Here is a 57671-nt window from a genome sequence, read left to right on the forward strand (position 1 = left end):
TTTTATTCGTCTTCCTTTTTGCGATGATATTTTAACGTATCTACAATGACATAACCTGCAAGTAAGGAAATAACATCTATAAAGATAATCCATTGGCTATGAAAGAACCCTTTATAAATTGATCCGCCTATTAACGCTAATGCGACAATCGTACCGACCCATTTATTACGTGTTAGAAAACTAAACATTACGACTAATATACACGGAAAGAAGGCGGCTAATACCATCCAAATTAACATAAGACTCACCCATTCCTTTTATTAAGAATAGACATTGTTTTCTCTTTTAATTCTGCTTTTGGAATAAATTTCTCGGTTAACATTTCTGGGATAATATTTTCAATGAAATCTTGAACTGAATATAAGTGGTCAAATTGCATGATCGTTTCGAGGGACATTTCATAGATTTCAAAGAATAATGGTTCTGGATTACGTTTCTGAATTTCTTCAAACGTTTCGTATAATAAATCAATTTTATCAGCAACTGATAGAATTTGACCTTCAATTGAATCATCTTTGCCTTCTTGAAGACGTTCTCTATAAATTTCTTGATATTGTTCTGGGATTTCTTCTTTGATAAACGTTTCGACCATCTCTTCTTCAACTTGAGAGAATAATTTCTTCAATTCACTACTCGCGTATTTAACTGGTGTCTTAATATCACCTGTAAATATTTCAGCAAAATCGTGATTAAGCGCCTTCTCATAAAGACTCTTCCAATTAATTTCTCGACCGTAATGCTCCTCAACTGTTGCGAGGTATTGTGCTATCTTAGTCACTTTAAAAGAATGCGCGGCTACATTATGTTCTTGATACTTAAATTTCCCAGGTAATCGAATTAAATTTTCAAGATCGGTTAGACGTTTAAAATATTGATGCACGCCCAATTTGAACGCCTCCTTTATAAAGGAATATTATTTCTTTTAATTATAACAAGACTTCTTTTAAATGAAAGTATTGAGATGTCGTTATTTCAATTAAATTATTAAATAGCAAATCCCTTAAGGAAATTTTAAACTATCCGCTTTCGTTCTGATAGCACGCATGTTGGAGTAAGTGCTCAAACTATGTGATTTTGATTGAAGCGAGCCTGGGACATAATAGTGAAATAGAGCATTTAAACCTTATTTCATAAAATTCTCAAAACAGCTGACTCCTAGGGGAATAGCATGAGACCGGAGACTACAGGCTCCGGCCATGCCCCAGGAAAGCATGCTGTTTAAGAGAATTGTAGTAATATGTCCCAGACACTTTAATGAATTAAGAAGAGCCCCAAATGACTTAAGTTATAAATCATTTGAAGCTCTATTTTTAAAGACTTAGGTATACATCTTTAAACGATTATTTGTTATGAGGTTTACGCTTTCTTCTTAGAAGCAACGTTCCTAAACATAACAGTGAAGCTGAAGCAAATAATGAAATATTTTGTTCATTTTGTCCTGTCTTAGGTAAGACACGTTGAGCTTGAGAGGCTTTTCCAGAAGACATTTCACGTTGCTTATTAGCTTGTGATGATCCATGTGCATTAGCCGTCGATTGACTTCCTACATTCGTAGTCGTGTTAGTTGAAACATGACCATTGCCTTGTTTAGAACCTTTACCTTGTTGAGATGCTTTAATATCTTTCTGAGGCACTTTGATGTTCGGATCTTTGTCTTGTTCTTTGTGGCCTTGTTTATCTTTATTCGGTTTATCTAAGTCAGAGACCTCTATCGTAAATGATTTAGAAGCTTTATTGCCAGCTTCATCTGTAGCTGAAACCTTAACTTCATATTTACCGGCTTGAGTAGGTTTACCTGTGATTGCATTTTGGTCCTTTTCAAAAGTCACACCCGAAGGTAAGCCTTCAACTGATATTGTAACCTGACTATCGTCTTTGACAGATGGTGTTACTTTATTTATTGCTTCACCTAGTTGAACCTTTTGACCTTTAATATCTTCGATCGTTGGTGGCGTTAAATCTTTAACTACAGGCGGTTTAACATTTTCAACATTAACCTTGAATTCCGCTATAGAGCTATTTCCGCTTGGATCAGTTACTTTGACTTTAATTGCATAATTACCCACTGATTTAGGCGTTCCGCTAATCGTATTTGATTTAGCGTCGTACGTAACGCCGTCCGGTAAGCCTTCTACTTCAATCTTATTTGGACCGCTTCCATTATCGGTAACTTGAGGTGAAATCGTATCAATTGCTGTACCGAGTTCTTTTGATTGATTAAGAATCGCTTCAATTGTCGGTTTAGTCGTATCTGTAACCACAAGTTTAAATACTTTAGATGCTGATTGATTGCCACTTGGATCAGTTGCTTTTGCAGTTACATTAAACGTACCCACTTCTGTAGAAGTACCCGTAATTTGATTAGATTTAGAATCGAATGTTACCCCTTTAGGTAGACCTTCAACTGTGATTGTGTGAGGTCCAGTACTATTATCAACAGTGTTTACCGTAATCGCTTTGATTGGATGACCTAATTCAACACTTTGGTTTTCAATGTCGTTAACTTGAGGTGGTGTCGTATCTTTAATTGTTACAGTGAATACTTCCGGAATTGAAACATTACCACTTGTATCCGTTACTTTTACAGTAATCGTAAAGCTACCTACCGTTTTAGGAGTGCCACTGATTGTATTTGTTTCGCTATTATACGTTACGCCTTCCGGTAAACCTTCTACAGAAACTTTATGCGTACCTTGTACGTTATCCGTATATGTTGAAATGACATCTTTTAAAGCAGCGCCAAGTTCGACAACCTGATCGTTTATTTCTGCAATAATCGGTGGTGTTGTATCAGTAACTACTAAATCAAATTTAGATTCTGATGCATTATTGTTTAGATCCGTAGCTTTAATTGTCACTGGATAAGTACCAGGTGTATCAGGCGTACCTTCGATAACTTTAGTTTGGACATTATAACTTACACCTGTTGGTAAACCTTCAACTTCTACCTTACTTGAAGGGTCATCAATGGTAACAGATATTGGCGAGATTGCTTTATCTTCAGGAACGCGTTGATTAGAAATTAGTGTGATGTTTGGTGCAACTGTATCTACAACAATAATCTTGAACGTCTCTGGTATTGAAACATTTCCACTCGCATCCGTAACTTTAACCGTTACATCAAATTCACCTACTGATGTTGGTGTACCACTAATTGTATTCGCCTTGTCGTCATAAGTTACGCCAGAAGGTAAACCTTCAACAGTAACTTTATTTGAACCATTGCTATTTTCTGAATAATTAGGTGTGATCTGAGCAATTGGTGCACCTAATTCAATATTTTGATTCGCAATATCTGTGACTAAAGGCGGTGTAGTATCAGTAACTGTCAATACAAATGGTTCTTCAACACGATTGTTATGTGGGTCTGAAACTTTTACAACTACTGGGTAAGTACCCGGCGTAACTGGTGTACCTTCGATGACATGATTACCTGGGTTATAACTCACACCCTCTGGTAGACCTTCTACAACAACGCTCGCTGTTGGGTCATCAACTACTACAGATATCGGCGTAAGTGCTTGGTCTTCAGGAGCAGTAATATCATCAATTGGTGTTACCGTAGGCGTAATTGAATCTTCAACAGTTATCGTAAATACTTCTGGTGTCGATTCGTTACCACTTGGATCCGTTACTTTAACTGAAACATTAAAAGTACCAACTTCTGTAGATGTACCACTAATCGTATTTGTGTTAGCGTCATACGTTACACCATCAGGTAATCCTTCAACCGATACGGTATGTGAACCCGAAGCGTTATCATGATAAACAGGCGTAATTGAATCTATAGGCGTGCCAAATTCTTTTTCTTGGTTCGAAATCTTATCAATTGTAGGTGGCGTTGTATCTTTGACTACAATTTTAAATGTAGATGGCACTGCTTGGTTACCTTTAGAGTCAGCTGCGTCAATCTGAACTGTGAATTCTCCCACTTCTGTAGGTGTACCGCTTACTTTAAGAAAGACTTGATTCTCTCTTTCTACACCAGGCGGTAAACCAGAAATATTAACCGTTAATTTATCATTTGGATCATTATCTTGGATAACTGGTGTGAATGCAAATATTGGGTTACCTAACTCGATTTCTTGATCATCAAATGTATTAATTGTAGGTGGTGTAGCATCCGTAATTGTCAACGTGAAAGGCTCTTCAGAAATATTGCCGTTTGGATCTGTTGCTCTGACAACGATATTATGAGTACCGAATGTTAGTGGTGTTCCTTCAATGACTTTAGTTTGTGCGTTATAACTTAAGCCTCTAGGTAAATGTAATACTTCAACATTAGCTGTATCATCGTCTACATGAACTGAAATCGGCGTTATTGCAGCCTTTTCAGGCACACTTAAATCATCTATGGCTGTGATTACAGGTGCTGTTGTATCAACAATTGTAATTCTAAATGTTTCAGGCGTAGATGCATTACCACTTCGGTCAGTTACTGTTACGTTTACTTCAAATACGCCAACGCCTCTCGGAGTACCACTTATCGTATTAGTAGCCGAATCATAGTTAACACCTGGTGGTAAGCCTTCGACTGTTACAACATTAGGTCCCTTGGCATTGTCTTGGAATACTGGAACCACTGAGTCAATAGCTGTTCCAAGTTCTTTTTCTTGATCAGGAATAGCATCTATAACTGGTGGCGTAGTATCATTAACCTTTAACAAAAATTGAGTAATCGTTAAATTGTTGCTTGGATCTGTCGCTTTAACTTTAATAGGATACACACCAGGGTTTTCTGGGATACCATCTATGACTTTTGCTAAAGGATTATATGAAACACCAGTTGGCGCGCCTTCGATTTCAACAGTCGCTGTTGGGTCGTTGGTTACGACTGGAATTGGTTGCATCGCTACATCTTCATTAACAGTCGTATGTTTAATTGGTGTGATTGTAGGTGCTGTCGTATCTGCAATCGTGATTTTGAAAGGTTCTTCTGAGATGTTTCCACTTGCATCTGTGACTTTAACTTTTACATTAAACTCCCCTACGCTCGTTGGAGTACCACTAATTTCATTTGTTTGATTGTTGTACGTTACACCTGGCGGTAAATCCTCTACAGTAACTGCATTAGGACCTTTACCGTTATCCGTAAATACTGGCGTAATCGTCTCAATTGGACTACCAAACTCTTTTTGTTGATCTGGTATTTCCGTAATAGATGGCGGAGTTGTATCAACAACTGTTAAGACAAATGGTTTCGTACTTTCGTTACCTTGTGAATCTGTAGCACGAACGATAACTGGATAATCACCCGGTGTTTCAGGAGTACCCTCAATCACTTTTGTAGTATGATTGTATGTTACGCCTTGTGGCAAGCTTTCCGCGACAATTTGAGCTGTAGGATCGTCTACAACAACCGGTATAGCTGTTATTGGTTGATCTTCAGTAACCCTTTGATCTCCAATTTCATCTATTACAGGCGCAATTGTATCTTCGATCGTAATTTTGAATGTTACGAGATTTGCTTCATTTTGACTAGGGTCCGTAACGCGAACTGTAACGTCGTATTCACCAACGCTTGTAGCGGTACCGCTAATTGTATTTGTCTGACGATCATAAGTTACACCAGGAGGCAAACCTTCGACAGTAATCGTATTCGGACCTTTATCATTATCTATTACAAATGGTGTAACGCTATCTATCGGTGTACCGAATTCTTTATGTTGGTTTCCGATTGGCGTCACATTCGGTGCCGAAGTATCTCGAACGCTTAAGACAAAGCTTTCTTGACTTTCGTTACCACTTGGGTCTGTAACTTTTACTGTGATATTATATTCATCTTTATCATCAGCTGATCCGCTTATCGTATTAGAGCTTTGATCGTACTCTACGCCTGATGGCAGACCTTCCACCGTCACATCGTTAGGACCTGGACCATTATCTGTGAAAGCAGGTGTAATAACATTGATTGGTGTACCGAGCTCGTTCACTTGATCAGGAATTTCGCTAATAGATGGTGCAGTCGTATCTGCCACATTAATCGTGAATGTCTTTTCAGCAGCGTTACCTGATGCATCAGTAGCGTGAACGGTAACTTGATATGCACCAGTTTCTGTTGGTGTACCACTAATTGTATGGGATGTAGCATCATACGTAACACCATTTGGTAGATCGTTAACAGTGATGACGTTTGGACCTGGGCCATTATCTGTAACAACTGGAACAACAGATGTCATAGGAGAACCAAGCTCTACGTTTTGGTCAGGTATGTCATCAATCGTTGCTGGTGTTGTGTCCGCTACAATTAAGTTAAATGGTTCTTCAGTTTCATTACCACTAGGGTCTGTCGCTTTGACAACTACAGGGTAAGTACCAGGGTTTGGCGTCGAACCTTCTATCACTTTCGTATTCGGATTGTATGAAATACCCTGTGGTAAGCCTTCAACAACGATATTTGCAGTTGAATCATCAACCTGCACTGAAATCGGTGAAATATCTTGATCTTCATTAACATTTTGATCGTCAATTGCTGTTATCATAGGTGCAATTGTATCTGTGACCGTAATTTTAAACGTTACAGGTGCAGATTCGTTACCGCTTGGATCTGTTGCTTTTAAAGTAATGTCATATTCGCCCACATCACGAGGCGTACCATTAATCGCATTTGTAGTCGCATCATACGTAACACCTTGTGGTAAGCCTTCAACTGAAACAACGTTAGGACCAGCTCCATTGTCTTGAACGACAGGTACAATTGGGTTAATCGCTGTACCTAGTTCGTTAGGGACGTCTGGAATCGGTGAGATTGTCGGAGGCGTTGTATCCGTTACATTTAATGTGAATCGTTCTTCTGTTTCATTGCCATTAGGGTCAGTTGCTTTTACAACAATCGGATATGTTCCTGGATTTTCAGGTGTGCCTTCAATGACTTTTGCACTAGAATTATAACTTAACCCTTGAGGTAAACTTTCAACTACGACATTCGCTGATAGATCATCCACTTGAATTGGAATTGATTGAATCGCCACATCTTCTGGTACGGTCACATCATTTATTTCATTAATCGTTGGTGCAATTGTATCAGCGACATTGAGCGTAAAGCTAACTGGCGTAGCTCCATTACCTTCTGGGTCAGTTGAGTTAACGCTAACGTTAAAAGTTCCAACTTCTGTTGGTGTACCTGAAATCACACCTGTTTGGTTATCAAAGGCCACGCCTTGTGGTAAGCCATCAACAGTGTTAGTAAAAGGTCCTGTGCTATTATCAGTAACTTGGATATTTACTGGTGTTATCGCACTTCCAAACTCAATATCTTGATTGTTAATTGGTGCAATAACTGGTGGCGTCGTATCTTCAACAAGTAATGAAAATGTCTCATTAGCTACATTTTGACTAGGGTCAGTTACAGTGATTGAAATACTATAATTATTAGGTGTTGTAGTTGCCCCACTAATCGTTAAGGTATTTGAATCATAAGTGACGCCGTCTGGTAAACCTGTCACTACGATATTAAAAGGCCCTGAACTATTATCACTTATGATTGGTGTTACAGGTGTCATCGCATTACCTAGCTCAAAAACTTGATTATCAATGTCTCTAATGGAAGGTGCTGTTCTATCCGTCATAGTAATTTTAAATGGCGCTTCAACCCGATTACCACCTGCGTCCGTCGCGACCACTGTAACGTTAAAATCGCCTGTCTGAGTCGGAGTACCTGTGATTTGATTCGTATTCGCATCAAAATTAACACCATCTGGAAGTCCATTGACTTCTATTCGATTAGGTCCTGGACCATTATCTGTTACAACGACATTAATTGGGTTAATCGCGTTACCTAATTCTCTTTTAACGTTTCTAATTGGAGTTATTATAGGATTAGTAACATCATTAACAGTTAAATTAAATGTTTCTTCAGATTCAAGTCCATTAACACCTGTTGCTCGAATTGTAACGGCATATGTCCCAGGTGTATCAGGCGTTCCCGATATTTCTTTAGAAGTGGCATTGAAATTAACGCCATTAGGCAAACCTTCTACGACGTAAGTAGCTTGTGCATCATCTGACTCAACTTGAATCGGAGTCATAGCAACATCTTCGTTCGTTTGTTTATCGTCAATTGCCGTGAATAAAGGGCCACGTGGTGGATGTACCGTTATTGTAAAGCGTTCTTCAGCTGCATTACCACTCGCATCTGTTACAGTGATGAGTCCTTCATAAACACCAGGTGCAGTCGGTGTACCACTAATTTCTTTAGTAGCTGCATTATATGTAACACCATCTGGCAAACTTGATACGTTAATAACTGGTATTTGAGGATCATTATCTGTATAACCTACTGTAATAGGAGATATCGCATTACCTACAATAAGTGCTTGATCTTGAACTGGTGTGATTTCAGGTGCTATAGTATCTCCAACAGTGATATGAAATGTAGATGTAGTTGTGTTGTTTGCAACATCTGTAGCTACAACTGTTACAGGGAAACGACCTACTTGGTTCGGTGTACCACTAATCGTATTTGTACTAGCATCAAATATGAGACCATTAGGTAAGTGCGTGCTTGAACTTAACGATCCTGTAACTGTACGGTGCGCATCTGTATCATTTATATCGATAGAAACAGGCGTAATTTGAGTACCTGCTTCAAATGACTGATCAGATACGTTATTGATAACAGGTGCTTTTGAATCAATATAGAGCATCTTGTCGCTACCGTATTCATAACCTAATTCATTGTCATCGTAAATTCGAGTAGTTAATTCTGGATGGTTCTCTGGTCGAATTACACCACTGTGTAATGGCAATAACTTAGAATTACTTTTTATCGCAACCTCACCTTGAACGTTTTCATTTACAACAAACGTCACATTAGTAGTATAACTATTACCAGGTTCTAAACGCTCATTATTTACGAACGTTAACGTATGGTTTGCTCTATCAAAGACGGGATTAAGCTTAGAGTTATTAACAGTCAAGAAAGACAATTCTTCAGGTACTTTAATAACAGTTTTGTTTTTAGTAAGCGTCACAGCACCTACATTAGTATGCGTGATTTGATAATCAAGTCGATCGCCTCTATTGTAGATATGGTTCTCTCCATAAGCCGAATTACCATTATGCAATATGTTCGTATCAGTTTTAAGAGCAGGTGCTAATCTGATCTCTACATCATCTAACAAATAACCTTCAGCCTCAGCAGTAGCAAAATGTGTACTTTTTGCTCCAGCTTCAAAACGAACTCTAATACGGTTTACATTATCAGGTATTCTTATAAAAGTGCCATCCCACGTCCAACCTGTATAACCACCTGAACGTTCAAAGCTATGAATGACATTACTAAGATTGTTAGCATCAAGGATTTCAGCTTTGAGGGACTCCGACCCAACGTATCCGTTACCACCACTATTTACCCCTGCAAAATGATATTTAAAATAAATAAGCGAACTAGGAACAACTTCGAATTCTTTATAAATCGCATTGCCTTTGGTTTTCAATTCAACATAACGACGATTTTCGTGATTAACTTTAGCTAAACCTATGAGTACGTTTCTTGCATTACCAACAGGACGAATTGGATTGTGATTAGGATCCTCATAAAGCTTTGAATCAGTAAGTTGATCATGACCTACCAAATCAGAAGTTGCAGTCCCAACTTCAACAACCCTAAATGTTCGGTTTGAATCTTCAGTACGCCATCCTTCAAATTCATTAGTCTCAAGCTCTTTCCAATTATGAGTTACATTACCTTTGTTTGTGGAAGTACTAGTACCTGTTTGAGTCTGAGGTACCGTTTTAGTATGCGCTACAGCGTTCGTAAAATCCCCATTTTCAAAAGAGTTATCAGCGCCTGGAGTAATAATACCGTTTTGCGGGTTAGTTAAATAACCTGCTTCAGATGGATTTCTTGGACCTTCATAATTGGTAGCTGCTGTATTCGAGTTAGGCGCACTTGCAGTCGCAGCTGTATTACTTGTACTTGATGTATTTGTCGTTGCGGCTGGCGTAGATGCATTTGTTGTCGTAGGACTACTTGGACTTGATGCCGTAGCAGTAGGTGAACCTTGATTATTACTTGCTGGTTGAGACGCAGCTGGATTAGGTGATGTAGATGAAGGGTTCGACGCCGTAGACGTACTTGCTTCAGCTTCATTGACACCGGCTAGAAATAACAGAGCCCCTAACACTACAGAAGTGGTACCAATCTTATACTTACGTATTGAGAATATTTCTTTTTTTAACTTCATTGTTACACCTCATTGTTGTTTAATCTTAATTACTTTCGTAATTATTGGTGCGTTCTATCTTTACATATCCAGAGATGACTCATGCCGAATAACTTATCTAGAACACTTCCACTCGATTATATAACAACAAATCAATTTAATAAATTTTTTTCTTAATTTTGCAACGTTAAGTTTTCGTATTCATATAAACCGATTATCAACTAACACTAATAACTAAAACATATAATCATTATAAAATTTCAAGATAAATAAGAACGCAAAAAAGCCTAAAGCGAAGATTCTCTTCGACTTTAGGCTTTTAAAAATTAGTAATTATTTGAATTAGTGAATATAGTTATAAGCACCAGTATTTGATACGTTACGGTAGCTCTTAACACCTACACCATTCCAGTTCATTTCTGAAACTTGGATAGATCCATCCGCATTAATTGCTTCTACAACACCAACGTGACCATAAGCACCATTACCACTTTGGAAGATAGCGCCTACACTTGGTGTATTGTTAACAGTGTAACCATTAGAACGTGCTGCACTCGCCCAGTTATTAGCATTGCCCCATAAAGAACCAACGCCTTTACCTAATTGTTGACGACGTTCAAATGCATAGTACGTACATTGACCCCAGTTATATAAATTACTTCCTGAAAATGATTGTGGAGCAGTGTATGTTTGACTTGCAGGTTGGCTATAAGATTGTGTTTGATTGTAACTTACATGTGATACTGATGGCGCATTAGTTGGCGCAGCAACTTGATAGTCACCATTGTAGTTAACTTCATTAGTAGCTACAGGTACGTAAGCTTCGTTTTTAACTTCTTGATTTTGAGCATACGTATTAGCTTGAACTTGTACGTTCTCAACGTTTGAAGTAGAAACTTCATTATAAGTTGTTTCATAATTTGGCGTTACAGGTGTAGCAAGTTGATTAATATGTTGTGCACCTTTTTCAGATACTGCTAATAATTCTCCAGGATAAATTGTTGTATCGTTTAATTGGTTCCATTCAAGTAGCGTTTGAACAGAAACGTTATATGTTTGGCTGATCTTTTGTAATGAATCGCCTTCTTTAACGATTACGATATCTTGATCAGGTACCGCGATTGTAGCGTTTTTCTCTATGTATGTACCATTTAATTGATTTAATGCTTGAATTTCATCTGATGTAGTGGCAAATAAGTTAGCAATTTCGTCTAATTGCATATCTTGATTAGTAGTAAATTGTTGAGCTGCGTCCGCTTCGTTTGCAATAAATGTTGATAGTGCTGTAGTTGCGATTGCTGAGTAAATAACCTTTTTCATATTGAAATCCTCCTGATAACATTTACTTTTTTTCGACAAGACAAAGTATAGCATAATGAATTGTACAATTTATTAATGTAATACACATGTAATATAAACGTCATTAGATGGTACAATATTTATAAAATAGTGGTTATATGAAATAATATATGTAATATACCTAAATATATTTTCTCATTAAAAAAGCAACTGACCTAACGAAAGTGTTTACTTTCGCTATTTCAGTTGCTTAAGTTAATTCTCATATCTTATAACGTTGTTTCCTCGTCCTCTTGGCCAAGGTCCATTTGGCTTCTTAAATAAGCATTAATAAACGGACCAATATCACCGTCCATCACTTTAGACGTATTACCCGTTTCTTCATTCGTACGGTGATCCTTAACCATTGAATAAGGATGGAACACATAAGAACGGATTTGGCTACCCCATCCTATTTCTTTTTGTTCACCTCTAATAGCTGCTAATTCACTTTCTTGACGTTCGATTTCTTGTTGATATAACTTAGATTTCAACATTTTCATAGCAGCTTCACGATTTTTAATTTGGGAACGCTCATTTTGGTTATTTACAACAATACCTGATGGATGGTGTGTAATACGGATTGCTGACTCTGTTTTATTAATGTGCTGTCCGCCTGCACCAGAAGCTCTGAACGTATCTACCGTAATGTCATCTGGATTGATATCGATTTCAATTTCATCATTATTAAATTCAGGTATCACATCACATGAAGCAAATGACGTATGACGACGACCTGAGGAATCGAATGGCGAAATACGCACAAGGCGATGGACACCTTTTTCGGCTTTAAGGTAACCGTATGCATTATGTCCTTTGATAATCATTGTGACACTTTTAACGCCCGCTTCATCACCTGGTAAGTAATCTGTGACTTCTACCTTAAATCCAGCATCCTCAGCATATCTTTGGTACATACGAAGTAACATACTTGTCCAGTCCTGTGATTCAGTACCGCCTGCACCAGGATGCAATTCTAAAATCGCGTTATTCGCATCATGTTCACCATTTAATAACAATTGAAGTTCAAAATCATCTATTTTGTCATCTAAAGCGACTACTGATTCTTCTAAATCATCTTTCATATCTTCATCATATTCTTCTTGAAGCAATTCATAAGTCGCATCTAAATCTTCAATTTCATTATTTAAATCATGATACGCATTTACAACAGACTTTAACGCATTATTTTTATCAATGATTTCTTGAGCTTTTTGTTGGTTATCCCAAAAGTCAGGCTCAGCCATCATTTCTTCATATTCTTCTATATTTGTCTCTTTGTTTTCTAAGTCAAAGAGACCCCCTTAATTTTTCAAGTTGATTGCTATGTTTATCGATATTACGTTTAATTTCGGATAATTCCATAAAATCGCTCCTTTATAACTAACATACTTTTTAATAGTAAAAAAAGGGCAGCGCAAATGTCAAGTTAACATTTGCATACTGCCCTTTTAACGCATTATTGACCATGACAGTTCTTATATTTCTTACCACTACCACAAGGACATGGTTCATTACGGCCAACATCTTCATCTTTAACAAATGGCTTAGATTTTACTTTCTCTTTACCATCTTCGCTTGATAAATGTTTACCTTCGCCTAGGTCTTCATTTTTCTCACGTTTTACATCATCTTCTACAGTGACTACTGATTTTAAGATATATTTCGTTACGTCTTCTTCAATACCTTGCATCATGCTATCAAATAAGTTGTGACCTTCGTTTTGATAGTCACGAAGCGGATTTTGTTGACCATAAGAACGTAAATGGATACCTTGACGTAATTGATCCATTGTATCAATGTGATCTGTCCATCTTGCATCAATAGAACGTAGTAAAATCATACGTTCGAATTCTTCCATACGTTCGTCAACATTTTCTTTTTGGTGCTGATAGGCCTTTTCAACTTTAGCCCACACAATATCAAAGATATCTTCGCTGTCACGACCTTTGATCTCATCAACTGTTAAATCACCTTCACTTAGGAAGATGTCATTCACGTAGTTGATAAATGGTTCGTAATCTTGGCTATCGTCGTCATCGTTAATGTAATAACGGATGGCTCTATCAAGCGTTGAACGCATCATAGTGTCAACTAAATCAGAGCTTGAAGGCTCATCTATAATACGGTTACGTTCTGCATAAATAATTTCACGTTGCTTACGTAAAACTTCGTCGTATTCAAGAATACGTTTACGTGCGTCAAAGTTGTTACCTTCAACACGTTTTTGAGCAGATTCTACTGCACGAGATACCATTTTAGATTCGATTGGTGTTGAATCGTCCATACCAAGACGGTTCATCATCGTTTGCATACGATCTGATCCGAAGCGAACCATTAACTCATCTTGTAAAGATAAGTAGAAACGACTGTCACCTTTATCACCTTGACGACCAGAACGACCACGTAGCTGATCATCGATACGACGTGATTCGTGACGCTCAGTACCGATTACAGCAAGACCGCCTAAATCTTCTACGCCTTCACCAAGTTTAATGTCGGTTCCACGACCGGCCATGTTTGTCGCGATTGTAACGGCACCTTTTTGACCCGCATTCATGATAATTTCCGCTTCATGTTCGTGGTTCTTAGCGTTTAAGACATTATGTCTAACGCCACGTCGTTTTAAAAGGTTTGAAATGTATTCACTTGTTTCAACCGCTACAGTACCTAGAAGTACGGGCTGACCTTTACGATACTTTTCAATAACTTCTTCAACAACTGCATCAAACTTACCTTTTTGACTCACATAAATTTTATCTGAGTTATCGATACGTTGAACAGGACGGTTCGTTGGAATTTGTGTAACCGTCATATTATAAATATTACGGAACTCTTCTTCTTCCGTCTTCGCAGTACCTGTCATACCAGCTAGTTTATTGTACATTCTGAAGTAGTTTTGGAATGTAATCGAAGCCATCGTTTTAGATTCATTTTGAATTTGAACGCCTTCTTTAGCTTCAATTGCTTGGTGTAACCCTTCTGAAAAGCGTCGACCTGGCATTGTACGACCAGTGAATTGGTCTACGATTAAAACTTCACCTTGATGAATCATATAGTCAACGTCACGTTGCATTGTGTAATGTGCACGTAAAGCAAGACTGATATGGTGAATGATATCAACATGTTTCACGTCGTATAAGTTATCGATTTTAAACATGTTTTCTGCTTTATCGATACCTTGTTCAGTTAACTGAACAGATTTCGTCTTTTCATCATAGTGATAGTCATCGTCTTTTTTAAGCATTTTAACGAATACGTTCGCTTGCGTATAAAGTGTTGTCGATTTTTCAGCTTCACCTGAAATAATTAATGGTGTACGCGCTTCGTCGATTAAGATAGAGTCAACCTCATCAATGATGGCAAAGTGAAGCGGTCTCATAACACGGTCTTCTTTATAATTCACCATGTTGTCACGTAAGTAATCGAAACCTAACTCGTTGTTCGTACTATACGTGATGTCTTGATTATAAGCTTCTCTTTTTTCAGTTGTGTTTAAACTATTAAGGTTAAGCCCAACTGTTAAGCCTAAGAAGTTATAAAGTTCAGCCATCTCTTCACTTTGAACACTAGATAAGTATTCATTGACCGTGATAACGTGAACACCACGTCCAGCTAATGCGTTTAAGTATACAGGCATAGTAGCTGTTAACGTTTTACCTTCACCCGTTCTCATCTCAGCAATATCACCTTTATGAATGGCAATACCACCCATAACTTGTACGCGATATGGTGACATATTAAATACACGTTTAGCACCTTCACGTACTAACGCAAATGCTTCCGGTAAGATTCGATCTAATTCTTTATCTTGTTTTGAAACACTTTCAATCGCTTGAATTTTGTCTTGGAATTCTCTTGTTTTATTTCTAATATCGTCATCTGACAAGCGCTCGATTTCTGGTTCTAAGTCGAGTACTTTATCAGCTAGTTTACCGAGGCGTTTTATTTCTCTATTATTGCCGTCAACAATTTTCGATAAAAAACCCATTCTGTTCGCTCCTTTTTAGCATAAAAACTGTTTGGCTTACAACAAATCATCATATCATATATTTTATTTACGATGCGTTTCGTTCGATTTAATTGATATAAATGAGATGATTTCTTCACACTATATTAGTGTAAGTCATATTGTTCATTAATTCTAATATATCACCTTAACGTGAATTTAGTGTTAATTTTCCCCACCTTGAAAAGCCCTTTAGATACAAAATGAGACTGAAACAAAGTCGATTGCTTCAGTCTCATAAATTATAATTTAAGTGTTATGATTTAGTTTGAATTAAACCATACTTTCCATCTTTACGTTTATAAACAATACTTGTTCCTTCAGTATCTCTGTCATTAAATACAAAGAAATCATGACCTAACAAATTCATTTGAAGAACTGCTTCTTCAGAATCCATCGGTTTTAATGCAAATTCTTTAGATTTAATTATCTCGATATCTGGTTCATTTTGTTGTTCTTCTTCAGTTGTATTCTCAACAACAGGTGTGAATAAATCTTCTTTGTTACCTTTAGCACGATGCTTGCGGTTTACTTTAGTTTTATATTTACGAACTTGTCTTTCAAGCTTATTATTAATTAAATCAATACCCGCATATAAATCATCGTGTCGTTCTTCTGCACGAAGCGTTACATTTTTTAACGGAATTGTTACTTCAATTTTAGTACTAGAGTTTTGATACGTTTTAACTTTCACGTGCGCTGTCACGTTTGGCACGTTTGTAAAGTAACGTTCTAACTTGCCAACTTTCTCCTCGATATAATTTCTGATGGCATCTGTAATAGTGAGGTTGTCGCCATGAATTTCAAATTTAATCATAGTGATCTACTCCTTTCAACCTCTATTTTTTATTTTTTTATTCTATTCCTTACTTATATTTTACCACTTTTCTAAGACCGTGCAAACGTTAACACTCTGATTTTTCTAACTTTTCTAAAAAATAATAATTCCGCTGCATGGTGCACGGTTAGCCCTGTTGTATAAATATCATCTATGAGTAAAATCTCTTTATTTTCAAGGTCATAACCCCTATCAACCAAAAGGAATGGGTTGTCACTTTTCGCACGCTCTCTTTTAGTTAAATTGGATTGTTTCGCTCTGACTTTAGCCTCTAAAATGGGATGAAATGGTATCTGCTTCGCTTTAAGTATTTCACCAATATGATCAAAACGTCTCATTAATTTCTTTTCATGCGGTGACGGAATCGGTACAAGATAATCATAGCGCCCTAATTGAGGCATAATCTCCGCAAACACGTGACTTAAAGCAATATCAAGGTGAAATTTATACTGAACGATAGTACTTTTCATAAGCCCTTGATAATCAGCAACTGTCACGACTTGATCGACCAATCGAAACCGTTGTTCTAGCCACTTACAATCTAAGCACACAGCTTCATTAGGACCAAGTTTCTTCAAACATCGCGCGCACCGCTTCACCGACTCAAACTGTTTAATTTGAGTTAAACACTTTTCACATATGACGTCAGGTTTTTTATAGAAATTATTAATTGTTAAAGGTGCGTGTATCACTTCAAAGCAAATTAAACATCTACGCATCTATCCAACCTCTTTCGATACCTAAGCGATTCATCGACTTAATCATGCGTGAAGCTTTCAACATACTTAAACTGATCCCCTCATGTAGGAAAAGCACTAAGCCAGTAGGCATTTCTTTCTTACGCCCTACGCGTCCCGCAATTTGAACGAGCGCATTAGCTTGAAACAAATGGCTATCAACTACGATGACGTCTAAGCTAGCCATCGTAAACCCGCGTTCTAATATTGTTGTTGTAAATACCACTGAGTGTTCACCCCGTCTTAAGGCTTCTACTTTGTCATGTCTGAGTGCATCTTCACTAAAGACAGTAATTAACCCTTTGATGTGCGGTTTATAATGTACATAAGTATCTTCCATACGACGAATATGATTAAAGAATACGAGCGTATAGCGATTCTTACGTACTTGTTCCTTTAAAATGTGTAATAGTTTAGATTGACACTTAGACGTATTGAGCTTGAAATATTGATATTGAGGTACCGGTAATCGTTTACGATGGAACCTTGCTGGCAAGGTGATAATTTGATTATTTTTAAATGAACGCAATAATTTTTTAGGTGGTGTCGCTGTCATTAAGAGGTGCGAATGTGTGGCCTTTGAAGCGTAAATGAGACTTTGTTGAAGCGACTTATCCATAGATAAAGGGAACGCATCCACTTCATCGACAAAAATGACGTCAAAGTGTGACTTGAAACGAAATAACTGATGGATGGTTGATATGACAAAGTGCCCATTAAACACTTGTTTGTGACCTTGATAAAGCACGTCAATTTGCTCATTTTTAAAAGCTTCTTTAATTCGTAACGCTACCTCAATCACAACGTCTACACGAGGTGAGACGACTGCTACATTCAACCCTAGTTGTCGTGCATACTTAATACCTTCAAATATCATCTCAGTCTTGCCTGCACCCGTAACGGCATATAATAAGAGACTCTCCATAGATGCGATGGCCTTTACGATTTGAGCACTCGCATAACTTTGTTGTTCTGATAAATTAAATGGTAGATGGTATGCGCCATCTGTCGCGGCCTGCTCCGACTTTATATAAAACACGTCTTGATCAGATTCCATCTTGCCAAGTTGAATACAATTTCGGCAATAAGTAACGCTTTCTTCGTTAAGATAAGGTTGATATGTATAAAAATGATGTGACTGTGTTGAATGACATTGTGCACATCTATAATGACCGTCGCTTAAACGAACGCCTCTGACCGTTTGTTCAATTACTTCATTTGTTAAAATATGGTGATCCTTCACTAGTCTGCCGTAATATTTAATACGCCTCACCTCTATATCCCTTCATACATATATACGGATTGGCTTAATCAATTACTCTTACAAACAAAAAAGATTTGAAAATGAGCACGTCATCTCCAAATCTTCATCATTATTTACATCTTAATTTTACGACCTATGTATCCAACACCGATGCCGCCTGGCCCTAAGTGAGAAGCAACTACTGGCCCGAATTCTGAGAAGAGTACATCATAATCTGGAAACTCTTTTTTCATAGATTCATAAACTTCGTTACTTTCATCGACCTTATCGCCACCGATTACCAATAGCGTTTTATCTTCGGCATCTTTAATCTCTTCAGCCGCTTTACGCACCATCATTTTAAGTGCACGCTTTTTCGTACGTACCTTTTCATTAGGTACGATTTTACCATCCTCAAAGCAAAGTAGTGGCTTCATTTTTAAAAGTGTTCCAATCCAAGCTTGAGCATTTGAAATTCGGCCACTCTTTTGAAGGTATTTAAGGTCATCTACCACAATGTAAGCGCCAGTTTCTTCACGCATGCTTTCAAGTTCTTTTAAAATAGCATCCAGTTCTAAGCCTTGTTCGATGAGCTCGATGGCTTTTAAAACAAACACGCCTTCAGCAAACGCAGCAATCTTAGTATCAAATACATGAATGTTGATACCTTCGATCATGTCGTTTACTTGCATAGCTGTTTGAACGGTACCGCTAATGCCACTTGATAGATGAATCGAAATAACGTCTGTATAACCTTCGTCTTTAAGTTTTTCATACATATCGACAAGTGTTCCAATAGCAGGCTGACTCGTTCTAGGTGCAGTTTTAATATCTTTAAGCTTGTCGTAACACTGTTCTTTAGAAATTTCGACGAATTCTTTATAGCTTTCATTATCGTTTAACGTCACATATAAATGTGCAATCGGTATATGATACTTTTCAATTAAATCTTGTGGGATATAACTTGTAGAATCTGTCAGTACAGCGACTTTCATATCTCATCCTCCTAGCTCATATAAATATATCATACCTTATATTATATATAATGATAATCGTTTTGAATATTTAAATCTGTTATTTTGATGTGTATAATATAGTTAATACGAAGACAAAGGATGAACATTATGAAAGATGATGTGATCACAATCAAATCTGAACATCAGTTTGAGACAGTCATCAATAAATCGCGTTTTATCTGTTATATCAAACCCGTTCAAACTGAGGATGACGCCAAGGCTTTTATTCAATCCATTAAGAAAAAGCACCATGAGGCCACGCACAACTGCTCGTGCTACACAATTGGTGATACGATGAATATTCAAAAGGCTAATGACGACGGCGAACCAAGCGGGACTGCAGGCGTTCCAATGCTTGAAGTTTTAAAGAAGAATGATATTCATAATACTGTAGCGGTCGTGACAAGATACTTTGGCGGTATTAAACTCGGCGGTGGCGGCTTAATTCGTGCTTATAGTGGCGCAGTACGTAATGCAGTGAATGATATTGGCCTCGTTGTGCTTAAAAACGCGATACCTATGACTGTAACTGTTAGCTATGATTTAACTGGTAAGTTAGAACATGAAATTCAATCTACGACTTTCATGTTAAAAGACACGACTTACACGGATAAGGTAAGTTACGATATTGATGTCATTGAGACTGAACGCGATGACTTTATTGACTTCTTAAATCGACACACTCAAAGCAACTATGAACTACATGAAGGTGACGTTACGCGCTTACCGTTCGATTTAGAAAAATAGACATAAATTAAATTCGGTTGATTTTTATGTAGCTTGTAATTTAATTTCCTTTAACAGCATGCTTTCCTGGGACGTGGCTGGAGCCTGTAGTCTCCAGACTCACGCTACTCCCCTAGGAGTCAGCTGTTAGGAATTATTACATATCTAAAAAAATGGTTGATTTGAAGAATTAGCAGTACGCAGAGACCAAAGGAATTTCAAGCGTGATAGTATATTAGTGACGTCTTTTTAATTAAACTGTCCAATAACCAAGAAAGCTATGTAAAATTTAAGTTCTTACCAACCGAATTTCTTAGGCATAAATTAAAACACTTCTTAAAAGCCATGATTTACTAACTTTTAGGAAGTGTTTATTTTTGAGTTTTCTTTGAAATTAATTTTAATAAAGGCTTATAATTATCGTCAATTAACCCAGTAAATTCAACAATGAGCTCTATTGTAATAATGATGAGGATGAACATCATTAAGACACCCCAAGGTTGAGATAAATACAAGATAATACTTGCAATACTAAATAAAATCGCGATTGAATAGATTAAGATAACCGTTTGGCGATGTGAGTAACCCAAATCAAGTAACCTATGATGTAAATGCGATTTATCCGCTTGCATAATACTTTGACCTTTCTTAACACGACGTACCATAGCAAACAATGTGTCGATAAAAGGCACAGCAAGAATAACTACTGGGAAGAATAATGAAATTAACGTTATGTTTTTAAAACCTAACAATGACACAAATCCGATAATATAACCAATCAACAATGCACCACTATCACCTAAAAATATTTTAGCTGGGTGGAAATTAAAGCATAAAAATCCTAGTAATGAACCTAATAAAACACTGCATATCATCATGATAAATATGTTGACTTGTAGAATCGCGATAAAACCTATCGTGATAAGTGCAATCGCTGATACGCCTGCTGCTAAACCATCTAAACCATCTATGAGATTGATTGCATTTGAAATTGCGACAATCCAAAAAATTGTAAACGGAATACTAAAATATCCAAAATGAATTGTTGGGCCTATCGGTAATGAAATAAAATCGATCGTGATGCCATAGTACACGACCACTAAAGCAACGAGTATTTGACCAATCAATTTTATAATTGGTTTCAAATCAAATAAATCATCGATTAAACCTAATAAGTATATTAAAACACTACCAATAACCAGAGGTTTTATTTCTTCTTCTACAGGATGTGCGAACCAAATACCAATTAAAAAGGCGAGTAATATAACAGTACCGCCTAGCATTGAGATTGGCTCAGTATGTACCTTTCGAATATTCGGTCTATCTAAAATATTCATCTTTTTTGAAAAGATTATAATGATTGGTGTCAATATTAAACTGACGATCATTGAGAGGACGATTAGTTTTAAAGTTAGCATCAGTTCACCTACACTCGTTCTCAAAATTTAAGCCTATCTATAGAATATATATTAAATGCATTTAACACACATTTTCATATAGATATTATACCATTTCATTACATGTTTTAAAATTCTAACCTAAAATAAAAAAATAATTTCTCGCGATAGGATGACAAATTGTAAGATTTCACTTACAATAACTAAGTGCTTAGAAAAGGAGTCGAAGTAATATGATTCAAGCTATCATTTATAATATTTCAGTTACCGTAGCAGGCATTTACTTATTTCATCGACTAGAATACTCAGAAAGTAGTCATATCCGCTTCTCTAAAAGCTATACTACTTTATTACTTACAGTTGTCGCATTATTACTAGCGTCATACCCGATCGACATACCACCATATGTCATCCATCTTACATTCGTTCCTTTACTATTTTTAGGTCGCTATACGAACTTTTTCTATACGATGTTATCAGCAATCATCATCGTTTTAGCCGACACGTTGATATTTGATAATACGATTGCGCATGGCATTACCATTTTAATCATTGCATTGATATCAAGTATTATTGGTCCATTTTTAAAACAAGGCCATATCGCTTCATTACAAATTCTAAATGGTTTAAGTATTGTCATTTTCGCTGGATTGATTTTATTCAACTCGCAATATGACTGGATCGAACTCTTATACTTAATCCCGCTTTCATTTGTATTAACGATTATTTCTTCAATTATATTTGTTGATATTTGGCGTTTCTTCTCGTTGATTCAACGTTATGAAAATGAGGACTCTGTGGATTACCTAACTGGTTTAGGAAACGTAAAATCTTTTGATAGACATCTAAACAAGTGTACGCAAGTAGCCGCTGAGAAAGACGAATCGCTAGGCTTGCTGCTTATAGATATAGATGGTTTCAAAGACGTAAATGACGCGTACACGCATTATGCTGGTGACGCAGTTCTTAAACAAATGTCTCAACTATTAATCAATTACGTACCAAAACAATTTAAAATATTTAGAAACGGTGGCGAAGAATTTTCAGTCGTTGTTCAAAACATTTCATTAGATGAAAGTGTTAAGCTCGCTGAAAGCATTCGCCGCGCTGTGGAAAAGTCAAGCTTCCACCTACCGTCTAAAGAAGTTATTAAATTATCTGTTTCAATTGGCGTAGGACATTTAACAAAAGACAACTATAAATCACAACGTAAGGTATTTAAAGATGCCGATGACATGTTACATGTAGCTAAAAACGAAGGCCGTAACAAAGTAATGTTTAATCCGATTGTTAAAATTTAATACAATTATATGAAAAGCTAGGGCACCACGAAACGTGTCCTAGCTTTCATTTTCAATAAAGAGAATTCAAACCAATCAATCCCACCTCACCCCCCGTTTCACCCTTCCTAGAAAATAATTACATTTACTTGAAAATATTTTAAAATCTATTGCAAGTTGCACGCCCTTTTTGTAAACTTCAAGTGTTCTATAAAAATAAATAAGGGGGTTTATTAAATGGCAGACGGTCTAACTATCATTGACGAAGATAAAGTCATCGATCTTGTCTTAATTGCAGGTCGTGTCTTACTTGAAAGTGGTGCTGAGACCTACCGTGTTGAAGATACAATGGGCAGGATTGCAAGTAACTACGGCTTATCTGATACATATAGCTTTGTGACGTCGACTGCAATTATCTTTTCACTAAACGACAGAACGAACACGCGGTTAGTTCGAGTGCGTGAACGTACTACAGATCTTGAGAAAATCGCGCTAACGAACAACATCTCACGTAAAATTGCGAACGACGAAATCACAATCGATGAAGCCAAATCAGAACTCATTCACTTACATCATGCCTCATTACAATATTCATTTTCAACCAAATTCTTTGCAGCAGCAATTGCATGTGGCTTCTTTTTATTCATGTTCGGTGGTAGTACCATTACCGATTTTATTATTGCCATTATAGCCGGAGCTGGTGCCTTCTTAACATTTGATATTGTACAACGATATATTCAAATTAAATTCTTCTCAGAGTTCATAAGTGCAACCATCGTCATCAGTATCGCTGCACTATGTTCGAAACTTGGACTCGTCGAGAATCAAAATATTATAACCATCGCAGCAGTTATGCCCTTAGTCCCTGGTATCTTGATTACGAATGCTATCCGTGACTTAATGGCTGGTGAGTTATTAGCTGGTATGTCACGTGGTGTTGAAGCGGCTTTAACTGCATTTGCGATTGGTGCAGGCGTTGCGATTGTATTATTACTATTCTAATCTGTTTTATAAGGAGGTATACCTTTGCTCATATTATTTAAGTATGCCATACACTTTCTAGTGAGTTTCCTCGCTACAATATTATTCTCGATCATCTTTAATGCGCCGCGTCGCTTATTAATCGCTTGTGGTTTCGTAGGTGCTTTAAGTTGGGTGATTTACGTGATTACAGATGACCTTACTGCAAACAAAGTACTTGCAGCATTCTTAGGTAGTGTTATCTTAGGATTAACAAGTCACGTTATGAGTAGACAATATAAACGTCCCGTTATCATCTTCATCGTGCCAGGTATCATTCCTTTAGTACCAGGTGGTGCCGCATATGAAGCAACGAGACATTTAGTTTCAAACGAATACACAGACGCGGTCAATACGTTCTTAGAGGTTACGTTAACATCCGGAGCCATCGCTTTCGGTATCCTTTGTTCAGAAATCATTTACTACATTTATACGCGCTCTAAATTGCTTTTCGGCAAAGTTAAAGGTAAAGCGCACCGTGAAAGTTATCATATGAACGACCGTGTATAAGGAGACATTGACATGAAAGCACAAATTACTGATAGACTCATTCGCTACACTGAAATCAATACACAGTCTAATCCAGATTCAAATACGACCCCTTCATCAAAAGCCCAATGGGATCTCTTACATTTACTTCAACAAGAACTTAAAGATATGGGATTAGAAACAACGCTTGATGATAAAGGTTATTTATTTGCTACGTTAGAAAGTAATACAGACAAAGCGGTTCCAACGATTGGCTTCTTAGCACACGTCGACACATCTCCAGATTTCAAAGCTTCTGACGTTAAACCGCAAGTTGTTGAACAATTTGATGGTAACCCGATCACGCTTGGCAATAGTGATCTTCAACTGACTGTAGATCAATTTCCTGAATTAAAATCATTAATCGGTCACACGTTAGTTACGACAGATGGTACGACGTTACTCGGTGCTGATGATAAAGCGGGTATCGTTGAGATTATGGAAGCCATTCAATACTTAATCCAACATCCTGAAATTAAGCATGGTCGCATTCGTATCGGGTTTACACCTGATGAAGAAATCGGTAAAGGGCCGCACCATTTTGATGTAGACGCCTTTAATGCTGACTTCGCGTATACGATGGATGGTAGCTTACTTGGTGAACTGCAATTTGAAAGCTTTAATGCGGCTAGTGCTCAAGTAACGAGTCATGGCCTCAACGTCCATCCTGGTTCAGCAAAAGACACGATGATCAACGCACTTGAAGTAGCCCATCAGTTTCATGCGAAAGTGCCTAAAGATGCATCACCAGAATTTACAGATGGTTATGAAGGCTTTTATCACCTCATGTCGCTTCAAGGTAATGTAGAAAAAGCACAGTTATCTTACATTATCCGTGACCACGACAAACTCAAATTTGAAGATAAGAAGAAATTACTTAATGATATCGTTGAAGATTTAAATTTAAAATATGGCCGTAAAGTTTTAGAAATCAATATGGAAGATCAATACTATAATATGGCTGAAAAGATTAAACCATACCCTCATATTATCGATATTCCGAAACGTGTATTTGAACAAAGAGGAATTACACCAAATACAGATCCTATCAGAGGCGGAACAGATGGTTCTCAGTTATCTTACATGGGCTTACCAACACCAAACATTTTCACAGGTTGCGGTAATTTCCATGGACCTTATGAATACGCTTCAATAGACGTCATGAAAGAAGCTACAATGGTTATTGTAGGCATCGCAGAAGCCGCAACCCAGTACAACTTTGAATAAATGTTCCCTTTTAAAAAAAGACCTTATATCGCCTGATTGCGATATAAGGTCTTTTCATTATGAAATTGACGCTTGTAATAATTTCAATGATTGAATCGAATATTGTCTAAGTTGGATGCCTAATTGATAATTTGTGAACGTTGTAGGTGCGTCCATGAAGACATTAAACATACCTGTCACATCGCGTTCTGTAAACGCGTCAAACTTATTAGACGTACCGCATATCGCAACATTCGTCTTGTGATGCTTCTGGCATAATTCCGCAATCTTTAGTGATGTCGTTTCAAGAATCTGACTATCTTCATCAATGCCTTCACCAAAGATGACTAGGTCAGCTTGTTCAATTAATTGATCGAGATGTGTTATTTTATCTAAGATTGCATGACTTGTAGAAATCGTACCACCATAAATACCACTCAGTACTGCAGCGACACCACCGCCTGCACCGCCACGTTCTATCGGGCTCAATGTTAAATTTAGACTACTTTTAAGAATTTCATTGAGATACCATACTTTATTATCAACTTCTATAGCATCCTCTTTCGAAATCCCTTTATGCTCATATGTTTTCATTATCGCACTTTGTTTTCCATAATAATGACTATCGAAATCAGATACGATTTCAATGGTTGCTTGAGTTAATTTATCATTTAGATGTGATGTATCAATTCGTCTGACGAGATTAAGGTATCTTGGGCCTTTTGACAAATCAATCACATGACCATCATCATCATAAAATGTTGCGCCAAGCGCTTGTAAGAGACCTGCACCACCATCATAGCTATCAATGCCGCCTACTGAGATGATAAAGTGTTTCGCACCGTTCTCTAAAGCGTGTAGAATCACTTCACCTAATCCATAGCTTGAGCGATGTGTAACAGGATTCTCCCCTTTTAGAAACAGTTGACTTTCGATAACGGTATAGCCATCGTTTGTAATACCGTATTCAGTTTGCACGTGATTCATATCTGCATCATGTGTCTCTAATTTATATTTCGTCCCTGATTGCCATGAAAATACGGATGTAAGCAATTCGTTCTTACCATTGAATAAAGGGACTTGTACAATATCAGCTTCTTTAATCTGGCTTGCGACCGCTTCTTCAACATAGCGATTCGCCTCATAACTTGTTAAACTACCATAGAATTCATCCATAGCTACAAGTACTTTCATAATGTCACCTCATTATTTCATCTAACTTTATACTTCAATCACTCATCTTATTATACAACGTACCACGCCTAAATGAAATTCGGTTGATATAGTGTGGAGCGTGTTTGAGGTTTCATGGTCACGATATTCGCACTAGGTTAACTTATTCGACAAAAAAAGAGTTAGTAAATGAAGGGTATGTAATTCGACCTTCACCTTACTAACTCGTTAAGTTCAATATTTATTCTTCAGCTTTTGCTAGAGATGCAACGGTAACGTTATCGTGACTATCATGCCAAATAACTTCACCTTCTACAAAGTAAAAGCCTTGTGGCGTCTCGTGCTTCACACCAGTTTTTGACGCGATATAATCAGATAATTCGCGATCATCTTGAACAATCATATAATAGCCATCCATATCTCGTTCGTATAAAAACTTATTAAATTGATCGAGGGCATTTGCAGATATCGGGCAAGTTTCACTATGTTTTAATAAGAATACATATTTGTTATCTGTAATGATTTGCTCAAACTGGTCAATTGAAGTTAGCTTAATCGCCATCCCTTTTCACCTCTAAATAATGATCTTTTTCAAGATTAGTTAATTTATAGCTGTTCCAAATGTCTGTTCAATTTCTAAATCTTAACCCAATTATTTTATTATAGAAAACACTTATCAATGTAAATCATTATACACACTTTGGCATGGGTTGTTAACCACTATTTTTAACAAAATTAAGTGGAAAATGTGAACTTTAATTTCAATATCCCCTTTTATAAGGAGAAAATTTAACTCGAAAATCAAATATTTCGCTAATTTCATTCCCCTTTTCCTAAATAACAATCATTTCAATCATGTTTATTATCGCGACATAATGTGATATAGTAAATCATCATTATTTCAGGAATTTTAAAGGAGTCAATCATGTATTCAGCTATACAACCTTTTATCAGTAAGGATTCAAGTCAACAGAGTGTTTATATTGATGCATATGACGAAGTTCGAGATGTATTGATGAACCTACTTGATACGCCTGTTAAATCAACACAGCATATCGGTGGCACGAGGCATTTCCAATATCAAACCGAGCCGATTTTAGATGTATTGGTTGGTGTGGATAGTTTACACGACATCACTTCTCTCGATGAAAAGCGCTTGAACTATGTAGGATTCTATCGGCTACATCATAAATATCGCAAGAAAGTTGTGATGGCACGCTTTAATAATTTAATTGATTTGAAACAAGAAGTGCGTCTTCATATTATACAACGCGATACCGATCAATTTGAGCATTACCTATTTCTAGATGGGTTGTTAAGTGAGAATCCCGACGTTCAACACGAATTCGAAACATTTAAGTTAGGCTTGAAGCATAGAGACCTTGGTATAAGACAATACGAAATTCAAAAAGAGAAGTTCTTTTCAAAAATATTAAAAAAATATAGTTAGATTATAACCTTTACATTAAATTTATTTTATTGAAAATGAACCCATGTTATTTCACATCACTTTAGAATAGTTGCTATAATAAAGCTATCAAAACTTTTAGAAAGGATGTTTTTGTCTTGCATAACGACAACATCTTAAATGAATTAAAGCAAGTCATTCCGGAAGATATTATTAAAGTGGATGAACCACTCAAACGCTATACCTATACAGAAACTGGCGGCAAGGCCGACTTTTACATATCCCCATCTAAAATTGAAGACGTTCAAAGCGTTATGAAATATGCGTATAAACATGATATCCCCGTTACGTTTTTAGGTAATGGATCAAATATTATCATCCGTGAAGGTGGTATTCGCGGCATTGTACTAAGTTTACTTGAGCTAAACTACGTTGAAGTTTCAGACGCTTCAATTATCACGGGTAGTGGTCGTGCGATTATCGACGTTTCAAGACTTGCTCGCGACAATCATTTAACTGGACTTGAGTTCGCTTGCGGTATCCCTGGCTCTGTAGGTGGTGCTGTCTATATGAACGCTGGTGCATACGGCGGCGAAGTTAAAGACTGCATCGATTACGCTTTATGCGTTGATGATGAAGGTCATTTATTCAAGCTATCTAACGAAGATCTTAAATTAGGTTATCGTCAAAGTATCGTTCAGGAAAAGCACTACGTCGTTTTAGAGGCTGCATTCACGCTAGAACCTGGCGATTATGAAGAAATTAATGCGAAGATGGAAGACCTTACAGAACGCCGTGAAACAAAACAACCTTTAGAATACCCTTCATGCGGTAGTGTGTTCCAACGCCCACCAGGTCACTTCGCAGGTAAACTCATTCAAGATTCTGATTTACAAGGTCACCGTATTGGCGGCGTTGAAGTATCTAAGAAACATGCCGGCTTTATGGTTAACGTGGATAACGGTACAGCGACAGACTACGAAGACCTGATCCACCACGTTCAAGACGTTGTCAAAGAGAAATTCGACGTCGAACTGAAACGTGAAGTACGTATCATTGGCGAACATTTAGAACAATAGAAAGCAGGATTTTATGGTAAATGTCTACGGCAATACGGTTGATAATGAGACGCGTTGTATTCATTATCAATCCTACTTAGATATTATCGCGATTAAATTTAAATGTTGCGGTAAATATTACCCTTGTTATAAATGTCATAACGAGAACGAAAGTCATGCAACACGAAGATGGTCTAAAGAAGAATTCGACGAACGCGCGATTCTATGCGGCCATTGCGGATATGAACTCACAATAAATGAATATATGATGACTGAAACATGCCCCCATTGCAAAAGCCATTTCAATAATCGTTGTAAATACGATTACCACCACTACTTTAGAATGTAGTTTGACTTAGGCTATTAATTTTTTAGTTGGCGGGTTAAGTGTTTTAAAGATGAGGCTATGAAGCGCGTGCTTCATAGCTTCTTTTTTGAGATTGAAAACCTTGAGTTAAGGGGAGTATCGTGTGTTGTAGGTTTAATTGGCGGCAATGGTTATAATGAAAGTGAGTATTTAAGGATACAGCTTCTATCACAATTGCTTCATACATCAAATTATGATTAAATTTGAGTTGAATCACTTAATTACATGTTGGGGTTTATCAAGAAATGCTAGACGTGATAAACAAAGGGGCTCTGTTTATCAAGATTTCTTAAACGTGATAATCCAAGGGCTTTTGTTTATCAAGACTTTTCAAACGTGATAATTCAAGGGGCTCTGTTTATCAAGATTTCTTAAACGTGATAAACAAAGGGGCTCTGTTTATCAAGATTCTTCAAACGTGATAATCCAAGGGCTTTTGTTTATCAAGATTCTTCAAACGTGATAATCTAACGGCTTCTGTTTATCAAGATTCTTCAAACGTGATAATCCAAGGGCTTTTGTTTATCAAGATTTCTTAAACGTGATAATCCAAGGGCTTTTGTTTATCAAGATTCTTCAAACGTGATAATCCAAGGGCTTTTGTTTATCAAGAATCTTCAAACGTGATAATCCAAGGGCTTCTGTTTATCAAGATTCTTCAAACGTGATAAACCGCACCGGCCCACCATCCAACTCCGCTTCAAACTGCAATAAAAAACCAAGCATGACTCCCTTTAAGAAATCACGCTCGGCTCTCTCAATAAATCAAACTATTATTTTTTAAACGCTTTTTCTAATTCTTCAATCTGCATAATTGATGTCGTTGTAGAACCAGCTGAGAAGTACCACAACTTAGGATCAAGTTCGATAATTTTACCTGACTTAATCGCACTTACATTTTTCAGAACGTCATTGCCTAGTACTTTTTTAGATGACGCTTTACCACTTACAGCTTGACCGCGGTCCATAGCGAATATAATGTCCGGGTTCATTTTGTTGATATACTCGTTAGAGATAACTTGACCATGTGGGCTTTGTTTAATATCTGTATCAGCAGGCGTGAATCCTAAAGTATCGTAAACGAGACTACCGAAGCGATCACCAGGACCGTATGTTGATAATTCGCCTTCGTTAACGAGTAAGTACATACCTTTAGCTTTTAAATCCTTCGTTTTCGCTTTCACACCAGCAATTTTATCTTCTAACTTTTGATTTAATTCCTTAGCTTTATCTTCTTTACCAAAGATTTTTCCTAAATTATCCGTATTCGTTTTAACAGATTTTAAGTAATTTTTATCATCTGCACCCATGTATACCACTTTGGCTTTTGGCGCAGCTTTCTTAAATTCATCTAAGTTCTTTTGATAAGCTGTTCTACTTGATAAGAAGATGATATCTGGTTGGATTTTAGCAACTTTATCAAAGTCAATCGTTTTTAAGTCCCCAGTATTTTCATATTTATCATCTTTAAATTCTTTTAAAAAGTCTGGTAATAACTCTTTATTTTCACCCTTAGGTAAAGCTTTAATCTCATCTTTTACACCAAGTTCTTTTAACGTATCTAACGCACCATAATCAAATACGATAACTTTCTCAGGATTAACAGGCACATCGACTGTTTCAGAAACTTTCTTTTGTTCTTTGCTGTCTTTATTTTCATCACGTAATTTAAAGTTATTCTCTACTTTAATAGTTTTCTCACTTGAAGCTTTTTCACTACTTTTTTCTTCTTTCTTACTAGATTGATTACCACATGCAACTAATAAAAATGCTAAACATATAACGACTAGAAAACTTAATCTTTTCATTAAATTCACTCCTACTGATTTCTTAAATACTTGTCCCCACAATTATATGCGTATCTCTTAACGCGCCATCACTCCTTTCAATAATGCTAACTTGATTGTTTATCCTCGAAATACATGCAGAACTTTTGATTCGAAATCGTTTGTATCGAGACATCCATTTCATAAATCTCTGACAATATCTTGGAATCAATAACATCGTCTTTCGTTCCTTCATGTACAATTCGCCCTTTTTTAAAAGCAATAATATTATCTGAATAACATGACGCAAAGTTAATATCATGAATCACAATAATAATTGTCTTATTTAAATATTCAGCTAGATTTTTCAACGTCTGCATAATCTGAACAGAATGTTTCATATCCAAATTGTTCAACGGTTCATCAAGCAAGATATAATCCGTATTCTGAGCTATCGTCATTGCGATGTACGCCCGTTGCTTTTGCCCGCCTGATAATGTTTTGATATTTCGATGACGAATTTCATCAAGATGTAACAGATTTAGAGCACGGTCAACCTCTTGATGATCATCGTCCTTCAAATAGCCTTTTGAATAAGGGAAACGCCCAAATTGAACAAGCTGCTCAACCGTAATGTTCAGTTCTGTATGATTCGCTTGCTTTAAAATTGAAAGCCTTTTGGCAAGTTCGTTTGTCGGCACTTTGAAAAGCGCATCGCCATCAATATGAACTGAACCACTTTCGAGTTCAATAAGTCGACTAATGAGTGATAAGAATGTACTCTTACCGGCACCATTAGGACCAATAATTGAAGTAAGCTTTCCTTTTTCAATATCAACATTTACATCTTCTAAAATCTTAGTGTCTCTTATATGGACGTCAACGCCTCTTACTTCAATCATGCTAAGTGTCTCCTTTTAACTAGAATGTAGATAAAATAACTGCCGCCTACTAAATTGATGAGAATACTCACTTCATTTGTCGCTTCAAACAACTGTTCAACGCCAAATTGCGCGAGTATCAAAACAATCCAACTCAAACAAATCGTGACAGGTAAAAGATATTTATGTTCATACGTTTTCATAAATTCATGCGCAATATTAATCGTCATGAGTCCAAGAAATGTGATTGGACCAACGAGTGCGGTAGATATGGATACAAGGATTGCGACAAGTATCATCAAGAGTCGTGTGAATACTTCATAACGTATACCTAAGTTTATCGCATGGGCTTTACCAAGCAGTAAGACGTCTAAAGTCGGTAATAAGCGTACGATAGATAGTATGATCATAATCAAAATGATTGCCGAAAGTAATACCAGCTTTGAATTGGAAGCATCGAAACTTGCGAACATTGCACTTTGTATTTGCAAAAAGTCCTCGGGATTAATCAATAATTCAATAAAGCCCGTTATACTTTTAAAGAAAGTTCCCATAACAACGCCCATCAATAAGATCATATAAACTGAGAATTGAAATGTCTTGAAGATAACTTGAAATAATATGAGCGCAAATAACATCATGACAAATACAGTAATGATAAAATTCGCGTAAATATTCGTATTCCAAAATGATTGCACACCGAATACAAAAATCAGAAGAACCTTAATAAATATGTAAACTGCATCAAGTCCCATAATAGACGGTGTTAATAATCGGTTAACGGTTATGGCTTGAAAAATCGTTACCGAAGTGGCGATTGCAGCACCTACAAATAACATTAAGACAAGCTTCCGTACTCGACTTGAAAATTGGTATTCAAATATTTCGAAATCGAGTCCTATAAATAAGTAAGCAATGCTGATTATAAGTGTGACCGCAACAAGCAGTATCAGTTTTTTCTTTTTCTCAAGTAGTTTCATGACGTCGACCTCGAATCAATAACATAATAAATATCACCGTTCCAAATACACCTATCGTGAGACCAATATTCACTTCGTATGGATACACGACAAGACGACCGATCACATCAGAAATCAGCACAAATATAGCACCTAACATTGCTGTATGTGGCAGCGCTGCTTTTAAATGGTCCCCTTTGAAAATAGAAACAATATTCGGAACAATCAATCCTAAGAAAGGTAAAGTTCCAACCGTTACCACAACGAGTGCCGTGATAATCGACGTAAAGAAAAGCCCTAGATTAATAATAAATTGATAATTAAGACCGAGATTTTGGCTAAAATCTTTACCCATACCAGCCATCGTAAATTGGTTCGCAAATATGTAAGTTAAAACTAAAATTGGAATACTTAGATAGAGTACTTCATATCTGCCACTCGTTATAATTGCAAAGTTACCATGCATCCAGTTACCTAAACTTTGAACCGCATTGGTACGCAATGCAAAGAAATTTGTAAAACTCGACACAACAGCGCCCATCATGATGCCTAAGAGCGGCACAAAGATCACATCTTTAAACTTAATCAATTCAACTAACCTTACAAATAGAAAAGTACCTAACAAACTGAAACATATCGCTAAAATAAGCTTCAATAGCCTGCTTGAAGTAGGAATTAATATTAATGAAATTAAAATACCAAACTTCGCCCACTCCATTGTGCCTGCAGTAGTCGGACTAACAAATTTATTTTGAAGCATTTGTTGCATGATTAAACCTGCTAAAGCTAAGCTACTTCCACAAATGATGATACTCATCGTTCTGGGAATGCGACTTGCATATAAAATATTCCACTCTTCATGCGACCATGATGGGATGTGTGTGACATCCAGCTGATGAACGCCAACAAAGAGTGATGTCACCGAACAAATGATTAACACGATGCACAAAAGCCAACCATTCATTAGTAATTTCATAATAGAATCCTCTTTCAATGTGATGTATTTTGCAAATGATAATCAATTTCAATTAAATTTTATCACTTTCCTCACATAAATCAATACTTTATTTAACTTTTGTTAAGATTTTGTTAATAAAAAAGCAGGCTAGACATTCGTCTAACCTGCAATGCTCATATCTTATTGAGTTTTGTGATTAAATACCTAAGTGACCTTTTTGAACGTAACCATTCGCATCGAAGTTGAAACTAATAATCGCGTCATCAATGTTGTAAGTCATACTGAATTGGTTGTTTTCACCTTCTTTTACTTGAGCTGGTTGACCATAAGCTTTAATGATATCTTGTTTACTAATTTGACCTTTCTTAACATCGAAGTTTGCGATGTGTGGCATACCTGCGTCATCGAAGTTTGTAATTTGTGTATCTGCAACATTTTTAATAGCCATAGGTTCTGATTCTTTAGGCGTAACCATATTGATTTTGTAACCGTTTAGCGTCACATTGTTGTGCTTAACTGCATTAACGAATGTCGACTCAACGATAAAGCTAGAATCATAGCTTGTATGACCTTTGTATGCATACCAAGGTCTAATTTGGGGTTTGTATGTTTTATTAGGTGCGTAAATTGTAACTTTATATTCATCTGCGATACGTTGCGTTTCTCTATCTACTGCATGAGAGAATGATTCAGCTGTTTCATGACCATAATGAGGTACATTGTTTTCTAATTCTTGGTACTGAGCTTCAGTCATACCTTTAGGAACAACACCGCCATATGGACGTTGACCTTGAGATGCTTGTGTTTGTGTATGTGCTTGGTCTTCATTTGTAGCTTGATGATCTTCCGCTGCTTCCATAGTCCCTGATACCCCTGTAAATAAAACTGTTGATGCTAAAAGTGACGAAACAAATAAATTTGATTTTTTCATAATTACACTCCTTTGATTTCTTTTACATTACGAATGTTACTATAATATTACAAATATTACTATTAAATGAATGTAAAATTCTTTTTATTATTATTTAAAGTGTTAAATACTTTAATATGATTTAAATTTAATACGTAATACATTTCATTAATTACGATTTCATCGCTTAAATTTTTATATCTCTTTTTTTAAAAGCACTACCGCTAAGTTAAGCCAAATTTAATAAAAAAAAGAGTTAGCACAATTAGAATAACTCCTAATTATACTAACTCTTACAAGCAACAATGTAAGTTTTATTTATCATCAAAGTTAAAGTCTTCATCTTGTAACGCTTCAACATTTAACGCTAGCGTATAGCCATCACCTTTTACTGAGAAGAAGTCATGGTTTTTAGTAGACGTATCTAGCGCATTTTCAATAATTGGGTTGAATTCACGTTCTTCAAAGTAAGGTTCAAAACCTAGGTTTGATAAAGCTTTATTACCGTTATAACGTACATAATTTAAAACATCTTCAGTTAAACCAATAGCGTCATAAAGTCCTTTTGTATAACTCACTTCGTTTTTATATAGTTCATCTAATAATTTATACATTTGTTGATCAGCTTTTTGTTTTTCGCTCTCTGATAATTCATTACGTAGACTTTGAGCATCTAAACCAGTGAATACACCGTGAATAGATTCATCTAAAAGAATCTTTCTGATGATTTCACCTGAAGTCGTCATTCTACCTTGTCCAGCTAAGTATAGTGGATAGTAGAAACCAGAATAGAATAAAAATGTTTCTAAAAATACACTTGAGACACGTGCCATATATTGATCATAGATGGAGGCATCTTTACACCATAATTTATGGTAGTTTGAAACGATTTTATCTGATTTATATTTTAAATGAGGCTCTTCTAAAACCCATTTATCAAGTAATTCATTAGTCTCACTAGATGGAAGTAAAGTCGTGAAGATATGAGAATAACTTTTCGCATGAATTTGTTCCATCATAGCCATAAATGAATACACTGCTTTTTTACGTAAATCTTTCGTATGCATCATAATTAAAGGCATGCCATCATCTGCTTGATGCGTATCTAAACCTGTTAATCCTGCTAAAGCTTTTTTAAAAGCATTCTGTTCATCATCTGTTAAAGTTTTCCAGCTCGCAATGTCTTTTGATACTTTGAATTCTGTTTCAACCCACATTTGTGAGATATTTTGTCTCCAGAACATATTCGTCATATCTTCTTGTGTATTCCAATTGACAGCAATCATTTTAATTCTCCATTCATTTAAATTTCTATTTCGTTAGGCACTTCAATTCATTCTTAATTAAAAGACTGATATAACGTTTGTTTAATATATTACGATCATTTATCGCTAAAATAGAACACCCATTTTCAAAATGGATGTTACTATTTCTATCTATTTAAATGGCACAACTTGTACATTCATCTACGCTTAATAATTTGTTACGTGTATAGTAAAGAGATTTTAACCCTTTGTAGTGTGCATATACATATAAACGTGATAATTCACGTGTAGAAATCTCAGAATTCACGTAAAGAATCGTTGAGATACCTTGGTCAACGTGCGTTTGAATTGTTGCGATTAAATCAATTAATTTCATTTGGTCAGTATTGAATGCTGACTTGTAATACCACATCGTTTGAGGTGATAAGAATGGCATTGGATAAAATGTTTCAGCATTGCCGTAAGTACGACGTTCAATCTGGTCTACAATTGGCATCACTGAGCTTGTAGCATTTTGAACATATGAAATACTTTGTGTCGGCGCAATTGCTAAACGATAAGCATGGTATAAGCCATGTTCTTTAACTTTTTCTGCTAGTGCTTTCCAATCTTCTGTAGTTGGAATATCTAAACCTTCGAATAAAGCTTTAACTTTATCATATTTTGGTGAAAAATCATTTTCAGTATAACGATTAAAATACTCACCGCTTGCGTAATCTGAATCTTCAAAGCCTACATATTTTTCTTGACGGTCTTTTGCAATTTGCATAGAACGTTCGATTGAATAATAGTTCATCATCATGAAGAACGTATTCGCGAAGTCTTTCGCTTCTTCAGATTCATAATTAATATGGTTTTTCGCTAAATAACCATGAAGGTTCATAACACCTAAACCTACTGAGTGAAGTTCACTGTTAGCCTTTTTAACGCCAGGTGCGTTTTGAATATTTGCTTCATCACTTACAAAAGTTAATGCATCCATACCAGTATGAACTGAATCTCTAAACTTGCCTGATTCCATAACATTCACGATGTTCATAGAACCAAGGTTACAAGAAATATCTCGTTTAATTTCATCTTCAATACCGTAATCATTTATAATTGAAGTTTCTTGTAATTGGAAGATTTCTGTACATAAATTACTCATTTTGATTTGACCAATATTAGAGTTAGCATGTACTTTATTCGCATTATCCTTGAACATAAGGTAAGGATAACCAGATTGTAATTGCGTTTGAGCAATAATGTTTAACATCTCACGAGCATCTTTTGCTTTTTTCATGATATTAGGATTCTCAACAAGTTTATCGTAGTAATCATCAATATTAATATCATCTAGTGTTACACCATATTCACGTTCAACAGTGTGTGGTGCGAACATATAGAAGTCCTTACCTTCTTTCGCAAGATCAAAGAATTTAGAAGGTACAATTAATCCTGTTGAAATTGTAGATAGACGTAAATCTTCATCTGCGTTTACCTTTTTTGTATCTAAGAACTCTTCAACATCATAATGGAAGATATTGAGATAAACCGCACCAGCACCTGGACGTTGACCAAGTTGATCGGCATAACTAAAGCCACCTTCTAAGGATTTAGCTACTGGTAGCACACCTTTAGCTACACCTTTAATGCCTTTAATCGCCTCACCTCTAGCACGTAATTTAGATAAGTTGATTGCAACACCGCCGCCAATTTTACTTAATTGTTTAGCTGTAGAGTCGATAAAGTTAATAGAATTTAAGCTATCGTCTACTTCAAGTAAGAAACATGAAACAAGTTCGCCACGACGTGCACGACCTGCATTTAAGAATGTAGGTGTTGCAGGTTGATAACGTTGTTCAATCATCGCTTGGATAAATTGCTTAGCTGTCGCTTTATGACCATCAGCTAAATATAAAGAAACGATGACAACGTGTTCTTTATAATCCTCTAAGTATTGAGTTTTATTATTCGTTTTTAAAGCATAATCTTTAAAGAATTTACTTGCTGACATGTAACTCGCAAAAGTAAAAGGTAAATTCTGAGCAAAATCTGTAATTTCTCTTAAGTCCGCTTCACTGTACTTTTCAAACACATCGAAATAAAAATCCTGATCTACTAAGTAATGTAAGCGCTCAATCGCATCGTCAAAATAGATTGTATGATCTTTAATTTCTTCCAGGTAATTCTCTAAAGCTTCTTGGTCCTTCTCAAGGTTGAAGAAGCCATTCTCTTTACGCTTAGTAACTTCATTATTTAGTTCAATATGGTTATATGTTTTTTGTTCCATCGTCTTCATCAAAAATTGCCCACCTTATCCTTAAATTCTATAACGTCCTGCTTATTGCCTTGTAACTCAAATTTCATAAGTAAGGGTACATGATATTTATCCGCAACAACACGGCCTGCTTTCGCAAAATTCTGTCCCCAATTTCTATTGCCACTCGCTGCTACAGCTGATAGATTGGCATGATTGATGTCTAAAAATTGTTGTACCGGTTCTGGAACCTCCCCAAAGCCGATTGTACCCGTGACTAATATAAAAGCTTCATCTAATTTTGTATGCATGTTATCAGATGTTATCTCGAACGTATCTTCGATTTCAGTACGCTTAATAAATCTTCTAACATTGCCTGTGAATGAAAAATACACAACTTTCATATCGCCACCTGCTTTCTTAACATTCTAATTATGTATGTTCGAACACGACTACATATAGTATATGAAAATTGTTAAATAAGAAGTAAATTGTTTGAGTTTTTGTTTGAAAACATAATAAAACGGGTGTAAATCAACTATAATGATGTGATTCCAATCTATATTTGTTTTATTCCAAACCACAATATATTGTGTTTGATTTCAATCACTCATACTATATTATGTGTTCATTATACATAACTCATAATTAGATTTAAAGACAAACACCTAGTGAAAAATGTCACCTTTTGTCATATTAAGCGATGAAATTGCATCTACATCCACTCACTAAGAATTTATGACAGAATTTAAAACTTCTTTAGAACACACTTTTATACGTAAAATTTTCACGATACTTCAACACGATAAAACATCACTGTTCGCTTATCGAACATATGTTCTATTTATAGAATAGCCTATTCTTAAATTAATTTCAACTGTATAGGAAATTAAATACAAATATGCTAATATAGATACGTTAAAATTTAGAATTGAGGCGATTTTGGTTTGAATTCAAAATTAAAAGGTATTATCGCAATCTTAATTTCAGCTATCGGATTTAGTTTTATGGCTGTATTTTTTAGATTATCTGGTGATTTACCTGTCTTTCAGAAATCTTTAGCAAGAAACCTAGTGGCTATGTTTATACCCTTGTTTTTTATTCTTAAATACAAACAACCATTTTTTGGTAAACTTTCAAGTCAACCACTATTGTTTTCTCGCTCAACATTAGGATTACTAGGCGTTTTATTAAACATTTACGCCATTGATCATATGGTACTTAGTGACGCAGATATTCTTATGAAACTTAACCCATTTTGGACGATTTTATTAAGTTTAATTTTCCTCCATGAAAAGGTAAGAAAATACCAATGGATCGCTATGATTATTGCAATATTAGGGATGTTACTCATCGTTAAGCCAGAATTTTCATCATCAGTGATTCCAGCTATTGGTGGCTTACTTTCAGGAATTTTCGCAGCAAGTGCTTATACTTGTGTACGTGCACTAAGTGCTAAAGAGAAACCTTATACAATCGTATTTTACTTCTCTTTCTTTTCAGTCATAGCATTAATTCCATTCGTTATATTTACGTATGAACCAATGACTACGAAACAAATTTTATTATTAATAGGTGCAGGTCTTTCAGCTGCCGTTGGTCAGATCGGGATTACCGTTGCTTATAGTTATGCGCCAGCAAAAGACATTTCAATATTCACATACGCATCTATCATATTCACAGCAGTATTCGGTTTCTTCTTATTTAATGAAACACCTGACCCATTCGCAATTGCAGGTTATGTCATTATTCTAGGAGCAAGTTATTACATGTTCCAAAAAGCGAGAAGAAGTCGCATTTCATAACTATTAAAGGAGTGTTTACATGAGTAGAGAAAAGCACGAATTAGACGATCTAACATTGCTCGGTAACAAAAACAATACGTATCATTTCGATTATGATCCAAAATTATTAGAGTCATTTGATAATAAACATCCAAACCGTGATTACTTTGTAAAATTTAATTGTCCTGAATTTACATCACTATGTCCTATCACAGGACAACCAGACTTTGCTACCATTTATATTTCATACATCCCTAATATTAAGATGGTAGAATCTAAGTCACTGAAACTTTATTTATTTAGCTTCAGAAATCATGGGGATTTCCATGAAGATTGTATGAATATTATTATGAATGACTTAATCGATTTAATGGATCCTCACTATATAGAAGTATGGGGCAAATTCACGCCACGTGGCGGTATTTCAATTGACCCTTATACGAACTATGGTAAGCCTGGAACGAAATACGAAAAGATGGCCGAACATCGCTTAATGAATCACGATTTATATCCTGAAAAGATCGATAATCGTTAGATTTGTATAAATTATTTATAAGCAACAAATTGTTAAGGAGTTAAGTTCACAATATCTTAACTCCTTTTCTTTATGTCGAGTTAAATATTAAAAATTTTCAAAAAACTTCTTGTTAAATCAAATTGTAACGTATAAAATAAAATTCAGAGATATCGAGAGGTGAAGTTATGGGAAACACACATTACACTAAAGAAGAAATTATCGAAAGCACACCGCGTTCAGGATTCTTTGCGCATCCTAAAGGATTAGGAACACTCTTTTTCACAGAGTTTTGGGAACGATTTAGTTACTATGGCATGAAAGCCATCCTGGCATATTACATATACTATTCGGTTGCTAAAGGTGGATTTGGCATTGAGCAAGGTCTAGCACTACAAATCGTGTCTATCTACGGTGCCCTTGTTTACATGAGTGGTATTATTGGTGGTTGGATAGCCGATAGAATAACAGGCACACGCCACGCGTTATTCTATGGTGGTATATTGATCATGATTGGTCATATTCTACTGTCATTACCGAATAATTTCACATTATTATTACTAGCATTATTGTTCTTAATTATTGGTACCGGATTACTCAAACCAAATATTTCATCAACAGTTGGTTTACTTTATGAAAAGAACGATCCAAGATTAGATTCAGCATTCACAATCTTTTACATGTCTATTAACATGGGTGCGTTCTTATCACCTTTATTAATTGGTTGGTTACAAGTAAACGTAGGATTCCATGCCGGCTTTGCTGTAGCAGCAATTGGTATGTTTATAGGTCTTGTGATTTACTTCTTCACTAATAAAAAGCACTTAGGCTTAGCAGGTGTTGAAGTCCCTGACCCATTATCAAAAGATGAAAGATCTAAATTCATTAAAATTATAAGTGTCGCAGTAATTGCTATTATCGCTGTAACTGTATTATTAGCAGTCATGAACAAACTTTCTCTTGAAAGTTTTGCGAATATTGTGTCTATTTTAGGCGTTGTTATTCCTTTCATTTACATTGCACGTATTATTTCAAGCCATAAAACGAAATCTCACGAGCGAAAACGCGTACTTGCTTATATACCTTTATTCGTAGCATCTGTAGCATTCTGGATGATTCAAGAACAAGGTTCAACAATCATTGCTCAATTTGCAGATACTAAAACACAACTTAGCATGTCTAAATTAACTGGTGGCGCCATTGATTTTAATATTCCAGCTTCATGGTTCCAATCAATTAACCCATTAGTAATCATTATCTGTGCCCCACTATTTTCTTTAATGTGGGTCAAGTTAGGTAAATTTAACCCTTCTACTGTAGTTAAGTTCGCTATTGGTACAGTTTTAGGTGGTATTTCATACATCATAATGGTTATTCCTTTAAGTGGCGAAGTAACTTTAATTCATCCAATGTGGATTTTCTTGAGTTTATTACTCGTTACTTTAGGAGAATTATGCATCTCACCTATTGGGTTATCGACAACTACGAAATTAGCACCTGAAGCATTTACAGCACAAATGATGAGTATTTGGTTCTTATCTAACGCAATGGCTCAAGGCTTAAACGCGCAAATGGTTAAAGTTTATACAACGATTAGCCAAGGTGACTACTTCTTATATTCAGGCATTATTGCCATTAGCATAGGTGTCGTGCTCTTATTATTTAGTCCATTCATTAAAAAATTAATGGCTGGCGTGAAATAATCGAAAACATAAAAAATTACGTAACTTTTATAAAAGCAAAATAATCGTCATCATGACGGTTGTTTTGCTTCTTTTTTATGCATAATACATTGATTTTATTGATTAATAACAAATAAATTAAAACAGAAATTAACATTTCTAATATTGTTGATTTTCTAAATTTTGTTGTAATTTAGCAAATAAAGACGTATGATTTTAAATATCGACGAAATTATATATTAAGGGAAAAAGAAAGGTGTCTTTTAAAATGAGAAATAACAATAATCGTGGTGCACCGACCGAAATCCCTCAGACCGGATTCTTTGGACATCCAAGCGGTTTAGGGATACTTTTTTCAGTTGAATTTTGGGAGAGATTCAGTTACTACGGCATGCGTGCACTACTCATCTTCTATATGTATTATGCGATAGAAGATGGTGGGCTAGGACTCGAACAAACGACCGCTCAGTCGATTCTATCAATCTACGGGTCGTTAATTTTCATGACGTCTATTCTTGGGGGATGGATTGCAGATAGAATTTTAGGTACAAGGTCAGCAACTTTCCTAGGTGGCGTATTAATTATAATCGGCCACATATTCTTAAGTTTACCGATAGGCGGCCTTGTCGCATTATGCATTTCGATGTTCTTTATTATCATTGGATCAGGTTTAATGAAACCGAACATTTCAAATATCGTTGGTCGTTTATATCCTAAAGGCGACTCAAGAATGGACTCAGGTTTCGTTATATTTTATATGGCAGTCAATATGGGTGCCCTTATCGCACCTATTGCACTTACGCATTTCGAGAAGACTAAAAACTTCCATGGCGGTTTCTTAATTGCAGCAATTGGTATGGGATTAGCTCTAGTTATCTACCTACTATTCACACGTAATACGCTAGGTCAAGTTGGGTTAAAACCAGAAGACCCTTTATCTCATAAAGAAAAGAAACTCTACGGTAAGATTTTCGGTTTCTCAACATTAGCACTCGTTATTGCAGCTATCATAGGTTTAATGACACAAACCTTAACGTTCGACTTAATTAGTTATATCGTATTAGTGCTCGGTTTAGTTTTACCAATCGTATACTTCACGATCATGATTCGCAGTAAAGAAGTATCAGATACTGAACGATCACGTGTTTACGCATTCATACCATTGTTTGTAGTTGGTGTCATTTTCTGGTCTATTCAAGAACAAGGTGCGAACGTACTGAACGTGTTTGCTAAAAAGAGCGCTGATTTATCGCTCAATTTATTCGGATTAGAGTTTGATTTTCCATTGACGTGGTTTCAAACGATCAATCCTTTCTTTATCGTAGTATTCGCACCTATTATTTCATTCTTATGGAAAAAGCTTGATAAGTATGAACCAAGCTTACCAATGAAGTTCGCAATCGGTTTAATGTTCGCAGGTGCTTCATTTATACTAATGATGGTTGTTATTATGATGACAGGAAGCGCTAAAATCGCGGTATTTTGGATTATTCTTTCATACATGATTTGCGTTATTGGTGAGTTATTGATTTCGCCAACAGGTAGTAGTTCTGCTGTTAAATTAGCACCTCTAAAATTTAACGCGCAAATGATGAGTCTTTGGTTACTTACTAATGCAACTGCACAAGCTTTAAATGGACAACTCGTGAAATTAATTCCTATTTTAGGAGACCGCAATTACTTTGGCTTTATCGGTGGTTTCGCTGTTTTAATAGGTATCGTGATTTTCTTAATCACACCTATCATAAAGAGAAGTATGAAAGGTATTCACTAATAATAAATCAATGCAAAGCGCACAAATTCATGTGCGCTTTTTTAAATATGAATAAACGCATTATACCAGTAATTAACAAACAATTTAGAATATTAGTGATATAAAATTTTCAATAATGCAGATTCAACGAAAGCTTTGATATGTTATAATTTAAAAGTAAATTTAGTTGTAAAACATTATAGTTTTAAATATACACATTACATAAGAGGAAAAATGATGAGATTTTCAATATCCCTATTTTTATTATTATTATACATATTACCAATACCATTTATTTTGTTGTATTGCGTTTACGAATATCATTATAAGTACATATATATAATAGTTACATTACTATATTTTCTGGTTTCATGTTTTCAATTAAGATATTTATCCATTTTCAGGATTAACGTAGGCCACCTCATCATGCTTTGTACATCTTTATTCGCTTATGAGAGTATCGCTGTTAATAGTGCTTGGGAATGGACGTTTAATAAATATGAACCGATTTATTTCATCTTTTTAACGACGCTCTTATTATATATCTTTCAAATGCTATTATTAGTGTCTTTTAGAAAAAGAAAGGTATTATAAATAAAATAGATACAAACATAAGCAAGCGTATTTATCTTTGCCAAAGAGACAAAATAAAGTATAAAATATGTAATGAACATACAAAATTTACCTTTAAGAAAGTAGGTTATTTTATGTCTCATAATTATGAACATGGCATTCTTTTTTATCATGAACATTCTGGTTTAGATGATATCAACCTAGGTATTGGTACTGCAACGCAATATTTAAGTCAGATGTGTAAGCGCGTAACTGTTCAACTTAGTGAAGAAAAAGGACAAATTAAAGACTATTGTAAAAAGATAAAAGAACAAACGTATGCCGAAGATGCTGATATTTTATTCATTTTAGGCGGAGATGGCACAGTCAATGAGCTTGTAAATGGCGTATGTGAGAATGGATTAAACTTACCAATCGGCGTATTACCTGGTGGTACATTTAAAGATTTTACTAAAACACTTAATTTAGATGGTAACTTTAAAAAGGCAAGTGAACAATTACCTCAAACTACTCAGAAAGCATATGATGTTATGAAAGTTAACGGTGAATATGCACTCAACTTCGCTGGTATGGGGCTTATGGTTCAAAACGCTGAGAATGTTCAAGATGGTTCAAAGGATATCTTTGGTAAATTAAGTTATATTGGATCTACGATTAAAACTTTAGCGAATCCAACACACTTTGATTATAAAATGAAAGTAGACGACTATACTGAAGAAGGCGACACATCTATGATTCTTATCGCTAACGGCCGCTTTATCGGTGGCGGTAAAATTCCTATGACCGACATGACGCCGGATGATGGTACGTTAAATGTTTTCATTTTTAACGATTATAGTGTGAGTATCATGAAAGATATTTTTAGCTTACGTGATAGTATGAATTGGAACGAAATTAGTGAAAATATTGGACATGTTGAAGGTAAGCACATTCAAATTGAAACATCACCGACTATGAAGGTTGATGTCGATGGCGAAATTGCTTACGAAACACCTATAGACATCGAAATCTTACCGCAACATATTGAAATCCTGACACTACAATAAAATAAATGATATTGATAAAAAACATATTAAACCCGATTCCACACGACCAAAGTCACGATCGCAAAATCTTAACTGTATGTTTAAGATTACGACAAATGACTGGTAAACGCGTGAAATCGGGTCTTTTTTTAGTTTAGAAAGTAAGCTTCGACTTCTTTCCAGTTATTTAAACGTGTAAACTCAGTTTCGTTTACATTATGTGGTGCTGTAAACATAAGTGGTTTACCTGTATGAATACGTAGTTGTTTCGGATTATCGTCAATCAAATAATCTGTAAGTGCGACATTTTTACGTCCACAGAATACGAAATGTTGTGGGTCTAGGAATGCGAAATGTTCACGTAACCAATCATATTTATCACTAAATGAAGTCGGCACATCCATAGCTGCTGTAACGATATAAATATCGTAATGTTCATTTAACTTCTTAACAACTTCAACTGCATCAGGAATCACTTTTAAGCGTCTGAAAAAGCCGTTACTCGCAAGTATATCCTTAATCACAGCTTGATGTTCAGGCATAACATTGCGTAACTTATCGCCTTCAAGACTTTCCAACGTAACGCCTAATTCTGTCTTTTTATTAAACTCTTCTAAAAGTGAGCCAACCGTATCAGCTAGCACTTCATCCATATCTATACCTATAGATTCTCTTGCCATGAATTACAACTCCCTTTTAATAGTAGCACCACAAGTATATCAAATTTGTATATGAATCACACGCAATCATTATCACACTAAAAAAGCGGTAGAGAAATACCAATGATTTCTTCTACCACTTCTTTATCAGGGTTTTACGCTATTAAAACAACATTTAAAATTCAAATGACTCTAATACGCGTCTAACTTTATCATTTTGATCTTCGAAGCCAATTGAAATGCGTAAGCCATCAGGGAATTCTCTCGTAATTGCCCCTACTTCTAATAGTGCTTCATATAAATCGTGAGGTCGATCCGTTTTAACGTAGATGAAGTTTGTTTCACTATCATAGAAGTGCTTACTTGCTTCAAGTTCATAGAATTTTTCACGCTCAGTAACAACTTTAGATGTAACATCTTTTAAATAATCTTGGTCTTCAAGTGCTGCTTGAGCTGCTACTTGCGTTAAGACACCAATATCAAATGGCGGTCTAATTATATCCCAGTTGTTGACGTGAGATTCGTCCGCAATGACATAACCGATACGTAAACCAGCTAAACCATAAGCTTTGGAGAAAGTACGTAATAATACGACGTTTTGATATTTGTCTTGTAGTTCGAATGTATTCGGATAATCTTCTTGGTTAACGAATTCAAAGTAAGCTTCGTCCACCATTACCAATACGTCATCAGGCACTTGTGAAATAAAGTTTTCAAGCGCTTCATGCGTTACATAAGTACCTGTTGGATTATTCGGATTACAAATCCAAACCATCTTTGTTTTGTCATCAATTTCATTTAAAATGCCATCTAAATCAAAGTAACCGTCCTTTAAAGGTACTTCAACAACTTCAGCGCCTTCTACAATCGCATTGCGTTTATATTGGCCGAATGTTGCTTCACTAGTAACGATTTTATCGCCATCATCAAGTTCAGTGCGTGTAATCGTTAGAATTGCTTCGTCTAAACCAGCGCCAAAGAATAATGTTTTGGGATTAATATTGTAAAATTCACTTAATGCTTCACGTACTTGAGGTACATCTGTTTCAGGATAATAGAAGATGCGATCTAAGTTTTCTTGAATCGCTTCTTTAACTTTCGGTGAAGGTCCATAAACGTTCTCGTTAGATGCGAGTTTAAATAAATCAACGTCAAGGTTATATTTATCTTTTAATCCTTCTGGTGATAAACCAGCTTGGTAAGCTTGCATGTCTTTTAATTGTTCCTTCATAAGACCACCTCAGTTTCTATGTTTTAGATATTATAATTTAATTATAAATCTTTTACACAATAAAAATCAATCAGACGACTTTAGAAGCCCTTCTTTTTCAAGATATTCACGTGCTACTTTCTCTGGTGATTCACCTTCTACAGACACTTTATAGTTCATCTCTTGCATGTCTTCATCAGAAATTTTGTTCTCAAGTTTATTTAACGGTTTCTTAATTTCTTCATGTTTTTCGATGTAGGACTTTTTAAACATTGGCGCACCTTGATAAGGCGGAAACACTTTCTTATCATCTTCTAGCACAATCATATCGTATTTCTTAAGTTCTGCATCTGTTGAATAAGCGTCGATGAGATTGATATCACCCTTTTCAACAGCTTGATAACGTAACTTAGGTTCCATTGTTTTTACGTCATCAAAGTTTAAGCTATAGGATTTCTTAATTGCTTTAAATCCATCACCGCGGTCATTAAATTCCATAGTGAAACCAGGTTTAATTTCGTCTTCAACCTTTTTCAAGTCGCTAATCGTTTTGAGGTCGTGTTCTTCAGCAAAGTCTTTCTTAACCGCAAGCGCGTATGTGTTGTTAAATTTCATTGGTTTTAACATCGTCATATCATGTTTTTTCTCAAGACTTTGTTTCGCTTGGTTGTATACTTTATCTGCATCTTTAGATTTAGGCGGTTCTTTTGTAAGTTCGCCTAAAACCGTACCTGTAAACTCAAGGTAACCATCTATGTCTCCAGATTTTAAAGCGTTAAATAAGAATGATGTTTTACCTAAACCATCTTCTACTTTTACCGTGTCATCTGTTTCTTCTTCAATCAGAATCTTATACATATGTGTAATAATCGAAGGCTCAGCACCTAACTTACCAGCTATTGTGATATTGTCACCCTTCTTCGTGAGCATAGGACCTACGATGACGAGTAACATAGCGAGTAAAATACTTAACAGGATGATTAAGGCCTTTTTATAAGAGACGCGCTCTAAATAACGAAGCACAAAGTCAAATAGGATGGCTAAAATCGCAGCCGGTATTGCACCAATAAGAATTAACGATGCATCATTGCGATCGATACCGAGTAAGATAAGATCACCAAGACCACCTGCACCAATTAAAGCTGCGAGTGTAGCCGTACCAACGATAAGCACCATAGCTGTTCGAATCCCTGCCATAATGACGGGCATTGCGATTGGTAACTCTACTTTAGTTAAACGTCGTAACGGCTTCATACCAATACCTTTAGCCGCTTCAACAAGAGAGCCGTCTACTTCCTTAATACCCGTGTAAGTATTACGGAGAATCGGCAATAATGCATACACGACTAACGCAATTATAGCTGGTACTTTACCGATACCGAATAACGGAATCATTAAACCAAGTAAGGCGAGTGATGGAATCGTTTGAAGCACCGCCGCTATATTAATCACGATTTCTGAAATTTTCTTCGTCTTAGTTAATAAGATACCGAGTGGCACACCAATTAATCCCGCGATTAACAGTGCTATAAAGGATAATTGAATATGCTCGATTAACACTTGCAACAGTTCAGACTTACGTTCTGCTAACGTTTCGAAGAATTGTTTCATGATAACGCACCTCTTTGACTATGAGCTAAGAAAGTAAAGACGTCTTGTCGGTTAAGCTGGTAAAACATTTCGCCATCACAACATACCAAGACGTTATCTGAACGGGATAACTCATCATAAATATCTTGTATCGTCGCATCTTCACTCACGACTGGTAAACTCGGATCTTCATCCGTCTTAGGTAAGTGAATTTGGTTAATAATATCTTTCACCGTCACTTGTTTAATCATATATGCGTCTAAGTCACCAATAAATTGTCTTACGAACTCATTTTTCGGCTGCGTCATAAATTCATCAGGTGTTCCAATTTGTTCTTGGTGCCCCTCATTTAAAAGACAGATACGATCACCTAATTTGAAGGCTTCTTGTATGTCATGCGTCACGAAGACAATCGTTTTCTTAATCTTACTTTGAATATTTAATAAATCATCTTGAAGTTTTTCTCTACTAATTGGATCTAATGCACTAAACGGTTCATCCATGAGAATAACAGGTGGATCTGCAGCTAATGCACGAAGCACCCCAACTCTTTGACGTTGCCCACCTGATAACTGATGAGGCAGACGGTCTTTATAAACTTCAGGTTCTAAACCAACCATTTCCATAAGTTCGTTAACACGGGCGTCAATGCGCTTAGCGTCCCATTTCTTCATTTGAGGCACTTGCGCGATATTATCTTTAATCGTCATATGCGGAAATAAAGCAATTTGTTGAAGCACATAACCAATATCCCATCTCATTTCATGAACAGGATAACTACTTATTGGTTTGTCGTTGAAATAGATAAACCCGTCTGTTAAAGGGATTAAGCGGTTAATCATCTTAAGTGTAGTCGTTTTACCGCAACCAGATGGTCCAATTAAGACGAAAAATTCGCCCTCTTTAATATTAAAGCTTAAGTCATCTACGGCTACTTTATCCTTGTAACGCTTGGTCACATTCTTGAATTGAATCATATCATTACCTCTTTTAATATGTATTTTTAACAAAAGATGATAAATTAATGTAAGTTTAGAGTATATTCCAAATTTTTACAACATTTAATATTGAAAAAGGTTTACCTACTTCAAATCACATACCAACACATACTATAAAAGAATCGGAATTATGAATGATTCGAGTAGATAAACCTATAATGTTTAAACCTTATCTTTATAAGACTGAATCGTTTCTAAGAATTTAGGGCAATAATGTTTAAGTTTATAACTACCTACCCCATCTATAACTATCATATCTTGTTTCGTTTCTGGTTTACGTTTCGCAAATTCTTCTAATGTATAATCAGAGAATATACTTACTGGCGCGATGTTCAATTTATCACTTAATTGCTTGCGCACTTTAATCAATTCATCAAATAAGGCACGATCAATACCTTCAACAGTATTAATACTAACCTTTTCTCTAGCTTTTTGTTTAAATGGTGTCGTAAATACAGATTTTTCACCACTTAATACTGATTTAACCGTTTTATCACAGATTAAAACACCATCTTGTTCATTTAAAAAGCCCTTAAAACGGAGTTCATCGATAAGATGATGACATTCACTTGTTGTATACATCTTCATAAGTCCAAACGTCGTCACCTTATCAAATCCGGAATGCTGAATGTAATCAGATGTTTCACCACGTAGGACTTGAATAACGGTATTATATGTTTCCTTCTGACCAAGTCGACAGATACAACTAATAATTTTCTGAGCTTCTCTTGTCATGTCGTAAGTCTTATCTTGCTTTTGACAATTGCTACACTGTCCACACTCTTCTAGCTTTTCATTAGGTTCAAAATAATGCACCAAAGTCGCTTCTAGACATTTCTTTGTCTTTGTGTAATGCATCATCTTAGTGAGCTTTTCACCCATGCGCTCTTTATAATCTTCGTCGGCTTGAGACGATTGTATAAAGAACTGATGTAGCCCAATATCACGGTCGCTAAACATCAAGATACATTCACTATCAAGACCATCTCGCCCTGCACGACCAGCTTCTTGGTAGTAACTTTCTAAATCACCTGGCATGTTATAGTGAATCACGTAGCGTACATTTGATTTATCGATCCCCATACCAAAAGCGTTCGTCGCAACCACAACATCGACATTATCAAACACGAAGTCATTCTGAGCTTCTTCACGTTCCTTATTTGTCATACCAGCATGGTAAAAGATTACACGCACATTTTCTTGCTGCAAAGCTTCATAAATTTCTTCAACTTGCTTTCTCGTTGAACAATAAATAATACCTGATTGTTTATCGTGTGCCTTAACATAATCAATCACGAATTTTTGACGTTGATAAGTTGGATTCACCTTGAAAATGAGATTTCGACGCTTCGTACTTGTTTTGACAAGGTTCTTTCGGTCAATTGTAAGACGCGACATAATATCCTTCTCAACTTCATTCGTCGCTGTCGCAGTTAAAGCAACAATTGTAAATGCTTGTGGTAGTGATAATACTTTATGTATAACTTCTTGGTAACTCGGTCTAAAATCATGCCCCCACTTAGAAATACAATGCGCCTCGTCAAATGCAATGAGTTTAATATCAAGTTTTCGAATCATATTCATGAAGTAATGTTGTGAAAAGCGCTCAGGTGCAATAAAAAGAAATTGAATTTCACCTTGTTTCAGTGAAGCTTCAACTTCTTTTTGCTGTTGTTGCGACAAACTACTATTTAAATAAGCAGCTTTAATACCTATTGCCTGTAATTGATCCACTTGGTCTTTCATCAAAGAAATTAGCGGACTAATCACGAGGGTGATGCCGCCTTTCATTAACCCAGGGATTTGATAGCAAAGTGATTTACCGCCACCAGTTGGCAGTACGCCAAGGGTATGTTCATGGTCCATTACTTTTTCAATGATTTCTCTTTGGCCCGGTCGAAATGACGCATAACCAAAATAATGTGATAATGTTTCCTCCATAATATCCCTCATTAATTTAATAATTCTTCGAGTTCACTCCATCTTGTGATGTCATTATCATACGTTTCTTCTAAAATTTCTTTTTCTTCATTGAGTTCTTTAATTTTCGCATAATCGTTACCCGCTTCAATCATCTCACTGTCAATCGCTTCAAGACGTGCTTCAGTTTCATCAATACGCTCGATTAACGTTTCATATTCACGCTTTTCCTTATAAGATAGTCCAGATTTCTGTGGCTTAGACTTTGTATGTTTGACCTTGTCACGGTCACGTTGTGCTTGCGCTTCATCTTCAACAGCTTTTTTATAAGCGAGATAATCATCAAAGTCGCCAATAACTCGTTCTATTTGACCATCGTGTATATACCAATACGCTTTCGCAACCTTATTTAAGAAGTATCGGTCGTGGCTAACCGTAATTACCGTGCCACCGAAGTCCTCAATGTATTGCTCTAATATCGTAAGCGTTTCTGTATCTAAATCGTTCGTAGGCTCATCGAGCAGTAATACGTTCGGTTGATGCACAAGTAAGCGTAAGAGATACAGACGCTTTTGTTCGCCACCAGACAGCTTATAAACTTTCTTACCATGCGTCGAACTCGGAAATAGAAAGCGTTCCAGAAGCTGTGTAATGGATACATTCGTGCCATCCTTTTGCTTAGCGACTTCACTTTCTTCCCTTAAGAAATCAATCATACGTATATCACGGTCCAAACGCTCATCCGTTTGTTTGAAATATGCCACTTTTACCGTCTGACCAATTTTAAGGTCGCCATCAAAGTCCTTATCCTCACCACTTAATATATTCAACAACGTCGTCTTACCAACACCATTCGGTCCAACGATACCAACACGTTGGCCGCTTTGCACAATCTCTGAAAAGCCCTTAAACAATGTTTTATCTTTAATCGATTTTGATACATCTTCAAGTTCGTATACTTGTTTACCAAGTCGTGAGTACGCGAGGTTCAATTCACCACTACGTTCTTGCGTGTGACCTTTAACTTGAGATTCTAAGTCTTTAAAGCGTTGTTTACGCGCTTCTTGTTTCGTCGTACGTGCTTTTACACCGGCGCGCATCCACTCTAATTCCTTTTTATAAAGTGACTTTTCTTTGTCACGTTGTTCTGCCTTAATACGTTCATTCTCAGCACGCATCTCTATGTATGATTCATAATTACCAGGATACGTCGTCAGTTGACCTTGATTTAAATCAACGATACGTGTCGCCACTTCATTTAAAAAGTAACGATCATGCGTCACGAAAAGCACAGTATGCGGATATTGCTTTACAAAGTTGATAAGCCAATGAATTGATTCAAAATCTAAATGGTTCGTAGGCTCATCTAATAATAGTAAGTCTGGCATTTCGATTAACGACTTCGCAAGTGTAACACGCTTTTGTTGGCCACCTGACAAGGCGCCTACTTTTTTATCAACGTCATGAATGCCAAGTTTAGTTAAGATCGTTTTAATTTCAGCACTGTAGTCCCATGCATTTAATTGATCCATGTCGTTTTGCGCTGCCATCATCTCGTTAAGCGCTTCATCTGTCATCACATTACTATAATGCTTCGTCGCTTGTTCATAACGTTTAATCGCGCGCATCGTCTTTGTGTCTACGTCCATGACCGTTTCAAAAACAGTCTTATCGAGATCTAAGTCTTGCTTTTGAGCTGAGTAGCAAATATTGTAGTCTTTAGGGTGTGTGACTGAAGCTTCAAAATCTTCATCTAAGTTCGCAATCACTTTAAGTAATGTACTCTTACCTGTCCCATTAATGCCAACGAGTCCGATTTTCTCATGTTCTGAAATTGATAAATTAAGATCATCAAAAATCACTTTATCTGCGTGCATTTTCTTTAAATGTTCGATTTTATATGCTTCCATAATAATTTCATCCTTTTATTTCACAATACTTACATTTACTGGTAGACTTAATTCAGTTCTATATATTATACATCTTTTTACTAATAAATGATAGAAGGAGACTTTGTAGATGCAAGAATTATTCCAAAGTTTGCCACCTTACATACAAGCACTTTTCGCAGGTATCGTAACGTGGTTATTAACTGCACTTGGTGCGGCTTTTGTATTCTTTTTCAAGAATATTAACGATAAAGTCTTGAGCTCTATGCAAGGTTTTGCGGCAGGCATTATGATAGCTGCAAGCTTTTGGTCTCTTTTACAACCAGCAATCGACTTTGGTAATGGAAGTCCATTCTCATTCGTACCTGCTGCCATTGGTTTCTTATTAGGCGGTCTCTTTATACGTTCACTAGACTTAGTGATTCCGCATATGCATCGTAATACGAACGATAAGAGCCAAGTTAAAGAAGGTATGAAGTCAAGTTTAGATAAAAATATATTACTTGTACTAGCAATAACGCTACATAATATTCCTGAAGGTTTATCCATCGGGGTTGCATTTGGCGGCGTTGTTACAGGAAATTCACATGCCACATTATTAGGCGCACTCACTTTAGCAATTGGTATCGGTATTCAGAATATCCCTGAAGGTGCTGCCTTATCTATGCCAATCCGTGCTTCAGGCGCTTCTAAAATGAGAGCCTTTAACTACGGACAAGCATCTGCTATTGTAGAACCTATCTTTGCGACAATTGGTGCTTTAGCGGTTGTATTCATAACGCCAATGCTACCATATGCATTAGCTTTTGCTGCAGGCGCAATGATATTTGTGGTTGTAGAAGAACTCATTCCAGATTCACAAAACGGTAATAATACAGACCTTGCGACAATGAGTCTCATGATTGGCTTTACCATTATGATGATTCTAGATGTTGCCTTAGGTTAAAACATGAAAGGACGTGGGCGCTATGTAGCGACACGTCCTTTTTAGTATGCGTTAATTCAGTTTATTCACAAAGTGATAGAATTTAGTGAGATCAGTTAATTGACGGTTGCACGTTTGGCTATCATAACAAATATAATCGCCCTTCTTCGTATACATCCCGTCACCCGATTCCTTACTTTTATGCAAGAATAATGACACCTTACTCTCTTTATTACATATCGAGCAAAAGCCCTTAACCGTTTTCGGCGATAGCTCGCCGTAAAATCCTTTCAATTGATCTGATTCATCATAGTACAACATGTAACGACGGTTTGATGACGGATCATTCCAACCTAGAAAGGTTGAAGCTAATAAATCTTCAGAGCTAAAGTTTGGAACCTTAAGCTTCTTAACTTTTCGAAATTGCTTTTCAATCTGCTTAGATGACGGCATTTGAAAAGGAATGACATATTGGCTAACGACGTTTAAGACTTTCTCAATCTGGTATTTAGATAATTTGATATCCTTGAGCGTTTCAAGGGATGCTTCAAGTTCAGGCGTAACAGCTTCAAACACGTTACGAATATTATGAAGCACATCCGCCATTTGGTGCTTAACCGTTTCTGGGTCGTTAACGGATTTGTAGATATTATGCAGTTGATACATTTGTTCCGCGATATAGTGATATTGGTAAGGATAAATTTGTTTCGTCATGATTCATTTTCCTTTCTTTTAGTTGTGTTGGAAAAGATACCTTGTAGGAAAAGAATCTGCTACAAAGTACCTTAGTTATGGTGCTGTACTTTGCAGTATTAAACTTGAATCGTTAAAACGAATCATAATATCAACTCCCTCTTGAGTTTCAATATAACATATTTCATCGGTTCTCTTGGTTTAAGCGGTTTGTAACATTTATGTCGTTGAATGTTCAGACTTTGATATTCGGTCAAGCTTTGTTGATTGGGTTTGAGATGTGTTGAGACTTGATGACGGTTTCACCATCAAGTTTGAAACGCCCTGAAACTTGATGACAGTTTCGCCATCAAGTTTGAAACGCCCTGAGACTTGATGACGGTTTCGCCATCAAGTTTGAAACGCCCTGAGACTTGATGACGGTTTCGCCATCAAGTTTGAAACGCCCTGAGACTTGATGACGGTTTCGCCATCAAGTTTCAAACGCCTACCGCAATAGCGACTTCGCTTAATTCTACTCAAAATCACACCCGTAATCCCCCATCCAACCAAAAAAGAACCGAAACGCTTGAACGTTTCGGCTCCTTATCGAATTTATGAAAAAGTTGTATTATTTTTGATTACCATATTCGCCTGCTTTGTAATGGTAATTAGATGGTTTGACTTTATCAAAGTCTTTGTTGTCGTAGAATCTGAATAAGTCACCATTTAAGATTTTGTCACTGATTGATAAGTCTTTTTCCACTTGTTGCTTATCTGATTCAAGTGATTTAGGTTCTTCTTCAAGTGGTTCATTTGTCTTCTGATCGTATGCTTTACCGTTAATATATTGATACTTATCAGTTACGAAGTCACCATTTCTGAATGGTACGACTTGTTTATGATCCTTAGATAACATATCTGTACCTAGCATAGCGTAATTCTTAGAATCAATACCTAATAAGTGTAGCATTGTCGGCATAACATCGATTTGGCCTGCGTATGTTGGGTCAACTTGACCTTCCATACCAGGAACTTTTAGCCAGAATCCTGTGCGGTTCAGGTCAGAGAATTTGGCTGGTGTGATTTCTTCACCTAAAAGTTTTTCCATTGCTTTGTTATGATTTTCAGAAATACCATAGTGGTCACCGTAAATCATAATCACTGAATCATCGTATAAGCCTTTTGCTTTTAGTTCGTTGATAAACTGTTCAAGTGATTCATCTAAATATCTTGCTGTTTGAATATATCCATCAACAGTTGAGTCACCCGTGTTTGGCTTTTCAATTGAAGCATCTTGAGGGTTTAAAGTAAATGGATAATGGTTTGTTAACGTAATTAAGTGCGAATAGAACGGTTCTTTTTCTTTCGCTAAATATTCTGCTGATTTCGTGAAGAATTCTTTATCTTTAAGTCCTAAGTTTTCTAAGTTCTTAGGTGACATATCGTAGTAAGTTGCATCGTAGAACTTATCGATACCAAAGTGTTTATAAACTTGGTCACGGTTCCAGAACGTTTTGTAGTCACCATGCATCACGTTAGATGTGTAACCTTGTTTTTGGTTCATGATAGCTGGTAATGATTGATACGTGTTGTCTCCTTTTAATGAAAAGGCTGAACCTTGAGGTAAACCATATAAACTGTTGTCCATAGTGAACTCAGCATCTGATGTTTTACCTTGACCAGTTTGGTGATAGAAGTTTGGATAATAACGGTACTCGCTATTACCTGATGATAATTTATTTAAGTAAGGTGTTACTTCTTCACCGTTCACTTTTTTATTGATCAAGAAAGTTTGGAAACTTTCTAAGTGAATTTTGATAACATTTTTGCCTTTAGCTTTACCGAAGTATTCCATATTCGGTTCTGCGTTCTTTTGTTTTGTGTAGTTTAAAACTTCTGTTAAGTCATCTTCTGATGCTAAAGCTTTTTGTTGTTTGTTTTGGACTGTTTTAACACCGTCATACACTGTGAAGTTATATGGTCCTA

At 36.1% G+C, this 57671-nt stretch carries 43 protein-coding genes (1 of these 43 running past the window's edge); 14 read left to right on the forward strand and 29 right to left on the reverse strand.

Features of this window, described 5'->3' with window-relative positions; genetic code table 11:
* Positions 1-2: 2 nt before the first annotated feature.
* The 10 genes from A33S_RS0105765 to fakB1 all read right to left on the reverse strand — a co-directional run bounded on the left by A33S_RS0105765 (position 3) and on the right by fakB1 (position 19326).
* Positions 3-239, reverse strand: coding sequence for a CsbA family protein (locus A33S_RS0105765; RefSeq protein WP_009383067.1), 237 nt, complete (start codon positions 237-239; stop codon positions 3-5).
* 5 nt (positions 240-244) lie between these two features.
* The gene (locus A33S_RS0105770) at positions 245-886 is read right to left on the reverse strand and encodes a YfbR-like 5'-deoxynucleotidase (protein ID WP_009383068.1); all 642 of its coding nucleotides are present in this window, start codon (positions 884-886) and stop codon (positions 245-247) included.
* A 454-nt stretch (positions 887-1340) separates the two neighbouring features.
* The gene (locus A33S_RS0105775; RefSeq protein ID WP_017176636.1) at positions 1341-10187 is read right to left on the reverse strand and encodes a putative Ig domain-containing protein; all 8847 of its coding nucleotides are present in this window, start codon (positions 10185-10187) and stop codon (positions 1341-1343) included.
* A 321-nt stretch (positions 10188-10508) separates the two neighbouring features.
* Entirely contained in the window at positions 10509-11486 is a 978-nt protein-coding gene (locus A33S_RS0105780; protein WP_009383070.1) for a CHAP domain-containing protein, read from the reverse strand.
* 248 nt (positions 11487-11734) lie between these two features.
* A protein-coding gene (gene prfB / locus A33S_RS0105785; RefSeq protein ID WP_100223788.1) for a peptide chain release factor 2 occupies positions 11735-12869 on the reverse strand; the annotation gives its coding sequence in 2 pieces (ribosomal slippage) (positions 11735-12796 and positions 12798-12869; 1134 coding nt in all).
* Positions 12870-12963: 94 nt separating this feature from the next.
* A complete protein-coding gene (gene secA, locus A33S_RS0105790) occupies positions 12964-15495 on the reverse strand; it encodes a preprotein translocase subunit SecA (RefSeq protein WP_009383073.1) in 2532 nt (843 codons plus the stop codon).
* A 274-nt stretch (positions 15496-15769) separates the two neighbouring features.
* A complete protein-coding gene (gene hpf / locus A33S_RS0105795; protein ID WP_009383074.1) occupies positions 15770-16330 on the reverse strand; it encodes a ribosome hibernation-promoting factor, HPF/YfiA family in 561 nt (186 codons plus the stop codon).
* Between the two features lie 71 nt (positions 16331-16401).
* On the reverse strand, positions 16402-17070 hold the full coding sequence (locus A33S_RS0105800; RefSeq protein ID WP_009383075.1) for a ComF family protein: 669 nt from the start codon (positions 17068-17070) through the stop codon (positions 16402-16404).
* Positions 17063-18361 carry a DEAD/DEAH box helicase family protein gene (locus tag A33S_RS0105805; protein ID WP_009383076.1) on the reverse strand — a complete coding sequence of 433 codons (1299 nt, stop codon included), beginning with the start codon at positions 18359-18361 and terminating at the stop codon, positions 17063-17065. Before A33S_RS0105805 ends, A33S_RS0105800 begins: the two co-directional genes overlap by 8 nt.
* Positions 18362-18465: 104 nt before the next feature.
* Entirely contained in the window at positions 18466-19326 is an 861-nt protein-coding gene (gene fakB1 / locus A33S_RS0105810; RefSeq protein ID WP_009383077.1) for a fatty acid kinase binding subunit FakB1, read from the reverse strand.
* Between the two features lie 129 nt (positions 19327-19455).
* Between fakB1 and A33S_RS0105815 the strand changes: the two genes are divergently transcribed.
* Positions 19456-20094: a YigZ family protein gene (locus A33S_RS0105815; RefSeq protein ID WP_009383078.1), complete on the forward strand. Its 639-nt coding sequence runs from the start codon at positions 19456-19458 to the stop codon at positions 20092-20094.
* Positions 20095-20444: 350 nt separating this feature from the next.
* Here A33S_RS0105815 and A33S_RS0105820 read toward each other — a convergent pair whose 3' ends face one another.
* Positions 20445-21491: a glycosyltransferase family 4 protein gene (locus tag A33S_RS0105820; protein ID WP_009383079.1), complete on the reverse strand. Its 1047-nt coding sequence runs from the start codon at positions 21489-21491 to the stop codon at positions 20445-20447.
* Positions 21492-21703: 212 nt separating this feature from the next.
* Here A33S_RS0105820 and gdpS point away from each other — a divergent pair, with 212 nt between their 5' ends.
* From gdpS to pepT, 4 genes are all read left to right on the forward strand, one after another.
* A complete protein-coding gene (gene gdpS, locus A33S_RS0105825; RefSeq protein ID WP_009383080.1) occupies positions 21704-22771 on the forward strand; it encodes a GGDEF domain-containing protein GdpS in 1068 nt (355 codons plus the stop codon).
* 216 nt (positions 22772-22987) lie between these two features.
* Positions 22988-23752 (forward strand): threonine/serine exporter family protein, encoded by a 765-nt coding sequence (locus A33S_RS0105830; RefSeq protein WP_009383082.1) that lies wholly within the window; start codon positions 22988-22990, stop codon positions 23750-23752.
* Positions 23753-23776: 24 nt separating this feature from the next.
* Entirely contained in the window at positions 23777-24280 is a 504-nt protein-coding gene (locus A33S_RS0105835; protein ID WP_009383083.1) for a threonine/serine exporter family protein, read from the forward strand.
* 12 nt (positions 24281-24292) lie between these two features.
* Positions 24293-25525 carry a peptidase T gene (pepT, locus tag A33S_RS0105840; RefSeq protein ID WP_009383084.1) on the forward strand — a complete coding sequence of 411 codons (1233 nt, stop codon included), beginning with the start codon at positions 24293-24295 and terminating at the stop codon, positions 25523-25525.
* A 57-nt stretch (positions 25526-25582) separates the two neighbouring features.
* Here pepT and A33S_RS0105845 read toward each other — a convergent pair whose 3' ends face one another.
* Both A33S_RS0105845 and ytxJ read right to left on the reverse strand, forming a co-directional pair.
* Positions 25583-26698, reverse strand: a complete 1116-nt coding sequence (locus tag A33S_RS0105845) for a glycerate kinase (RefSeq protein WP_009383085.1) — start codon at positions 26696-26698, stop codon at positions 25583-25585.
* 220 nt (positions 26699-26918) lie between these two features.
* Positions 26919-27239, reverse strand: a complete 321-nt coding sequence (gene ytxJ / locus A33S_RS0105850; RefSeq protein WP_009383086.1) for a bacillithiol system redox-active protein YtxJ — start codon at positions 27237-27239, stop codon at positions 26919-26921.
* Positions 27240-27602: 363 nt separating this feature from the next.
* On the opposite strand from ytxJ, the gene A33S_RS0105855 reads away from it, so the two are divergent.
* From A33S_RS0105855 to A33S_RS11985, 3 genes are all read left to right on the forward strand, one after another.
* The gene (locus A33S_RS0105855; protein ID WP_009383087.1) at positions 27603-28127 is read left to right on the forward strand and encodes a GrpB family protein; all 525 of its coding nucleotides are present in this window, start codon (positions 27603-27605) and stop codon (positions 28125-28127) included.
* Positions 28128-28243: 116 nt separating this feature from the next.
* The gene (murB, locus tag A33S_RS0105860) at positions 28244-29164 is read left to right on the forward strand and encodes a UDP-N-acetylmuramate dehydrogenase (protein ID WP_009383088.1); all 921 of its coding nucleotides are present in this window, start codon (positions 28244-28246) and stop codon (positions 29162-29164) included.
* A 13-nt stretch (positions 29165-29177) separates the two neighbouring features.
* Entirely contained in the window at positions 29178-29492 is a 315-nt protein-coding gene (locus A33S_RS11985; protein WP_009383090.1) for a CHY zinc finger protein, read from the forward strand.
* A gap of 791 nt (positions 29493-30283) precedes the next feature.
* Here the strand turns inward: A33S_RS11985 and A33S_RS0105865 are convergent.
* From A33S_RS0105865 to nrdI, 8 genes are all read right to left on the reverse strand, one after another.
* Positions 30284-31318 (reverse strand): ferrated catecholamine ABC transporter substrate-binding lipoprotein SstD, encoded by a 1035-nt coding sequence (locus A33S_RS0105865; protein ID WP_017176638.1) that lies wholly within the window; start codon positions 31316-31318, stop codon positions 30284-30286.
* Positions 31319-31404: 86 nt separating this feature from the next.
* Positions 31405-32178, reverse strand: coding sequence for an iron ABC transporter ATP-binding protein (locus tag A33S_RS0105870; protein WP_009383094.1), 774 nt, complete (start codon positions 32176-32178; stop codon positions 31405-31407).
* Positions 32175-33137, reverse strand: coding sequence for an iron chelate uptake ABC transporter family permease subunit (locus A33S_RS0105875; protein ID WP_009383095.1), 963 nt, complete (start codon positions 33135-33137; stop codon positions 32175-32177). The genes A33S_RS0105870 and A33S_RS0105875 overlap by 4 nt, the downstream gene beginning before the upstream one ends.
* Positions 33124-34092: an ABC transporter permease gene (locus tag A33S_RS0105880; protein ID WP_017176639.1), complete on the reverse strand. Its 969-nt coding sequence runs from the start codon at positions 34090-34092 to the stop codon at positions 33124-33126. Before A33S_RS0105880 ends, A33S_RS0105875 begins: the two co-directional genes overlap by 14 nt.
* A gap of 178 nt (positions 34093-34270) precedes the next feature.
* Complete coding sequence (gene isaB / locus A33S_RS0105885; protein WP_009383097.1) at positions 34271-35005, reverse strand: immunodominant staphylococcal antigen IsaB family protein; 735 nt, start codon at positions 35003-35005, stop codon at positions 34271-34273.
* A 293-nt stretch (positions 35006-35298) separates the two neighbouring features.
* Positions 35299-36270: a class 1b ribonucleoside-diphosphate reductase subunit beta gene (nrdF, locus tag A33S_RS0105890; protein ID WP_009383098.1), complete on the reverse strand. Its 972-nt coding sequence runs from the start codon at positions 36268-36270 to the stop codon at positions 35299-35301.
* A 154-nt stretch (positions 36271-36424) separates the two neighbouring features.
* Positions 36425-38530 carry a class 1b ribonucleoside-diphosphate reductase subunit alpha gene (gene nrdE / locus A33S_RS0105895; protein WP_009383099.1) on the reverse strand — a complete coding sequence of 702 codons (2106 nt, stop codon included), beginning with the start codon at positions 38528-38530 and terminating at the stop codon, positions 36425-36427.
* Positions 38530-38892, reverse strand: a complete 363-nt coding sequence (nrdI, locus tag A33S_RS0105900) for a class Ib ribonucleoside-diphosphate reductase assembly flavoprotein NrdI (protein ID WP_009383100.1) — start codon at positions 38890-38892, stop codon at positions 38530-38532. The genes nrdE and nrdI overlap by 1 nt, the downstream gene beginning before the upstream one ends.
* A 543-nt stretch (positions 38893-39435) precedes the next feature.
* Here nrdI and A33S_RS0105905 point away from each other — a divergent pair.
* The 5 genes from A33S_RS0105905 (at position 39436) to A33S_RS0105925 (ending at position 45840) form a co-directional block, all read left to right on the forward strand.
* Positions 39436-40293: a DMT family transporter gene (locus A33S_RS0105905; protein ID WP_009383101.1), complete on the forward strand. Its 858-nt coding sequence runs from the start codon at positions 39436-39438 to the stop codon at positions 40291-40293.
* Positions 40294-40312: 19 nt separating this feature from the next.
* Entirely contained in the window at positions 40313-40807 is a 495-nt protein-coding gene (queF, locus tag A33S_RS0105910) for a preQ(1) synthase (protein ID WP_009383102.1), read from the forward strand.
* A 167-nt stretch (positions 40808-40974) separates the two neighbouring features.
* Positions 40975-42489, forward strand: coding sequence for a peptide MFS transporter (locus A33S_RS0105915; RefSeq protein WP_017176640.1), 1515 nt, complete (start codon positions 40975-40977; stop codon positions 42487-42489).
* A gap of 247 nt (positions 42490-42736) precedes the next feature.
* Positions 42737-44242, forward strand: a complete 1506-nt coding sequence (locus A33S_RS0105920) for a peptide MFS transporter (RefSeq protein ID WP_009383105.1) — start codon at positions 42737-42739, stop codon at positions 44240-44242.
* 686 nt (positions 44243-44928) lie between these two features.
* Entirely contained in the window at positions 44929-45840 is a 912-nt protein-coding gene (locus A33S_RS0105925; protein WP_009383106.1) for a diacylglycerol/lipid kinase family protein, read from the forward strand.
* Positions 45841-45968: 128 nt separating this feature from the next.
* Here the strand turns inward: A33S_RS0105925 and A33S_RS0105930 are convergent, their stop codons facing one another.
* From A33S_RS0105930 to A33S_RS0105955, 6 genes are all read right to left on the reverse strand, one after another.
* Positions 45969-46499, reverse strand: coding sequence for a 5' nucleotidase, NT5C type (locus tag A33S_RS0105930; RefSeq protein ID WP_009383107.1), 531 nt, complete (start codon positions 46497-46499; stop codon positions 45969-45971).
* Positions 46500-46653: 154 nt separating this feature from the next.
* Entirely contained in the window at positions 46654-47709 is a 1056-nt protein-coding gene (gene hisC / locus A33S_RS0105935; protein ID WP_017176641.1) for a histidinol-phosphate transaminase, read from the reverse strand.
* 66 nt (positions 47710-47775) lie between these two features.
* Positions 47776-49299 carry an ABC transporter permease/substrate-binding protein gene (locus A33S_RS0105940; protein ID WP_009383109.1) on the reverse strand — a complete coding sequence of 508 codons (1524 nt, stop codon included), beginning with the start codon at positions 49297-49299 and terminating at the stop codon, positions 47776-47778.
* Positions 49296-50255: an ABC transporter ATP-binding protein gene (locus tag A33S_RS0105945; protein WP_009383110.1), complete on the reverse strand. Its 960-nt coding sequence runs from the start codon at positions 50253-50255 to the stop codon at positions 49296-49298. The genes A33S_RS0105940 and A33S_RS0105945 overlap by 4 nt, the downstream gene beginning before the upstream one ends.
* A 183-nt stretch (positions 50256-50438) precedes the next feature.
* Complete coding sequence (gene recQ / locus A33S_RS0105950) at positions 50439-52217, reverse strand: DNA helicase RecQ (RefSeq protein ID WP_009383111.1); 1779 nt, start codon at positions 52215-52217, stop codon at positions 50439-50441.
* 11 nt (positions 52218-52228) lie between these two features.
* On the reverse strand, positions 52229-54106 hold the full coding sequence (locus A33S_RS0105955) for an ABC-F family ATP-binding cassette domain-containing protein (RefSeq protein ID WP_017176642.1): 1878 nt from the start codon (positions 54104-54106) through the stop codon (positions 52229-52231).
* Between the two features lie 109 nt (positions 54107-54215).
* Here A33S_RS0105955 and A33S_RS0105960 point away from each other — a divergent pair, with 109 nt between their 5' ends.
* Entirely contained in the window at positions 54216-55031 is an 816-nt protein-coding gene (locus tag A33S_RS0105960) for a ZIP family metal transporter (protein ID WP_009383113.1), read from the forward strand.
* Between the two features lie 51 nt (positions 55032-55082).
* Here the strand turns inward: A33S_RS0105960 and A33S_RS0105965 are convergent, their stop codons facing one another.
* Together A33S_RS0105965 and ltaS are read right to left on the reverse strand one after the other, a co-directional pair.
* Positions 55083-55724, reverse strand: coding sequence for a FusB/FusC family EF-G-binding protein (locus tag A33S_RS0105965; protein WP_009383114.1), 642 nt, complete (start codon positions 55722-55724; stop codon positions 55083-55085).
* 589 nt (positions 55725-56313) lie between these two features.
* On the reverse strand, positions 56314-57671 hold the 3' portion of the coding sequence (gene ltaS / locus A33S_RS0105970) for a polyglycerol-phosphate lipoteichoic acid synthase LtaS (protein WP_009383115.1). It continues 580 nt past the right edge of the window; the window shows 1358 of its 1938 coding nt (coding positions 581-1938); the start codon falls outside the window, past its right edge; its stop codon occupies positions 56314-56316.

This window comes from Staphylococcus massiliensis CCUG 55927 (genome assembly GCF_000298075.1).
GTDB lineage: Bacteria > Bacillota > Bacilli > Staphylococcales > Staphylococcaceae > Staphylococcus > Staphylococcus massiliensis.

Coding starts and splice junctions, on each gene's coding strand:
- A33S_RS0105765 (WP_009383067.1), bottom strand. CDS start 239: ATGTTAATTTGGATGGTATTAGCCGCCTTCTTTCCGTGTATATTAGTC.
- A33S_RS0105775 (WP_017176636.1), bottom strand. CDS start 10,187: ATGAAGTTAAAAAAAGAAATATTCTCAATACGTAAGTATAAGATTGGT.
- A33S_RS0105780 (WP_009383070.1), bottom strand. CDS start 11,486: ATGAAAAAGGTTATTTACTCAGCAATCGCAACTACAGCACTATCAACA.
- secA (WP_009383073.1), bottom strand. CDS start 15,495: ATGGGTTTTTTATCGAAAATTGTTGACGGCAATAATAGAGAAATAAAA.
- hpf (WP_009383074.1), bottom strand. CDS start 16,330: ATGATTAAATTTGAAATTCATGGCGACAACCTCACTATTACAGATGCC.
- A33S_RS0105800 (WP_009383075.1), bottom strand. CDS start 17,070: ATGCGTAGATGTTTAATTTGCTTTGAAGTGATACACGCACCTTTAACA.
- fakB1 (WP_009383077.1), bottom strand. CDS start 19,326: ATGAAAGTCGCTGTACTGACAGATTCTACAAGTTATATCCCACAAGAT.
- A33S_RS0105815 (WP_009383078.1), top strand. CDS start 19,456: ATGAAAGATGATGTGATCACAATCAAATCTGAACATCAGTTTGAGACA.
- A33S_RS0105820 (WP_009383079.1), bottom strand. CDS start 21,491: ATGCTAACTTTAAAACTAATCGTCCTCTCAATGATCGTCAGTTTAATA.
- gdpS (WP_009383080.1), top strand. CDS start 21,704: ATGATTCAAGCTATCATTTATAATATTTCAGTTACCGTAGCAGGCATT.
- A33S_RS0105830 (WP_009383082.1), top strand. CDS start 22,988: ATGGCAGACGGTCTAACTATCATTGACGAAGATAAAGTCATCGATCTT.
- pepT (WP_009383084.1), top strand. CDS start 24,293: ATGAAAGCACAAATTACTGATAGACTCATTCGCTACACTGAAATCAAT.
- A33S_RS0105845 (WP_009383085.1), bottom strand. CDS start 26,698: ATGAAAGTACTTGTAGCTATGGATGAATTCTATGGTAGTTTAACAAGT.
- ytxJ (WP_009383086.1), bottom strand. CDS start 27,239: ATGGCGATTAAGCTAACTTCAATTGACCAGTTTGAGCAAATCATTACA.
- A33S_RS0105855 (WP_009383087.1), top strand. CDS start 27,603: ATGTATTCAGCTATACAACCTTTTATCAGTAAGGATTCAAGTCAACAG.
- A33S_RS11985 (WP_009383090.1), top strand. CDS start 29,178: ATGGTAAATGTCTACGGCAATACGGTTGATAATGAGACGCGTTGTATT.
- A33S_RS0105865 (WP_017176638.1), bottom strand. CDS start 31,318: ATGAAAAGATTAAGTTTTCTAGTCGTTATATGTTTAGCATTTTTATTA.
- A33S_RS0105870 (WP_009383094.1), bottom strand. CDS start 32,178: ATGATTGAAGTAAGAGGCGTTGACGTCCATATAAGAGACACTAAGATT.
- A33S_RS0105875 (WP_009383095.1), bottom strand. CDS start 33,137: ATGAAACTACTTGAGAAAAAGAAAAAACTGATACTGCTTGTTGCGGTC.
- A33S_RS0105880 (WP_017176639.1), bottom strand. CDS start 34,092: ATGAAATTACTAATGAATGGTTGGCTTTTGTGCATCGTGTTAATCATT.
- isaB (WP_009383097.1), bottom strand. CDS start 35,005: ATGAAAAAATCAAATTTATTTGTTTCGTCACTTTTAGCATCAACAGTT.
- nrdF (WP_009383098.1), bottom strand. CDS start 36,270: ATGATTGCTGTCAATTGGAATACACAAGAAGATATGACGAATATGTTC.
- nrdE (WP_009383099.1), bottom strand. CDS start 38,530: ATGAAGACGATGGAACAAAAAACATATAACCATATTGAACTAAATAAT.
- nrdI (WP_009383100.1), bottom strand. CDS start 38,892: ATGAAAGTTGTGTATTTTTCATTCACAGGCAATGTTAGAAGATTTATT.
- queF (WP_009383102.1), top strand. CDS start 40,313: ATGAGTAGAGAAAAGCACGAATTAGACGATCTAACATTGCTCGGTAAC.
- A33S_RS0105915 (WP_017176640.1), top strand. CDS start 40,975: ATGGGAAACACACATTACACTAAAGAAGAAATTATCGAAAGCACACCG.
- A33S_RS0105920 (WP_009383105.1), top strand. CDS start 42,737: ATGAGAAATAACAATAATCGTGGTGCACCGACCGAAATCCCTCAGACC.
- A33S_RS0105925 (WP_009383106.1), top strand. CDS start 44,929: ATGTCTCATAATTATGAACATGGCATTCTTTTTTATCATGAACATTCT.
- A33S_RS0105930 (WP_009383107.1), bottom strand. CDS start 46,499: ATGGCAAGAGAATCTATAGGTATAGATATGGATGAAGTGCTAGCTGAT.
- hisC (WP_017176641.1), bottom strand. CDS start 47,709: ATGAAGGAACAATTAAAAGACATGCAAGCTTACCAAGCTGGTTTATCA.
- A33S_RS0105940 (WP_009383109.1), bottom strand. CDS start 49,299: ATGAAACAATTCTTCGAAACGTTAGCAGAACGTAAGTCTGAACTGTTG.
- A33S_RS0105945 (WP_009383110.1), bottom strand. CDS start 50,255: ATGATTCAATTCAAGAATGTGACCAAGCGTTACAAGGATAAAGTAGCC.
- recQ (WP_009383111.1), bottom strand. CDS start 52,217: ATGGAGGAAACATTATCACATTATTTTGGTTATGCGTCATTTCGACCG.
- A33S_RS0105955 (WP_017176642.1), bottom strand. CDS start 54,106: ATGGAAGCATATAAAATCGAACATTTAAAGAAAATGCACGCAGATAAA.
- A33S_RS0105960 (WP_009383113.1), top strand. CDS start 54,216: ATGCAAGAATTATTCCAAAGTTTGCCACCTTACATACAAGCACTTTTC.
- A33S_RS0105965 (WP_009383114.1), bottom strand. CDS start 55,724: ATGACGAAACAAATTTATCCTTACCAATATCACTATATCGCGGAACAA.